The sequence below is a fragment of the Micromonospora parva genome, from assembly GCF_000718515.1.
Taxonomy (GTDB): domain Bacteria; phylum Actinomycetota; class Actinomycetes; order Mycobacteriales; family Micromonosporaceae; genus Micromonospora; species Micromonospora parva.
In genome coordinates this window covers 57672-115342 of sequence record NZ_JNZS01000021.1, presented here as the reverse complement: position 1 = coordinate 115342, position 57671 = coordinate 57672, and the positions used below count along the sequence as shown (strand labels likewise).

47 protein-coding genes (2 of these 47 cut by a window edge) are annotated in these 57671 nt (G+C 71.9%); 24 read left to right on the top strand and 23 right to left on the bottom strand.

The features are described from left to right. The 3 genes in view from IF22_RS0125455 to IF22_RS0125445 are tightly spaced (at most 11 nt apart) and all read left to right on the top strand, a layout consistent with a single transcriptional unit that may run on beyond the window. Nucleotides 1-2621, top strand: partial view of an FtsX-like permease family protein gene (locus IF22_RS0125455; RefSeq protein WP_030336212.1) — the 3' portion only. The gene continues 88 nt to the left of window position 1, outside the view; only the last 2621 of its 2709 coding nucleotides appear in the window; the start codon falls outside the window, past its left edge; it ends in the stop codon at nucleotides 2619-2621. Nucleotide 2622: 1 nt separating this feature from the next. Then, nucleotides 2623-3618 carry an ABC transporter ATP-binding protein gene (locus IF22_RS0125450; RefSeq protein ID WP_030336210.1) on the top strand — a complete coding sequence of 332 codons (996 nt, stop codon included), beginning with the start codon at nucleotides 2623-2625 and terminating at the stop codon, nucleotides 3616-3618. A gap of 11 nt (nucleotides 3619-3629) precedes the next feature. Continuing rightward, nucleotides 3630-4355, top strand: a complete 726-nt coding sequence (locus IF22_RS0125445; protein WP_051708782.1) for an ABC transporter ATP-binding protein — start codon at nucleotides 3630-3632, stop codon at nucleotides 4353-4355. A gap of 256 nt (nucleotides 4356-4611) precedes the next feature. Here IF22_RS0125445 and IF22_RS0125440 read toward each other — a convergent pair whose 3' ends face one another. The 4 genes from IF22_RS0125440 to IF22_RS0125425 are packed head-to-tail and all read right to left on the bottom strand — an operon-like array spanning nucleotide 4612 to nucleotide 8390. After that, a complete protein-coding gene (locus IF22_RS0125440; protein ID WP_156057867.1) occupies nucleotides 4612-5145 on the bottom strand; it encodes a hypothetical protein in 534 nt (177 codons plus the stop codon). Nucleotides 5146-5170: 25 nt separating this feature from the next. After that, a complete protein-coding gene (locus IF22_RS0125435; RefSeq protein WP_030336204.1) occupies nucleotides 5171-5623 on the bottom strand; it encodes a GNAT family N-acetyltransferase in 453 nt (150 codons plus the stop codon). A gap of 21 nt (nucleotides 5624-5644) precedes the next feature. Then, nucleotides 5645-7216, bottom strand: a complete 1572-nt coding sequence (locus IF22_RS0125430) for an alpha/beta hydrolase (RefSeq protein ID WP_051708781.1) — start codon at nucleotides 7214-7216, stop codon at nucleotides 5645-5647. A 58-nt stretch (nucleotides 7217-7274) separates the two neighbouring features. Then, complete coding sequence (locus IF22_RS0125425) at nucleotides 7275-8390, bottom strand: ATP-dependent DNA ligase (RefSeq protein ID WP_030336202.1); 1116 nt, start codon at nucleotides 8388-8390, stop codon at nucleotides 7275-7277. A gap of 135 nt (nucleotides 8391-8525) precedes the next feature. On the opposite strand from IF22_RS0125425, the gene IF22_RS0125420 reads away from it, so the two are divergent. Both IF22_RS0125420 and IF22_RS0125415 read left to right on the top strand, forming a co-directional pair. Further along, nucleotides 8526-8738, top strand: coding sequence for a hypothetical protein (locus IF22_RS0125420; protein ID WP_030336201.1), 213 nt, complete (start codon nucleotides 8526-8528; stop codon nucleotides 8736-8738). Nucleotides 8739-8850: 112 nt separating this feature from the next. Next, nucleotides 8851-9273 (top strand): SRPBCC family protein, encoded by a 423-nt coding sequence (locus IF22_RS0125415; RefSeq protein ID WP_030336200.1) that lies wholly within the window; start codon nucleotides 8851-8853, stop codon nucleotides 9271-9273. A 95-nt stretch (nucleotides 9274-9368) separates the two neighbouring features. Here IF22_RS0125415 and IF22_RS0125410 read toward each other — a convergent pair whose 3' ends face one another. Then, on the bottom strand, nucleotides 9369-10289 hold the full coding sequence (locus tag IF22_RS0125410) for a DNA-3-methyladenine glycosylase family protein (RefSeq protein ID WP_030336199.1): 921 nt from the start codon (nucleotides 10287-10289) through the stop codon (nucleotides 9369-9371). 503 nt (nucleotides 10290-10792) lie between these two features. On the opposite strand from IF22_RS0125410, the gene IF22_RS0125405 reads away from it, so the two are divergent. The 5 genes from IF22_RS0125405 to IF22_RS0125385 are packed head-to-tail and all read left to right on the top strand — an operon-like array spanning nucleotide 10793 to nucleotide 20302. Then, nucleotides 10793-12652 (top strand): stealth family protein, encoded by a 1860-nt coding sequence (locus IF22_RS0125405; protein WP_156057864.1) that lies wholly within the window; start codon nucleotides 10793-10795, stop codon nucleotides 12650-12652. Then, complete coding sequence (locus IF22_RS0125400; RefSeq protein WP_156057861.1) at nucleotides 12642-14630, top strand: PIG-L family deacetylase; 1989 nt, start codon at nucleotides 12642-12644, stop codon at nucleotides 14628-14630. The genes IF22_RS0125405 and IF22_RS0125400 overlap by 11 nt, the downstream gene beginning before the upstream one ends. Next, on the top strand, nucleotides 14627-16276 hold the full coding sequence (locus IF22_RS0125395) for a stealth family protein (RefSeq protein WP_209444602.1): 1650 nt from the start codon (nucleotides 14627-14629) through the stop codon (nucleotides 16274-16276). The genes IF22_RS0125400 and IF22_RS0125395 overlap by 4 nt, the downstream gene beginning before the upstream one ends. Then, a complete protein-coding gene (locus IF22_RS0125390; protein WP_030336190.1) occupies nucleotides 16273-18516 on the top strand; it encodes a glycosyltransferase family 4 protein in 2244 nt (747 codons plus the stop codon). The genes IF22_RS0125395 and IF22_RS0125390 overlap by 4 nt, the downstream gene beginning before the upstream one ends. Nucleotides 18517-18541: 25 nt before the next feature. Beyond that, on the top strand, nucleotides 18542-20302 hold the full coding sequence (locus IF22_RS0125385; protein WP_167337338.1) for a stealth family protein: 1761 nt from the start codon (nucleotides 18542-18544) through the stop codon (nucleotides 20300-20302). A gap of 79 nt (nucleotides 20303-20381) precedes the next feature. Here the strand turns inward: IF22_RS0125385 and IF22_RS0125380 are convergent, their stop codons facing one another. The 9 genes from IF22_RS0125380 to IF22_RS0125340 all read right to left on the bottom strand — a co-directional run bounded on the left by IF22_RS0125380 (nucleotide 20382) and on the right by IF22_RS0125340 (nucleotide 31068). Beyond that, on the bottom strand, nucleotides 20382-21029 hold the full coding sequence (locus IF22_RS0125380) for a hypothetical protein (RefSeq protein WP_030336186.1): 648 nt from the start codon (nucleotides 21027-21029) through the stop codon (nucleotides 20382-20384). 203 nt (nucleotides 21030-21232) lie between these two features. Continuing rightward, on the bottom strand, nucleotides 21233-22015 hold the full coding sequence (locus IF22_RS0125375; protein WP_030336184.1) for an anti-sigma factor family protein: 783 nt from the start codon (nucleotides 22013-22015) through the stop codon (nucleotides 21233-21235). Beyond that, nucleotides 22012-22704, bottom strand: a complete 693-nt coding sequence (locus IF22_RS0125370; RefSeq protein ID WP_030336181.1) for a sigma-70 family RNA polymerase sigma factor — start codon at nucleotides 22702-22704, stop codon at nucleotides 22012-22014. The genes IF22_RS0125375 and IF22_RS0125370 overlap by 4 nt, the downstream gene beginning before the upstream one ends. 126 nt (nucleotides 22705-22830) lie before the next feature. Continuing rightward, a complete protein-coding gene (locus tag IF22_RS0125365; RefSeq protein ID WP_030336179.1) occupies nucleotides 22831-23688 on the bottom strand; it encodes a spermidine synthase in 858 nt (285 codons plus the stop codon). Nucleotides 23689-23706: 18 nt separating this feature from the next. Next, on the bottom strand, nucleotides 23707-24675 hold the full coding sequence (locus IF22_RS0125360) for a hypothetical protein (protein ID WP_374224324.1): 969 nt from the start codon (nucleotides 24673-24675) through the stop codon (nucleotides 23707-23709). A 55-nt stretch (nucleotides 24676-24730) separates the two neighbouring features. Beyond that, nucleotides 24731-27205 carry an AAA family ATPase gene (locus tag IF22_RS0125355; protein ID WP_030336176.1) on the bottom strand — a complete coding sequence of 825 codons (2475 nt, stop codon included), beginning with the start codon at nucleotides 27203-27205 and terminating at the stop codon, nucleotides 24731-24733. Further along, nucleotides 27205-28353, bottom strand: a complete 1149-nt coding sequence (locus IF22_RS0125350) for an exonuclease SbcCD subunit D (RefSeq protein WP_030336173.1) — start codon at nucleotides 28351-28353, stop codon at nucleotides 27205-27207. Before IF22_RS0125350 ends, IF22_RS0125355 begins: the two co-directional genes overlap by 1 nt. Before the next feature lie 14 nt (nucleotides 28354-28367). After that, on the bottom strand, nucleotides 28368-30122 hold the full coding sequence (locus tag IF22_RS0125345) for an ATP-binding protein (protein ID WP_030336172.1): 1755 nt from the start codon (nucleotides 30120-30122) through the stop codon (nucleotides 28368-28370). Nucleotides 30123-30321: 199 nt separating this feature from the next. Then, the gene (locus tag IF22_RS0125340; protein ID WP_030336171.1) at nucleotides 30322-31068 is read right to left on the bottom strand and encodes a pyrimidine reductase family protein; all 747 of its coding nucleotides are present in this window, start codon (nucleotides 31066-31068) and stop codon (nucleotides 30322-30324) included. Nucleotides 31069-31218: 150 nt separating this feature from the next. On the opposite strand from IF22_RS0125340, the gene IF22_RS0125335 reads away from it, so the two are divergent. The 6 genes from IF22_RS0125335 to IF22_RS0125310 all read left to right on the top strand — a co-directional run bounded on the left by IF22_RS0125335 (nucleotide 31219) and on the right by IF22_RS0125310 (nucleotide 37779). Beyond that, complete coding sequence (locus IF22_RS0125335) at nucleotides 31219-31782, top strand: plasmid pRiA4b ORF-3 family protein (protein ID WP_030336170.1); 564 nt, start codon at nucleotides 31219-31221, stop codon at nucleotides 31780-31782. Nucleotides 31783-32008: 226 nt separating this feature from the next. Continuing rightward, a complete protein-coding gene (locus IF22_RS0125330; RefSeq protein ID WP_030336168.1) occupies nucleotides 32009-33298 on the top strand; it encodes an ABC transporter substrate-binding protein in 1290 nt (429 codons plus the stop codon). A gap of 109 nt (nucleotides 33299-33407) precedes the next feature. Then, nucleotides 33408-34379 (top strand): carbohydrate ABC transporter permease, encoded by a 972-nt coding sequence (locus IF22_RS0125325; protein WP_030336165.1) that lies wholly within the window; start codon nucleotides 33408-33410, stop codon nucleotides 34377-34379. Nucleotides 34380-34389: 10 nt separating this feature from the next. Beyond that, a complete protein-coding gene (locus IF22_RS0125320; RefSeq protein ID WP_030336164.1) occupies nucleotides 34390-35232 on the top strand; it encodes a carbohydrate ABC transporter permease in 843 nt (280 codons plus the stop codon). Next, nucleotides 35229-36650: a GH1 family beta-glucosidase gene (locus IF22_RS0125315; RefSeq protein WP_030336162.1), complete on the top strand. Its 1422-nt coding sequence runs from the start codon at nucleotides 35229-35231 to the stop codon at nucleotides 36648-36650. The genes IF22_RS0125320 and IF22_RS0125315 overlap by 4 nt, the downstream gene beginning before the upstream one ends. Before the next feature lie 82 nt (nucleotides 36651-36732). After that, nucleotides 36733-37779 carry a LacI family DNA-binding transcriptional regulator gene (locus IF22_RS0125310; protein WP_030336160.1) on the top strand — a complete coding sequence of 349 codons (1047 nt, stop codon included), beginning with the start codon at nucleotides 36733-36735 and terminating at the stop codon, nucleotides 37777-37779. Between the two features lie 367 nt (nucleotides 37780-38146). Here IF22_RS0125310 and IF22_RS0125305 read toward each other — a convergent pair whose 3' ends face one another. Next, nucleotides 38147-39367 carry an acyl-CoA dehydrogenase family protein gene (locus IF22_RS0125305; protein WP_030336158.1) on the bottom strand — a complete coding sequence of 407 codons (1221 nt, stop codon included), beginning with the start codon at nucleotides 39365-39367 and terminating at the stop codon, nucleotides 38147-38149. Beyond that, on the bottom strand, nucleotides 39367-40446 hold the full coding sequence (locus tag IF22_RS0125300; RefSeq protein ID WP_030336156.1) for a phosphotransferase family protein: 1080 nt from the start codon (nucleotides 40444-40446) through the stop codon (nucleotides 39367-39369). Before IF22_RS0125300 ends, IF22_RS0125305 begins: the two co-directional genes overlap by 1 nt. Before the next feature lie 202 nt (nucleotides 40447-40648). Here IF22_RS0125300 and IF22_RS0125295 point away from each other — a divergent pair, with 202 nt between their 5' ends. The 4 genes from IF22_RS0125295 (at nucleotide 40649) to IF22_RS0125280 (ending at nucleotide 45844) form a co-directional block, all read left to right on the top strand. Then, entirely contained in the window at nucleotides 40649-42373 is a 1725-nt protein-coding gene (locus tag IF22_RS0125295) for an alpha-keto acid decarboxylase family protein (RefSeq protein WP_081884003.1), read from the top strand. 140 nt (nucleotides 42374-42513) lie between these two features. After that, a complete protein-coding gene (locus IF22_RS0125290) occupies nucleotides 42514-43218 on the top strand; it encodes an ACT domain-containing protein (RefSeq protein ID WP_030336152.1) in 705 nt (234 codons plus the stop codon). A gap of 63 nt (nucleotides 43219-43281) precedes the next feature. Next, complete coding sequence (locus IF22_RS34000) at nucleotides 43282-44679, top strand: DM9 repeat-containing protein (protein ID WP_051708776.1); 1398 nt, start codon at nucleotides 43282-43284, stop codon at nucleotides 44677-44679. Between the two features lie 106 nt (nucleotides 44680-44785). Further along, a complete protein-coding gene (locus IF22_RS0125280; protein ID WP_030336148.1) occupies nucleotides 44786-45844 on the top strand; it encodes a GNAT family N-acetyltransferase in 1059 nt (352 codons plus the stop codon). Here IF22_RS0125280 and IF22_RS0125275 read toward each other — a convergent pair. The 3 genes from IF22_RS0125275 to IF22_RS0125265 all read right to left on the bottom strand — a co-directional run bounded on the left by IF22_RS0125275 (nucleotide 45841) and on the right by IF22_RS0125265 (nucleotide 49031). After that, nucleotides 45841-46245 (bottom strand): VOC family protein, encoded by a 405-nt coding sequence (locus IF22_RS0125275; RefSeq protein ID WP_030336146.1) that lies wholly within the window; start codon nucleotides 46243-46245, stop codon nucleotides 45841-45843. The two genes, IF22_RS0125280 and IF22_RS0125275, sit on opposite strands and share 4 nt — an antisense overlap. A 77-nt stretch (nucleotides 46246-46322) precedes the next feature. Continuing rightward, nucleotides 46323-47888, bottom strand: a complete 1566-nt coding sequence (locus tag IF22_RS0125270; protein WP_030336144.1) for an aldehyde dehydrogenase family protein — start codon at nucleotides 47886-47888, stop codon at nucleotides 46323-46325. A gap of 339 nt (nucleotides 47889-48227) precedes the next feature. Beyond that, nucleotides 48228-49031 carry an LPXTG cell wall anchor domain-containing protein gene (locus IF22_RS0125265; protein WP_030336142.1) on the bottom strand — a complete coding sequence of 268 codons (804 nt, stop codon included), beginning with the start codon at nucleotides 49029-49031 and terminating at the stop codon, nucleotides 48228-48230. A gap of 355 nt (nucleotides 49032-49386) precedes the next feature. Between IF22_RS0125265 and IF22_RS0125260 the strand changes: the two genes are divergently transcribed. Both IF22_RS0125260 and IF22_RS0125255 read left to right on the top strand, forming a co-directional pair. After that, entirely contained in the window at nucleotides 49387-52290 is a 2904-nt protein-coding gene (locus IF22_RS0125260) for a glycoside hydrolase family 9 protein (protein WP_030336140.1), read from the top strand. 182 nt (nucleotides 52291-52472) lie between these two features. Then, a complete protein-coding gene (locus tag IF22_RS0125255) occupies nucleotides 52473-53000 on the top strand; it encodes a DUF488 domain-containing protein (protein ID WP_030336138.1) in 528 nt (175 codons plus the stop codon). 9 nt (nucleotides 53001-53009) lie between these two features. Here IF22_RS0125255 and IF22_RS0125250 read toward each other — a convergent pair whose 3' ends face one another. From IF22_RS0125250 to bioB, 3 genes are read right to left on the bottom strand one after another with little or no spacing between them, the layout of a single operon-like run. After that, entirely contained in the window at nucleotides 53010-53516 is a 507-nt protein-coding gene (locus IF22_RS0125250) for a GNAT family N-acetyltransferase (protein ID WP_030336137.1), read from the bottom strand. Nucleotides 53517-53520: 4 nt separating this feature from the next. Beyond that, the gene (gene bsaP, locus IF22_RS0125245; protein WP_030336135.1) at nucleotides 53521-53712 is read right to left on the bottom strand and encodes a biotin synthase auxiliary protein BsaP; all 192 of its coding nucleotides are present in this window, start codon (nucleotides 53710-53712) and stop codon (nucleotides 53521-53523) included. A 5-nt stretch (nucleotides 53713-53717) separates the two neighbouring features. Next, nucleotides 53718-54713, bottom strand: coding sequence for a biotin synthase BioB (gene bioB / locus IF22_RS0125240; protein ID WP_030336132.1), 996 nt, complete (start codon nucleotides 54711-54713; stop codon nucleotides 53718-53720). Between the two features lie 203 nt (nucleotides 54714-54916). Between bioB and IF22_RS0125235 the strand changes: the two genes are divergently transcribed. Beyond that, nucleotides 54917-56053: an 8-amino-7-oxononanoate synthase gene (locus IF22_RS0125235; protein WP_030336130.1), complete on the top strand. Its 1137-nt coding sequence runs from the start codon at nucleotides 54917-54919 to the stop codon at nucleotides 56051-56053. Nucleotides 56054-56167: 114 nt separating this feature from the next. Then, nucleotides 56168-56893 (top strand): dethiobiotin synthase, encoded by a 726-nt coding sequence (gene bioD / locus IF22_RS0125230; RefSeq protein ID WP_030336129.1) that lies wholly within the window; start codon nucleotides 56168-56170, stop codon nucleotides 56891-56893. A 128-nt stretch (nucleotides 56894-57021) separates the two neighbouring features. Here the strand turns inward: bioD and IF22_RS0125225 are convergent, their stop codons facing one another. Beyond that, nucleotides 57022-57671, bottom strand: partial view of an alpha/beta fold hydrolase gene (locus IF22_RS0125225; protein ID WP_030336127.1) — the 3' portion only. It continues 193 nt past the right edge of the window; 650 of the gene's 843 nt are visible here — the last part of the coding sequence; its start codon lies off the right edge, out of view — the gene reads right to left on this strand; the stop codon is at nucleotides 57022-57024.

The window sequence follows — 57671 nt, the reverse complement described above, 5'->3', positions numbered from 1 at the left end:
TGATCAGTGGGGTGCCCCGGCTGGTCAACCGACTCGCCGAGCAGGGGTTGCGAGCGCAACTCACCAGCGAGCCGGCGGAACGCCGGGACCTCACGTACACCAGCACCATGGCGCCCGCCCCGTCGCAGCGGACCGCGATGGGCAACGCCGTGGAGCGGTTCAACACCCTGGCCGCGGAGATGCCAGAGCAGGTGCGCTCGGCGGTGACCGAGCGGTGGTACAGCGTCGAGACCCAGGCGGCCCGGGTGGTCGGACCGGATCTGGCGGCCCGCAACCTGCTGCTCGACATGGGCCTGCGGGCCATGCCCGACATCCAGGGCGCGGGCACCCTGGTCGAGGGCGCATGGCCGAGCGAGACGTACGTTCCCGACCGGCCGATAGAGGTGGCGCTCGACGTCGACGTGGCCCGCAAGCTCAACCTGCGCGCCGGCAGCCAACTGCGCATCGGCAACACCGATGACAAGGGCAACCTCGTCGACGATTCCCCGCTGCTGGTGTCCGGGCTGTTCCGCCCCGTGGACCGTTCGAACGGCATCTGGGACGCGCTGCCCCAAATGCTGCAGATCATCGAACCGGTGGGGGACGGCCAGCCGTTCATCATCACCGGCGTCGTCGCGCAGTCGGCCCTCAACAAGCGGGCTGTGGAAGGTTGGCCGATCCAGTCGATCTGGCGGTACCGCCTGGGCGTCGACCGGATCGACGCCCGCGAGCTGGACCAGCTGATCGACGGCCTGCAGGTGATGCAACGCAACCAGCCTGCGGACCTCGCCCTGACCCAGGGCGTCGACGTTCCGTTGCGCGCGTTCGCCGCCCAGATCGACGCGGTCCGCACCCTTCTCGCGGTGATCGCAGCCGGCGTACTGGCCACCCTGGCCGGGCTCATCGTGCTCGCAGCAGGTCTCGCCACCAGACGGCGTCGGTCCGAGTTCGTGCTGCTGCGTGCCCGCGGCGGCGGGGCCACCGCCGGCGCCCGGCGCAGCCTCGCCGAGTCGGTGCTGGTGGTGCCGGTGGCCGCCGTGCTGGGCTGGTGGCTGGGCACCCTGGTCCCCGGCGCCCCCGACCCGACAGTGCCGTACCTCATCGCGGTGACCGTGCTGGTCACGCTGGCGCTGCCGTTGGCGACGCTGGCCGTACCGGCTGGCGCAGCGGCGCGCCGGGACCTGATCCGGGTGCGCCCGTCGGCCCGTCGACTCACCGTGGAGGTCTCCCTGCTGCTCCTGGCCGGGCTCGCCGCGGTGCTGCTGCGCCGACGGGGGCTGACTCTCGGCGAGGTGGACCCGCTGCTCGTGTCGGTGCCCGTGCTCCTCGCGGTCGCCGCTGCGGTAGTGGCGCTGCGGGCGTACCCCTGGCCGTTGTTGCTGGTCAGTCGGCTGGCCGCGCGGACCCGGGGCAGCGTGGCGTTCCTCGGCACGGCCCGCGCCGGCCGCGCGGCGGTCGCCGCCCCGCTGGTCGTGGTGGTGCTGGCGATCGGCACCGCCGCGTTCTGCGCGGTCGTCGCCGCCGGCGTCGACGCGAGCCGGGAACGCGCCGCCGCGCAGCTCGTGCCCGCCGACGCGGTGATCCGGGGGGAGCGCTTCGCACCCGACACCGTCGACGAGTTGGGTCGCCTGCCGGGGGTCCGGGCCGTCACGCGGGTGCTGTACGAGGACGATGAGCGGCTGGCCGCCGACGAGGTCGGGACGGACGCCGCCATCGGGCAGACGGACGTACTGCTGGTCGACGGCTCGGGGTTGGACCTGGTGGCCCGCCAGTCCCAGGTGGACCTGTCGATTCCGGCCGCGCTGCGCACCGCCCTGCCCGGCCCGGGTCCGCTGCCGGCGATCGTCTCACCGGCGATCGCCGCCGACCTGGCGAAGGCCGGGCTGGCCGACTCCGCCTTCGTCGTGGTGCAGGGCGAGCGGTACGAGTTCCGGGTGGCCGGCACCGAGGCCGGTTTCCCGATGCTGGCGGCGAACGCCAGCCGGTTCGTGATCCTGCCCTGGCAGGCCCTGCCGACGCGGACCACCACACCCGTGCCGACCAGCCTGCTGATCGCCGGGGACGCACTGGACGCGGAAGCGCTGCGCGTCGTCGGCGACCAGGGCCAGGAGCGCTACCAGCGCGACGGCGCCGTCACCGGTCGGGAACGGCTGATCGGGGTCACCGTCGACACCCGGGCGGACGTCCGCCGGGATCTCGGCGAGGGCGGGGCGAACGGGGTGCTGGCCTTCGGGTTCCTGGGCGGTGCCGTCGGCGGCACCCTGCTCGGACTGTTGGCCATCGCGTTCACAGTGCTGGCCGGCGCGCGGTCCCGGGGCCAGGTGCTGTCCCGGCTGCGCACCCTCGGCCTGTCCCGCCGTCAGTGGCGAGGACTGCTGCTGGTCGAGTTGACCCCGCTGGTCGCGGTGTCGGTGCTGACCGGTGCGCTCGTCGGCGCGGTCCTGCCCCTGCTGCTCAACCCGGTGCTCGGCCTGTCCGCGTTCACCAGTGGTGTGCCCGTCCGGGTGGCGTTCGAGCCCAGTCTGGTCGCCGCGGTGCTCGCGCTCGGGGCGGTCGCCCTCGGCTTCGCGGTCGCCGTCGAGGCCTTGAACAACCGCCGGTTGCGCCTCGGAGAGGTGCTTCGGCTCGGAGAGGAGAGCTGAGATGACCGCTACCGCCCAGACGCCACTGGTGCCTGACCTGGCCGCGCTGCAACAGCGGGCAGCGCTTCGCGCCGCCGAGCGGGCCGGCGGGCAGGACCGTCTCCGCGGGCACATCGTCTGCGACGGCCTGGTGCGCATCTTCAAGACCGAGGGGGTGGAGGTGGTCGCCCTACAGGGGCTCGACCTGGTCATCGACCGGGGTGAGCTGGTGGCGATCGTCGGTGCCTCCGGTTCGGGCAAGTCGACCCTGCTCAACATCCTCTCCGGCCTGGACACGCCGACCGCCGGTATCGCCCGGGTGGCCGACTACGACCTGCTCTCGCTGTCGGCCAAGCGGCGGCTGAGCTACCGGCGGCAGCTGGTCGGGTTCGTCTGGCAGCAGACCGGCCGCAACCTGCTGCCGTACCTCAACGCGCTGGAGAACGTCGAGCTGCCGATGCAGTTGGCCGGCAGGCGCAGCCGCAGGGCTCGCCGGGAGCGGGCCCGGGAACTGCTCGACCTGGTTGGCGTGGGCTACTGCGCCGACCGGCGGCCGGGGCAGCTCAGCGGCGGCGAGCAGCAGCGGGTCGCGGTGGCGGTGGCGGTGGCCAACGACCCCGAGGTGCTCTTCGCCGACGAGCCGACCGGTGAGCTGGACGAGGCGACCGGCGCGGAGGTCTTCGCGGCGCTGCGCACCATCAACGCGGAACTGGGCGTGACGATCGTGGTCGTCACCCACGACCACGCCGTGGCCACCCAGGTCCGCCGGACCGTCGCGATCCGCGACGGCCGAACCGCCTCCGAGGTACGCCGGACCGCCCGGATCGACGCGGACGGCAACACGGAGTTGGTCAGCGAGGAGTACGCGGTGCTGGACCGCAACGGTCGGATGCAGCTGCCGGCGGCGTTCGTCGACGCGCTCGCGCTGAAGGAGCGGGTCCGGCTCGACCTGGAGCCCGACCATGTGCAGGTACGGCCCGGCGACCGGGCCTCGGAGGATCGGGGGGCGCGGGCATGAGCCAGCGGAACATGGTGGTGACCGGCGCGACCGGCTTCGGCGGCGGGCTGACGACGAACTCCGACGAGGTGGTCCGCGTCAGTGGGGTCAGCCGCACCTTCGGCCGGGGTGAGCACGCCGTGCACGCCGTGCGGGACGTGTCCTTCACTGCCGGGCGAGGCGAGTTGGTGGCCATCCGAGGCCGCTCCGGGGCCGGTAAGACCACGCTGCTGAACCTCATCGGCGGGCTGGACCGACCGGACAGCGGTCAGGTGGTGGTGGCCGGGCACGAGGTGACCTCCGCCGGGGAGGCGGAGCTGCTGCGGCTGCGCCGGGGCACCGTCGGGTTCGTGTTCCAGACCTTCGGGCTGGTGCCGATCCTCTCCGCCGCCGAGAACGTGGGCGTGCCGTTGCGGCTGGCGCAGGTGCCGGCTGCGGAGCGGGAAGAGCGCGTCGCGGTGCTGCTGGAACTGGTCGGCCTGGGCGGGCACGCCGCGCAGCGCCCGTACGAACTCTCGGGCGGGCAGCAGCAGCGGGTCGCGGTGGCCCGCGCCTTGGCCAACGAGCCGGACCTGCTCATCGCCGACGAACCCACCGGTCAGCTCGACTCGGAGACCGGGCGGTCAATCATGGACCTGCTGCGCGCGGTGGTGCACGCCCGCGGCATGACCGCACTGGTGGCCACGCACGATCCGGCCCTGATCGACCTCGCCGACCGGGTTCTCGTCCTGCGCGACGGTCGTCTGGTCGACGGCTGAACGCTGTCGACGGCTGGCGCTGTCGGGCGCTGGCCGCTGTCGGGCGCTGGCCGCTGTCGGGCGCTGGCTGTTGTCGGGGGCTGGCTGTTGTCGGCTTGTCGGGCGGCCGGCGCGACAGGTAGGGCATGGTGGTCGCGCCCACTGTGGAGCTGATGTCGTAGCTGAATCGCGGCGGTGAATCGTTTACGACATCAGCTCCAAAGGGCCCGAGGGAGAAGTGCTGGCCCCCGTCCGGCATCAACGGCGCCCGGCCCGGTCAGGGCTGGTTGTCCTCGGGCTGGTTGCCCCCAGGCTGGATGCCCTCGGGTTGGTTGCCTCCGGGCTGGTTGGTCGGTTGGTGGCGCTCGGGAAGCGCGCCGGCGAGCGGGATCAGGAGGCAGCCCACCAGGGCCAGCACGATGCCGGGGCCCGGCGCGGTCGAGAGCAGCTCGTGGCCGACGAAGGGATCCTCGGCCTCGAAGTACCAGTACACGCCGGTGAGGCTGCCGCAGGCGAGCGCGTTGGCGATGAGCAGTCCGCGGCTGGCCTGCCGCCACACCCGACGAGCGGGACCCTCCGTGGTGGTCAGCGAGAGCACCGCGCTCCCGGCGGCGATCACCGCGAAGGGCAACGCCCAACCGACCAGCCGTGCGCCCGGGACGACCTCGGTCCGGTCGGGGTACACGCTGCGCCATCCGGGCAGCCAGAACGCCGCCACCAGCAGCACCACCCCGACCGCCAGGAGCAGCAGACCTCGCCGACGCCGTGGTGGGCGCTGCTGCGGGCTCCCGGGGCTCCTCGGCTTGCTCATGGCGGCGAACGTAGCCCGTGTGCGGTCAGAGGGCGAGCTTCATGCCCTCGTGGCTGGCCACGAAGCCGAGGCCCAGGTAGAAGCGGTGTGCGTCGGCGCGGGTCTTGTCGGTGGTGAGCTGCACCAGCGCGCAGCCGCGCTGCCGGGCCTGGTCGATCGCCCAGGTCATCAGGTCCCGGCCCAACCCCTGGCCACGTCGGTCGGAGCGGACCCGGACCGACTCGATCAGTGACCGCTCGCTGCCGTGCCGACCCAGACCCGGGATGTAGGTGATCTGCAGGCAGCCGACCAGGTCGCCGCCCTGCTCGGCCACGATCAGCTGGTTGCGCGGGTCGGCGTCGATGGCCGCGAACGCCCGCTCGTACGCCTCGTCGACCTCGGTGAAGTCGCGGGCCTTGCCCAGCACGTCGTCGGCGAGCAGGGCGATGACGGCGGGCAGGTCAGCCCGGACCGCTTCCCGGTAGATCAGATCGGTCATGCCGGGAGCCTGTCACACCGCTCAGCGGGGCGGGCAGCGCAGGCCCTCCCGGGGGACCGTCAGGTCGAGCAGGTAGGCGTCGACCGCATCGGTGATGCAGGACGTCTGCGGGTACGCGGTGTGCCCCTCGCCCTCCCAGGTCAGCACCCGGCCGACGCCCAGCATCGACGCGAGCCGGGGGGTCTGCTCGTACGGTGTCGCCGGGTCGCCGGTGGTGCCGACCACCACGATCGGCGGCGCGCCGTTCGCCTTGCCGGTCGGGTACGGGTCACGCCCGCCCGGCCACTCGACGCAGCTCAACATGCCGACCGCCAACGCCGGCCCGAACAGCGGATACTTCGCGCGCCACTGCGACTGCAACTGTCGGATCTGCTCCCGGCTCGGCTTCTCCGTCTCGTCGGCGCAGTTGATGGCCAGGTTGGCGTCGAACAGGTTCGAGTAGTGCCCGTCGTCCTCCCGGCCGGCGTACGCGTCGGCGAGCCGGAACACGTCCTTCGGGTCGCCCTCGGCCAGCTTGTCGATCGCCTGTGCCAGCTCCTGCCAACCCGACTCGGTGTAGAGCGAGGAGATGACGGCGTAGAACACCCAGCCGGCGGTGGCCTCCCGCCCGTCCGCACCGCGTACCGGGGAGACCTTGGCCTTGTCGATGGCCGAGGTGACGGCCGCGCGGGCGTCCGGAGCGATCGGGCAGCGGCCCGCGTTCGCCGCGCACCAGGTGGTGAAGTTGGTGAAGGCCCGTTCGAAGCCGCGGGCCTGGCTTTCCGAGCCCTCGACCAACCGTTGCTGCGGGTCGACCGCGCCGTCGAGCACCAGCGCCCGCACCCGCTGCGGGTACAGCTGGGCGTACGTGGCGCCGAGCAGGGTGCCGTACGAGTAGCCCAGGTAGGTGAGCTTGTCGTCGCCCACGGCGGCGCGTACCGCGTCCATGTCCCGGGCGGCCTGCTCGGTGCCGTACAGCGGCAACTGGTCGCCGTACCGGTCGCCGCAGCCGCGCCCGATGCGCTGGCTCAGGCCGACGAAGCCGTCGAATGCCGCCTGGCTCGCCGGGTCCGGGTCGTAACCGAAGCTGGCGTCCAGGTCGGCGTCGGAAATGCACTTCACCGGGCTGGACCGGGACACCCCGCGCGGATCGAAGCCGACGATGTCGAAGCGCTCGGTGATCGACGTGGGCAGCCCGCCGAACTGGGGGCCGAAGGACAGGTAGACGGCGGTGTCGACGCCGGACCCGCCCGGACCGCCCGGGTTGACCACCAGCGAGCCCACCCGGTCGCGCTGCTTGGTGGACCGGGCGCGCAGCAGGGCGATCTCGAAGGTCTCCCCGGCGCCCGGGCCGGTGCTCGCCCCGCCGCCGGTGCCCCAGTCACGGGGCACGGCGATGCGGGTGCACTCGTAGCGCATGTTCGGCGCGCTCCGCCCGACCAACTCGTCGGGCACCTCCGGGCACGGCCGCCAGGTGGGTGCGCTGCCGGTCGGGGCAGCCGCGCCCTCCACCTCGGTGCGCGGCGCGAACGCCGGCAGCGTGCAACCGGCGGTGAGCAGCGCGGCGACGCCGAAGGCGACGAGAGTGCGACGGACCCGGCGGCTGGTCGCCATCCGAGGCTGGTCGGCGGTGCGGGTCACGTGGTCCTCCGGGATCGGGTCGACGGCCAGGCTACGCCGGGCCGGTGGCGGCGCGGTCCACGGTGGCCGTCGGATCGCCGCGCAGCACCTGGTCGACGTCGAAGCGGATCGGCCGGTCGAGCTGGTCGTAGCGGCAGGACCGGGGGTCGCGGTCCGGGCGCCACCGGACGAACTGGGCGGTGTGCCGGAAGCGTTCGCCCTCCATCGCGTCGTAGCCCACCTCGACCACCAGCTCCGGGCGCACCGGCTCCCACTCCAGGTTCTTCGTGCCGGTCCACCGGCTCACCCCACCCGGGATGCGTTGGCCGCGCTCGTGGTCGCCGTGCACCCACGGGTGCTCGCCGCCGGTGTCCCGATAGGGCGCCAGCTCGTCGAGCAACTCGGCGCGGCGGGCCATGCTGAACGACGCGCTCACCCCCACGTGGTGCAGGACCCCGGCGTCGTCGTACAGGCCGAGCAGCAGCGAACCGACCACCGGGCCGGACTTGTGCCAGCGGAAGCCGGCCACCACCGCGTCAGCGGTGCGGGCGTGCTTGACCTTGAACATCAAGCGCTTGCCCGGCTCGTACGGCAGGTCGGCCGGCTTGACGATCAGACCGTCCAACCCGGCGCCCTCGAAGACGTCGAACCAGCGCCGGGCGGTGTCCGGATCGGTGGTGACCTGGGTGACGTGCACCGGCGGACGCACCCCGGCCAGCGCCTGGACCAGCCGCTCCCGGCGGCGCGGGTACGGCTGGTCGAGCAGCGCCTCGTCACCGATGGCCAGCAGGTCGAAGGCGACGAAGTCGGCCGGGGTGGTCTCGGCCAGCATCTTCACCCGGGACGCGGCGGGGTGGACGCGCTGGGCCAGCAGCTCGAAATCCAGCCGGGGCTGGCCGCTCGGCCCGTCGCGCCGAATCACGATCAACTCACCGTCGACCGCGCACCGCTGCGGCAACTGCCGGCGGGCCTGCTCGACCACCTCGGGGAAGTAGCGGGTCATCGACTTGCCGCCCCGGCTGGCCAACTCGACCTCGTCGCCGTCGCGGAACACGATGCAGCGGAACCCGTCCCACTTGGGCTCGTAGGTCACCCCTGGCGTGGTGGGCAGCTTGGGAACACTCTTGGCCAGCATCGGCTCGACCGGAGGGTTGATCGGCAGGTCCACGCCGACCAGTCAATCAGACGGTGCCGACAGTCGTGAGGCAGATCACCGTGGGTGCCGGGGCGGCGTGTCCGTCTACGCGTCGCTCGTCCCGACCGGGCGAATCGAATAACCCCAGGTCAGAGCTACTTTCGCGAGGTGTCCGAGTGGGTCTGTGACTGCTGCGGGCGGTGGCGGGTGAGCGTCGAGCTGATCCGGGGCCGCTACCGCTTCCGGCTGACCCGCCGTTACCCGGAGCGGTTCGGCGGTGGCCGCAACGTGCTGGGCGAGGTCGGTTCGGTGCCGGAGCTGGAGGAGCTGCTGCGTCGGCGTACCCCACTCACCCTGGCCGACCTGCACGAGGCCGCCTGACCGCGGGCCGGCCGCCGGCCTCCACTGAGGAGGATCGGGCTGTCACAATGCTCGCGGCGGCCTCGTCCGTACCCGGGGCGGTGCCGAGCGGCGCCGCCGGGGAGGAAACGTGATGCGGTTCGAGGCCGATACCGAGATCGCCGCGGACGCCGAGCAGGTCTGGGCGGTGCTCGTCGACGTGGGGAGCTGGCCCGAGTGGACCGACTCGGTGACCCAGGTCGAGCGGGGGGAACCGGGGCCGCTCGCCGTCGGCGCGACCGCCCGACTGACGCAGCCGAAGCTGCGGCCGGCCCTCTGGCGGGTCACCGAGTTGACCGAGCGGCGGGAGTTCGTGTGGGTTTCCGGCGCGCCGGGTGTGCGGACCACGGGGGAGCACCGGCTGCTGTCGCTGCCCGACGGGCGTACCCGCGTCGAGCTGGCCATCGACCAGTCCGGTCCGCTGGCCGGCCTGATCGGCCGGCTGTACGGCGGGCTGCTCCGCCGTTACCTGCGGATGGAGGCCGACGGGCTCCGGCGTCGCTGCGAGCGGGGCTGACAGTCGGGCTCTCCCGCCGCCGCATCGGTGGGTGCAGGCTGGGCCGTACCGTGTCGGCTCTGCGCCGGCCGGTGAGCGCGTCCGCCCCCAACGGGTCAGTAGCCGGCGAACGAGCGGATCGGGGCCCGAGGGCCGTACTTCGGCGCCCGGATGCCGGCGGCCTCCAGCAGCAGACACACCCGGCCCCGGTGACCTCGGAACGGCTCCAGCAGGGCCAACATCCGGGCGTCGTCGCCCCGCGGTTCGCCGGCCAGCGCCCAGGCCACCGTGTTCGGGATGTGGTAGTCGCCGACGCTGACCGCGTCCGGGTCCCCGTAGGCGATCCGGACCACCTCGGCGGCCGTCCACGGCCCGATGCCGGGGATCGCGGTGAGCCGACGGGTGGCGTCGGTGGCGTCGGTGCTGCGCTCCAGGCGGTCGGCGAGCGCCGCGGCGCGACGAAGCGTGTCGGCCCGACGCTGTTCCACCCCGAACGGGTGGAACACCCAGTACGGGGTGGCGGCCACCGCGGCGGCCTCGGGCGGTAGGAGCAGCGGCTGCAGCGGCCCGGGAGCCGGTTCCCGGAAGTGCCGCACCATCGCCGCGTACGCCCGGTAGGCCTCCTTGCCGGTGACCTTCTGTTCGAAGACCGCGCGCAGCAGCCGGGGGAAGACCTGCCCGGTGGCGGGCATCCGGAGCCCTCGGTGCTCCCGGGCCAGCCGGGCGACCAGCGGGTGCGCCGAGGCCAGCTCGGTGAAGCCGGTCAGGTCGTCACGCAGCCCCGCGATCGCGTCGGCGCGGGCGAGGACGTGCTCGGCCCCCGGCCCGTACCCCTCGGCGAGCAGCTCCCCGCCGGCCGGTCGCAGCGCGAGCGTGGCCGGACCGTCCGGGGTACGGGTCGCCCACCAGAAGGTGCCGGCCGCCACCCGGGCGCACGGGTCGTACGGGCTGAAGGTGAGCGCGCGGACCGAAGCGGCCAGCCGGTAGCCGACCGGTGGGTGCAGCACCCTCGTCGCGGCGGGTCCGGTCTCGGTCACCCCGCTACTCTGCCAGGTCACGGCAGCGGCCGGCGATCGGCCGTACCGGTCGCACGCGGAGTTGAGCAGCTTCGCGAGGGTACGTTCGGTCGACCGACCCGGTGTCATTGAACCACCCGAATGGCCAGGATTATCTTCTCGAATACCCCCATACCGCCCTTATGCCATTTTTGCCTGTAGGCCAGGTATCGATCATGTGGTTATTTGATGGCCTGCAGGTAACATGCACTGCCCCGGGCCACCTGCGGCGGCCAACGTCGTCCCTCACGGGAGAACGCGGTCCGGCCCGGAGATCGGTGTCCGCCGCCAGCCGCCGCCAGGCGACGCGCGGTTGACGCCAGATCGCCACGCGGTGCCAACGGGGGATCTGTGGAAAGGCATGCAGTGATGGCCGCACGGGTGTGTGTCGAATCATCGCGAGTGGGACGTCGCCCCGCCAACCGTACGCAGGGCTGAACGGTGCCCGCTGACGAGGCGGCCGTAGCGAACGGACGGCCCAGCGCATGATCGCCCTGAAGATCTACCGACTCCTGCCGTCACCGGCCCGGCGGCGACTGCTGGGCATGCTGCCCGCGCACCGGCGGATGGGCCTGGTGCAGACGCTCTCCCGCCCGCGCGGCGGCGACACGGTGCATCCCCTCGGCGCCCGGGTGGCAGTGACCGACGGTGGCGTTCGCACCCGGGCCGAGGTCGTCGCCACGGCGACCCCGTTGCAGCAGTGGCACCGCAACCTCACGGCCGTCACCACCGCGCTGCACGCGGCCGGCATCGAATACCACTGCATCCGTAACGACGACCACCTGCGCAGCACCGTCGCGGTCCTGGACGACCACCGGCCGGCGGTCCAACGCCTGATCCGCTCCGCCCCCGCACTGGCCGGCGCGGACGTCCGGGTGGTGCAGGTCCAGCCCCGTCGGGACCAACCGGACGCCACCCCGACCGAGGTGATCCAGGTCTGCTTCCCGGTGACCGACACCCGCGCCGGTGTGGTCCTCGGCGCGCAGTTCGCCTGCGAGATCGAGTTCTGGAGCCGGCACGGGGACATGGTCCGCGCGCCGCGGCGCAACGGGGTCGTCGACGAGGCACCCGCCCGGGCTCAGCCGGTCCGGGTGGCGGCGGCGCTGATGAGCCACTTCGTGCCCGAGGCCGACGACCACACCTACGGCACCCGCCGGGACCTGGCCGTTCGAGCGCCGGACCGGATCGGCTTCCCGATCGACGCCGTCTACACCTGGGTGGACGGCTCCGACCCGCAGTGGCTGAAGCGGAAGTCGCTGGCGCTCGGCGCCCCCGAAGGCCCGCTGCACGCGGTCGCCGCGAACTCCTCGCGCTATCACAACCGCGACGAGCTGCGGTATTCGCTGCGGTCGCTGCACAGCTTCGCGCCCTGGCTGCGGCGGATCTTCCTGATCACCGACAGTCAACTGCCGAGCTGGCTCGACCCGAGCCACCCGATGATCACGGTCATCTCGCACGCCGAACTCTTCGCCGACCTCGGCGGCCGGTCGTCGTACAACTCGCACGCCATCGAGTCCCGGCTGCACCGCATCGACGGCCTGTCCGAACACTTCCTCTACCTCAACGACGACGTGTTCCTCGGTCGCCCGCTGCTGCCCAACCACTTCTTCCACGCCAACGGGATCGCGAAGTTCTTCCCCTCACCGGCCCAGTTCGGCCTGGGCGAGGCGAAGCCGGAGGACCCGCCGGTGAAGGCCGCCGGGAAGAACAACCGCCGGCACATCCAGCGGCAGTTCGGCGTGACCATCACGCAGAAGATGAAGCACACCCCGTTCGCGCTGCGCCGCAGCATCATGCAGCAGATCGAGGGCACGCTGCCGGACGAGGTGATGGCCACCGCCCGGCACCGGTTCCGGCACCACGGCGACCTGTCCATCCCGTCGTCGCTGCACCAGTACTGGGCGTTTTTGACCGCGCAGGCCGTCCCCGGCGACATCGAGTACGAGTACGCCGACCTGGGCCACCCCTCGACCCCCGCCCGACTGGCCGAGCTGCTGGCCCGCCGCAACCGCGACGTGTTCTGCCTCAACGACACCGACTCCGACCCTCGGACGTTCGCCGAGCAGGAGCGGATGCTGGCCGACTTCCTGCCGCGCTACCTGCCCTTCCCCGCCCCGTTCGAGCTGCCGGACGACGTGGTGGCGGAGCGGCGGAGCGTGGGCGCCGGGGAGCTGTACCGGCGCTCGTACCGCTCGGTGCAGGACGCCCGTCGGGGCGCCCCGATCGACGCTCCCACCATGCCCAACAACATGCTCAACACGGTCACCGACTTCAAGGCGGTTCCAGACCGGAGGAACCGGCCCTACCGAGGACCCGACCCCGTTGGGGAACGCCGTGACGTCTGATCGCCAGCTCAGCGGCAGCCCACGGTCCATGGCGATCGTGGCCCATCAGGACGACGACCTCTATTTCATGAACCCGCTGCTCGTCAACCAGCTGCGCCACAGCCAGCTGCACGTGACCGTCTGCCTGACCGCCGGTGAGGCGGACGGACGTAACGCTCCGGCCGGGTCCGAGGCACATGCCGCGCTGCCGGTGAACTTCGAGGGCTTCGCCGCCGCCCGATTCAACGGGCTCCGGCGCGCGTACGGGGAGATGGTTCTCGGCGATCGGGACGCCAAGTGGCGCCGGGATGCGGTCACCGTGGGTCCGGGCATCGAGGCGGATCTCTCGACACTTGTCGACGCGCCACAGATCCGGCTGGTGTCTCTCAACCTCTGGTGCACGCCGCCCCCCAGCTCGCCAAGCGAGGCTGGCCCACTGCAGCGCCTGTGGACCGGCGAAGCAACCGTCACACCGACCATGGTGCCGCTCGGTTCGCCGGTCTCCGGGAGCTTCGTCTACTCCCGGGAGAGCCTGATCGGAGCGCTGCTGCACCTCCTGCGCGAGGTCGAGCCGACGTTGCTGTGGACGATGGACCCGGACCCGGACCGTCAACTGCACGACAGGGCGAACCCGCAGCACGCCGACACCGGTGACTACTCCGACCACATTGCCCACACCGTCACTGGACTGTTCGCACACGAGGCGGCCCAACGGTGGTTCGCCGAAGGGGGTGGCAAAGCCACGTCCGTCGAGGCGTTCCGCGGCTACTACGTCCGGCGGTGGCCGTCCAACCTCAGTCCCGAGGCGCGGGCAGTCAAACAGCGGTACAAGGACATCTACGGCTGGGCGGACGGTCTGCCCGCCGACGGTCCAGTGGGCCGCGGTGACCGCAAGGTCGGGGGCGACGCGATCGGGGGTGGGAACGCGTCAGGCACCACCTTGCGCTATCCCGGCTCGCAGGCATGGTCCGCGCCGGGCCCGAACGGCAGGTTGTCAGCCTTCGCGGTACGCGGCGGCCAGGTGGTCCACTGGCAGCAGACCGACACCGGTGCGTTCTCCCCAGGACGGGAGCTCGCCGGCGCCGGGTTCCTGCCGCACGTCGTCGGGCTGGCCGCCGCGGACGGTGGCTGGCGGCTGTTCACGGTGCGGCAGAAGATCACGGCTGAGCCCGATCGACACGTTCGTGACATCTGCACGACCGTGCTGCCGGCGGCCCCGGGTGACACGGACGTCCGCTGGGAGTCGCTCGGCAACCCCGCCGGGCTCGACGATCCGTCGAAGCGTCGGCACCTCGGCATGCCGCACGCCGTCCCGCTGCCCGGCGGTGGCGTGCTGCTGCTCGTCCGCAACGCCGACAAGGGACTGAGTTGTCGGTTGCACGACGGGACGTCCTGGACGCGGTGGCAGGATCTCGGCGGCCGGGACGTCCAGGACGGCCTGACCGCGGTCGCGCTCGACGGCCACATCGTGGAGGTCTTCGCCGCGGCGCGTACCGGGACCGCACGTTGGCTGGTCTCCGTACCGGAACTCACGGCCGAGTACGCCGTGCTGGAGACGGAGGCACCGGCGGGGCCCCCCGCCGTGACGCGGCTGCCTGACGGCGAGCGGCTGCTGCTGTTCCGACGACGGGACTCGGCGTCGTTGTTGTCGTACCGCACCCGGGGGGCCGGTCGGGAGTGGGACCTGTCGACGGCGGCCGACCTCGGCGGACACGGTGGTCCCGGCCCGCTGAGCGTCCGGTACGTTTCCCGGGCGGGCGCGGTCCTGCTCGCGGTCCGCGACGACGCTTCCGGTTCCAGCGTCGCCTGGTTGGACCCGGACGGGTCGACGCCCTGCCGATGGTTTCGTGAGGCGACGCCGATCACCGGTGGGCACGCGGTGCAGGTTGACGGCAGCGGCCGCCCCGTCGTCCTGGCCGTGTCGACAGCGGGTGGCCTACGCGTCTCGCGACCGCAACGATTCGGATCGTCAGTGACATCGATGAAGGAAGTGCCGTGAACAACACGCCGGTGGCACCGCAGCGCGCGGTCGTACCATCCCGGGCCGTCAACGTGGCCGGGTCCGTGCCGGCGGGCGGCGCTGGGCATGGCCCGGGCGAGCTGCGTGAGGTCCTGGTCGACGGTGGACGTCGTACCGCGCACGTGCATGCCGACCTGACTCCGATCCTGGGGCGTCAGCTGAACGTCGACGCGGTGAGCGGCGCGCTGGAGGCGCACGGGGTGGACTACTTCCTCGTGCGCGGCATGGACGACCGGACGCCGGTCATCGGCGTGAGTGAGGTCGACCGGTTGGCCGCACTTGGCGCACTGGAGAAGCTCGGCGGGGCGGAGACCTGCTATGTGAGCCAGGTACTGCCCCGGCCGCCGATCGTCGGCGGGCTCACCGACGCGTCGGAGGCGCCGGCCTGGACCGAGCTGTACGCCGCGCAGGCGATCAAGCTGACCTGGTTCCGCGCGGACCCGAGCCTGAAGCTGATCCTGGGCCCGGCGTACGGCTGCGACATCGAGTTCTGGAAGCCCGACCGGAAGGCCGGACTGCTCCGCTCGCCCCGGCCCAACCGGATGATGCGGGCGGTGGCACTGGACGGCACGCCGGTACAGGTGGGCGAGCACCGGCTGAGCCGCCTCGCGTCCCCGGTGAAGTGGCACCCGCCCCGCCGTAGCCGCCCCGAGTTCGACCACCTGCTCCCGGACGACATCGACTTCCCGATCGACGTTGTCTACACCTGGGTCGACGGCGCGGATCCAGAGTGGCAGCAGCGCCGCGCGGGCGTCCGTGGCGAGTCGTTGCACGCTGAGGCGGCGAGTGAGTCCCGGTACATCAACCGGGACGAGCTGAAGTTCTCGTTGCGGTCTCTGCATCTGAACGCGCCGTGGGTTCGCAACATCTACATCGTGACCGACCACCAACGGCCCGCCTGGCTCGACCTGAGCGCTGGCAACATCTTCCTGGTCAACCACGAGGAGATCTTTGCGGCCCCGGACGCGCTGCCGACCTTCAACTCTTGCGCTATCGAAAGTCAGTTGCATCGCATCGACGGCCTCGCCGAGCATTTCCTGTACCTCAACGACGACATGTTCTTCGGTCGCCCGCTGGCGCCGCAGACGTTCTTTCTGGCCAACGGCAACACCAAGTTCTTCCTGTCCCAGAACCGAATTCCGCTCGGCGAGATCAGCGAGTTGGACTCCCCGGTGGACGCGATGATCAAGAACAACCGGGCACTGATCGAGAAGCGGTTCGGCCGTACCCTCACCCAGGGCAGCCAGCACGTGCCCTATCCGCTGCGGCGCAGCATCCTCGCGGAGATCGAGCGGGAGTTCCCGGCCGAGCACGAGGCCACCATGCGCAGTCGATTCCGCAGTGCCAACGACCTGACCATCACATACTCACTGCACCACTACTACGCGTTCCTGACCGGCCGCGCGCTGCCCGGTCGGGTCAACTACGGCTACGTCCAGCTCGCGGTACCCGACCTGGAGGCACGGCTGCGCCGGGCGGAGGCACGGCGGGACTGGGACACCTTCTGCATCAACGACGCCTACTCGACCTTCGCCCAGTTGCAGCACCAGATGACCATCCTCGAACCGTTCATGGAGGCGTACTTCCCGGTCCCCAGCCCCTACGAACTGAGGACCATCGGGTGAAGTTCGCCTTCCTGATCCACAACATGTACGGCGTGGGCGGCACCAACCGCGCCGTACTCAACCTGGCGACCGCCCTGGTGGGCCAAGGTCACGACGTCGAGATCGCCTCCGTGTTCCGCCGTACCGACCAGCCGATGTTCGACATCGATGACCGGATCGCGCTGGTGGCTCTCGTCGACACCCGGCCGCGACGTCCCGACCGGGCCGATCCCCAGCTTCGGGAGCCGTCCCTGCTGGTGCCGAAGAGCGAGGAGTTCCACACCCAGTACAGCCGGCTCACCGACGAACGGATGATCGGCTATCTGCGCTCGACCTTGGCTGACGTGGTCGTGGGAACCCGGCCGGGCATCAACCTGGTGGTGGCGCGGCACGGCCCCGACCACGCGGTCCTTGTGGCGCAGGAGCACATGACACAGGACCTGATCGATGACGCGTTGAAGGAGGAGATCCGGCTCTCGTACGACCGGATCGATCTGGCCTTCACGGTGACCGAGGCTGACGCCGCCGCGTTCCGTTCCGGCAATCCGGTACCCCACACTCGCGTCGAGGCGCTGCCGAACAGCGTTCCCCAGCCCACGGTCCCGCCCACCGACGGGTCCAACCGGATCGTGGTCACCGCCGGGCGGCTCGACCCGATCAAGCGGTACGACCGGCTCATCGCCGCCTTCGCGAGGATCGCCGGCGACCACCCGGACTGGAAGTTGCGGATCTACGGCGACGGCCCGCAGCGTCCCGCGCTGACCGCACAGATCCGTGAGTTGGGCCTGTCCGACCAGGTCCAACTGATGGGCCGGCGCGAGGACATGTCCACGGAGTGGGTCAAGGGCTCCATCGCCGCAGTCTCCTCAGAACGCGAGTCGTTCGGCATGACGATCGTGGAGGCGATGCGGCTCGGCCTTCCCGTTGTCAGTACCGACTGCCCGGTAGGCCCCCGGGAGATCATCCAGCACGGCGTCGACGGCCTGCTGGTCCCGATGGACGACATCAACGCCTACGCCTCCGCGCTGCGGACGCTGATGAGCGACGACGACCTCCGGGCCAGGCTGGCCAAGCTGGCGCTGGTGAACGCGGCGCGGTTCGATCCGGACACGCTGGCGGAGTCCTTCGCCCAGCAGTGCGCCGCCGTGCTGGCTGAGCGAGGCCCGGCAACCGGGCGGCCGTCGCGGGTCACCCGGTCGGCCAAGGGACCGAGAACCGGCCGTTCGGTGTTGGCTCGTGGCGGTGAGGTGGTCCGGGAACCTGGTCTGGCGCGGCTGTTGGGCGACCCGCTGCTGCGCGGGATCGCCGGCAGCGACCTGGCTCGCCGGGCGAGCATGGGTGCTCTGGTCCGCCTTTCCCGCATCCGGCAGGCTCGGGCCACCTCCGCCCGGTTGCAGAAGGCGATCCGTCGGCGGGCTGCCGCGCCGGGCGCTGGGCCGAAGGTGAACTGCCAGGTGTTGCCGGACCACGGTCTCAGCCTGCATGTCAACGCGTCCGGGCTCGCGGCGGGTGCGCACCTGCTCCTGCGCGACCGCGACAGCGGGCAGAAGGTGCGGATGCCACTGGAACCACAGGACGACGGGATCTACCAGTCGGTGGTGCTGCCCGCCGACGCGCTGCCGGAGGGCCGCTGGAACGCGTACGTGCAGCCGGTAACGGGGGCGCGCCAGCGACTGACGCCCGACCGGATCGACACGCGGGTACTCGCCGGCGGTTACCAACCGGTGGATGGTCCTGGCGGTGCAAACCCGATCCGTGCGCACCTGCCGTACCGAACGGCGGACGGCTTTCTGGCCGTACGCAGTTGGGTGCGGGAGGAGCACGCGGAGGTGCGGCGGATCGCGCTCAGCGGCGAGCGGGTGTCGATCGAGGCCGTCTGGTGCGGTTCGGGCACCCCCGACCGGGCCGTGCTGCACCGACGCGGCCACCGCGAGGGCATGGTCTCCGTGCCGGTTCTGCGGACCCGTGGCGGTCATCTGCGCATCGACGTGGCCGTGGACGAACTGGCCGCACACCGACTGGGCCGTTACGAGGACTGGGATCTCTGGCTACGGCGAGCCGACACGGATCGGGAGGTCCGCTTGGGTCTGCTCGTCGACGACGTGGTCGACAAGAAGCTCGTCTACAACTATCCGGAGATATACCTGGTGGACGACCCAGGACTGGAACTCGTCGAGGAGGACCCGGCGCCACTGCTGCGGGTCCGGCCGTACTACACCCGCGACAGCGAACTGTCGATCGTCGTCGTTGACCGTCCGTGAACCCGGACACAGGAAAGGGACAAGCGTGACCGGACCGACGCCCACCCCGGGCGAGCCACCCCGGGCACTGGCCGAACCCACCGGGTTCGTGGAGGTGTACCGGCGGGTGCTCAGCCCGCAGACCCGGCGCGCCATCGCGACGAAGGTGAGTCCCCGGGCCCGGCACCAGCTGAAGCAGTGGGTCGCCCGGGCCGCCCGCGACGGTCACCTCTCCGAGCGCCGGGGCGAGCGGCTGGCCCGCCGCCAGCCGGAGTTGCTGGCTGGCGCGGACCGGGTGGTCGTCACCGCCGACCGAGGGCCCCGGGTGGCCCGGATCGGGGCGTCGGTCACCCCTCTGATGGCACGGCTGGACAATCTCACCGCGGTGACGGCGGCGCTCGACGAGGCCGGCGTACCCCATTTCCGGGTGCGGGGGGAGTCCCACCGCTCGTCGGTGGTGGCTGTCGAGGCCACCCACCGCGCGCAGGCGTGCGCCGCGCTCGCCGCCGCGTGCGGCCGGGTCCCCGGCTACGTCTCGGTGCCGGAGGGCAGCGGGCAACCGGCCGCCGGGTTCGAGACGAAGACCTGGGACCGGCTGGCGGACGCCCCGGTGGTACGGCTGACCTGGTACTGGACGGACCCCCAGCGTCGGCTGGTGCTGGGGCAGGCGTACGGGTGCGACGTCGAGTTCTGGACCCGGGAGGGTGACACGCTTGTCGCGCCGCGGTCCAACGCCGTGGCCGAACAGGTGACGGTAGCGTCGCCGCTGGTGCTCGTACCGGAGTCGCGGTTCACCGGGATGGCACCTCCCTCCGCGCCCGCCACCGCCTGGACCCGTCCGGAGTTCGCCGCACCGCGCCCCGACGACGTGCCGTTCCCGGTCGACGTGGTCTACACCTGGGTCGACGGCACCGACCCCGCCTGGCTACGGCGACGGGCCGAGGTGGCCGGGGTGCCGTACCACGCGGAGGCGGCGAGCGCGGCCCGCTTCCTCAGCCGCGACGAGCTGCGCTACTCGCTGCGGTCGCTGCACCTCTTCGCGCCCTGGGTACGCCACGTCTACGTGGTGACCGACGACCAGGTGCCGGCCTGGCTGGACCCGTCCGCCAGCGGGCTGCGGGTGGTCAGCCACCGGGAGATCTTCACCGACCCGACGGTGCTGCCGACGTACAACTCGCACGCCATCGAGAGTCAACTGCACCACATCGACGGGCTCTCCGAGCACTTCCTGTACTTCAACGACGACGTCTTCCTCGGCACCGAGGTGCTGCCCCAGGACTTCTTCCTGGCCAACGGCATCTCCCGGTTCTTCCCCTCGCCGGCGCTGGTGCCGCCGGGGCCACCCACCGCCGGGGACATCCCGTCCTCGGCGGCCGGGAAGAACAACCGCGCGTTGATCGCGGAGCGGTTCGGCACCGTACTGACCCAGAAGATGAAGCACATGCCGCACGCGCTGCGGCGCAGCGTGCTCCAGGAGATCGAGCAGACGTTCCCGCAGCAGTACCGGCGGACCGCGGCGAGTCAGTTCCGCAGCATGGACGACCTGTCGATCGCCTCGTCGCTGCATCACTACTACGCCTTCCACACCGGACGCGCGGCACCGGGGGACCTGCGGTACACCATCGCCGAGCTGTCCCACCCGGACACACCCGCCCGGTTGGCGCACCTGCTCGCCCGCCGGGACCGGCAGGTGTTCTGCCTCAACGACGCGTTCTCCGTCGAGGAGGACCTCGACGCACAGATGGCGTTGCTCATCCCGTTCCTGGAGACGTACTTCCCGGTGCCGAGCCCGTGGGAACGGGCCTGACCCACCCCCGGACACGACGGTGGCCGGTCGCGCCCTCCCCGGCGACGACCGACCACCGTGCCCTCGCGGGCGGTCAGGCTCAGTACGAGTAGCCCGAACCGCCGGCGTCGTTGGAGCCGCTGTCCGACGGCGGCGCGACCGCCTTCGGGGTGCCCTTGGGCAGGCAGCTCAGGTTCTTCTTGCCGTCCGGCTGGACCACGAACCAGGTGCCACCGACAGCCTGGCCCTTCCACTGGCCGGGCTTCTTGTCACCGATGTAGCGGTAGACCGGCCAGCCGCCGACGGTGAGCTGACGGGTGCCGTCCTGCCGGGTCACGCTGCCGACCTTGTCGTCGGAGACGCCGGTGAGCTCCGGGTTGCCGTCGGTCAGTGCCGGGGGCCACACCTCGGCGCACTTGTCGACACAGTTCGACGACGGCGGGTCGGCGGTGTCCTTGTCGAAGCGGTACAGGATCCAGCCGTCCTGGTCGGTGACCACCTTGCCCATCCGGGCGACGCTCTTGCCGACCAACTTCTCGGTCAGGTCGACGTCCGCGGGCGGCGCGTCGGCGGCCGGCGCCTCCGCGGACGCCGACACCTCGGGTTCAACCGTCGCGGTGGGCTCGGCCGCGGCGACGGCGACCGGCTCCGCCGCGCTCGAGTTCGCGGGGTCGTAACCCGCGGGAGCGCAGGCCGTTAGTGCGACCATCGCGCTCGCGACGATGACGGTCCGCTTCATCTGTGCCACGTGCCCTCCTCATTCTTGACAGTTCACCCATAGGTACGGGGGGCGGGCTGTCAAGGTTGAAGCAGCAACAGTGGTCAATTTCACGTAAAACGATTGAACCGTTTCCGGCTGCGCTGCGTACGCCCCCGCAGGGGATGCCTCCCGCAACGACAGATCGGCGCCGGTCATTGTGGAAATGACCGGCGCCGATGCGGCAGGCGCGCCTACAAGGATACGGTGACCAGCGGACTCGCCACACCGTTGGCATTCACCGACTGCACCTGGAGCTGCTTGATATCCGCCGGCAGAGCCGACGTCGAGGCACTCAGCTCAAGACCCTGCGGCCGGGTGTTGGTGCCGTAGCCACCATCCGGCACCGACCAGCTCGAGATGACCTCGGTGCTGCCGTTCTTGCGCACCACCACCAGACGGCAGACGCGCGGGCCGGGTAGTTTCCGCAAGCTGAAATTGATCCGGGTGCCGTAGTCCTTGGTCACCAGGAACATGGTGGTCTGCACACCGGTGGTCGGGTCGGTCGCCTCGACCTGGTCACCCTCCACCTCGGTGCCACCCACACCCGGGCCGCTCGGCGCAGCCGTCGGCACGCTCGTCGGCGGATCGTTGGGCGCGCTCGGCGTCGACTCGGCGAGCACCCCCGGCGGCTGCTCGTTGCCCGTCACACTGACGAAGCCGTACCCGGTCAGACCCCCGAAGACCACCACCGCGGCGGCCGTCGCGAGCATCTGACGAAACCGGGTACGCCGCCGATCCGCCCGGACCGCGCCGAGCGTCCGGTCCAGCAGGGCCGGATCCGTCGCCGTCTGCTCCAGCGCCATCATCGTCTCGCCGTCGATGTCGGAGAGCAGCCCGACCACCGGCACCATCGTCTCCAACTCGGCCGCGCACGCCCAGCAGGTGGCGAGATGCTCCTCGAACCGCTCAGTGTCCTGCTCGTCGAGCACACCGAGCGCGTACGCCGCGACGTCCATGTGGTCCGGCCGGCTCATTCTGTCACCCCCCGCTCCTGCAGAGCCGTGCGCAGCGCGCGCAGCGCGTAGTAGACCCTCGACTTGGCGGTGCCCAGCGGCAGGCCCAACTCCTCGGCCGCCTCCGGCACCGTCCGCCCCCGGAAGTACGTCGAGATCAGAATCTCCCGGTGCGACTGACTGAGCGTACGCAGCGCGTCCGCCACCGTCATGGTGCGCAGCACCCGGTCCGTGCTGTCCGCCTCGGCGAAGGCGGTGAGGTCCCGGTCGTACGTCTCCGGCGGCCGGGCCTCCTGGCTGCGGTGCTCGTCGATGGCGATGCGGCGGGCCACAGTGACCAACCACGGCCGCAACGAACCCTGCCCCTGCGTGCCCAGGCGGTGCGCGTTGCGCCAGGCCCGCAGCAGCGTCTCCTGGACGATGTCCTCCGCGCGCTGCCGGTCCCCCCCGGTCAGGCGCATGACGAACATCAGCAACGGGCCGGCGTGCTCGGCGTAGAGCTGACGGATCAACTGGTCGGAGTGGCTGGCCTCGGTTGACGTCGCCTGATGGCGCCCGGGCGCCGGTCGCGGCGTCACCGGACCATTCTGGCGAGACGTCGCTCTCGCGTCGACCCCCCGGGCAGACGAGGTCGACCGTGACGAGGGTCGCGCCGACAACCAGTCAGCGCGGACCGCGTCGCCATGCCAACCGGCCGCCACCGCGTGCATGCAGACCTCCGGGATCTCCGTGACCAACGCCGGCCCACGAGGCGGGCCGCCCGGTGGTACGCAGCACCGGTCCCAACGGATCAACAAACGGCGAAAAAACTTCCGCGCCGCCCGTCGGGTGGACGATCAGCGGCGTACCGAGAACAACCCCGGCGGTGGCGGATCCGAACCCGTCGCGTCGGCGTCCCGCACGACCTGCGCGCCACCGACGAAACGGTCCAGCTCGTCGCCGGCCACCACCCGGCCCGGAAACCAGTCACCGGCGGCCCGTCTGGTCAACTCCGGCACCGGCGGCTGGGACCGCCCGGCGACCAGCACCAGATTGCCGTACCGGCGCCCGCGCAGCACCGCCGCGTCGCCGACCAGGCAGGCCTGCGGCAGCACCGACCGGACCGTGGCGACCTGCCCCCGGGCGTGCCGCAACGGGGGGCCGTCGGCCAGGTTCGCCAGGTACCAACCGGCCGGGCGGAGCACCCGGGCCACCTCGGCCGCGTACTCCAGCGACGTGAGGTGCGCCGGGGTACGCGCCCCGGCGAACACGTCGGCGACCACCACGTCGTAGCTGGCCTCCCGGGTCGACGCCAACACCGCCCGGGCGTCCTGCACCCGAACCTTCAACCGGGGGTCCGACGGCCAGGGCAACGCCCGACGGACCAACTCCACCAGCGCGCCATCCACCTCGGACACCCGCTGGGTCGACCCCGCCCGGCTGGCGGAGACGTACCGGGGCAGGGTCAGGGCGCCGCCACCCAGATGCAGCACCCGCAGCGGCGCGCCGGTCGGCGCGATGAGATCCACGGCGGCAGCCAGCCGACGCACGTACTCGAACTCCAGGTGAGTGGGGTCGGCCAGGTCGACGTGCGACTGCGGCGCGCCATCCAGCAGCAACGTCCACGAGCCGGCCCGGTCCGGATCCGGCACCAGCTCCGCCAGCCCGGTGTCCACCTGCTCGACCACCCGCTCAGCCGCCCGTTTACGCCCCATCGGAACCAGTATCCGCGTTCAACGGGCGGCGCGGGCCGCTGTGGTCAACGCGCGGTGCAGCAGCCGGGAATCACCCAGCAGGGCCCGCAGTCGGCGCTCCAGACCGGCGATCGGGATCAGGTTCTGCGGAGCCCGCGGGTCCTTGTACGGGGTGGACGCGAAGCGCGGCAGGGTCACCAACGACAGATCGGCCAGCTCGATCGCCGCCTCGACCGGCAGGTCGGCGGAGCACTCCACCCGGACGATGCCCGCCCACGGCGCGCCGATCGCCACCGGCAGCCGCAGATACCACGACCAACCGCCCCAGGCGGTGCCGAGCCGGAACACCGGGGACCGCTCACCCGACGCCATCCCGGTCACCACGGCGGTCAGCCGAGCATCCAGATACTGACTGTGCTGCGTCTTGATGTAGCCCAGAGTGCGCGGCAACTGCCGACGACTGCGCAACGGGCCGTCCACCACCAACAGGTCACCGTCGACCCGGGCCGCGTCGGACACCGCCACCTCCAACGCGGTCAGCGGACCCTGCACGGCGGCCGGAAGCTTCGCCAACTCACCGGTGCCACCCACCCGGTGCACCGGGTAACGGATCGCGCCCGCCACCACATCCCGCGCCGACGGGCTCGCGGTGAACAGACCCCTACCAACCTGGGTGCCCGCCAACTGCGCCGCACCCCGGCCCAGGTCACAGCGGACCACCCCGGCCGCGTACGAGGCCGCCAACCCGGGAAACGACCCGCCGTCGGTCTCGGCCGTCCAGATGCTCGCGTCGATCCGACGCACCCCGTCGACCAGCAACACCACGTCGGGTGCGCGCACCCCGGGGCGTACCCCGATCGCCCGCCAGTCCACGGCGGGCAGCTCCACGTCCGCGTCGACCTGGGCGCTGCTCGGCGCGGCCGGCCCGGCCGCGGACGCCTCGAACGACGCCCCGTACGCCGGATCCCACGAGTCGACGAAGAACGCTGCGTCGCCCCGCACGTTCACCGGGCTCGCCTGTCGTTCGCGACTGCGGGGCTCCGCTGCGCGGCACTCCTCGCGCTCACCGGCCGGTCCGTTCCACCCGGGCGGAGCGGGCGTCCTTGCGCACCTCGAAGCGGACCGGGATCCGCTCGGCCAACGCCGGCACGTGGGTGACCACGCCGACCATCCGATCGCCCCGGGCCGCCAGGTTCTCCAGGGTCGCCGCCACCGTGTCCAGCGTGGCGGCGTCGAGGGTGCCGAAACCCTCGTCCAGGACGATCGACTCCAGGCTCGCCGCCGTGGTGGACATCCCGGCCAACTGTTCGGAGAGCGCCAACGCCAACGCCAGCGACGCCTGGAACGTCTCACCGCCGGAGAGGGTGCGCACCCCCCGACGCAGCCCGGCGTCGTGGTGGTCGACGACGACGAACTCACCCTTGTCGTGCACCAGCTCGTACTGCCCGTTGGACAACTCCCGCAGAATCCCCGACGCACCGTCGACCAGCAGGTCCAACGCCTCGGCCAGCAACCACCGCTCGAAGTTGTTGGCCCGCAGGTGCCCGGCGAGCGCGCGCGCCACCTGCGCCTCCCGCTCGTGCCCCGCCCGCTGCTCGCGCAACGCACCGGCCTGCTCGCGACGCTCGTGCAGCCGCCGCCGGTCGGCGTCGGCCCGCTCCACCGCCACCGTCGCCGCGTGCACCGGATCGTCCCCCACCGGCACGTCGGCGTCGGCGAAGATGGCCGCGATGGCCCGTTGCACCCCGTCGGCCACCGACTCGGCCGCCGCCACGGCAGCGGCCCGACCGTCCCGGTCGGCGCGGCGGCGGTCCGCCTCGCTGGTCGCCCAACCGGTCAGCGTCGACCAGGCGGCGGCCACATCGTCCCGGTCGGTCGCCGGGGGACCGAACCGGGCCAACCCGTCCCGGGCGGTGTCGAAGGCCCGCCACGCCGCCCGCAGCCGCTCCTCGGCGGCATCCACAGCGGCCCGGGCCTGGCGAGCGGTCTCGCGGCCGGCCCGGACCGCCGTCGCCGCCTCGTCCAGTGCGCGCCGCAACCGGGCGTGCTCGGCCAACTCCCGGCGCAGCACGGCCGGCTCGGCAGCCCCGGAAAGCTGCCCGTCCAGCTCGGCCAGCCGGGCCTCCAGCTGCTCCTGCCGGGCCCGCGCCTGCACCAGCAGCCGCTCCAGCTCACGCGCCGCCGCGTCCCGCTGCCGCACCGTCTCCTGCGCGGCCTTGGTCGCGGCCCGCGCGGCCTTGCCGGCCGCCGTCGCGGCGGCCACCGCCGAATCGGCCGGCACCGCCGGCACCTCGGCCACCGGCTGCTCGCACACCGGGCACGTTGCCCCCGCATGCAGGTGCACCCGCAGGCTGACCGCCAGGTCGGTGGCCTTCGCCTCCTCGTGCGCCCGGAAGGCCGCCTCCAGGTCCGCGTCGGCCCGCTCGGCGACCGCGCGGGCGTCGACCAGCGCCGCCACCGCCGTGGTGTGCTCGTCGTGCGCCGTGCGCACCGCCTCGCGGACCGTGTCGGCCTCGCCGGCCAGCCGGTCCCGATCGTCGTACGCCCGCAGTTGCAGTCGCAGCGCGCTCTCGTCACCGGCGGCGGCCAGCTCGCCGCGCAGCTTCTCCTCCCGCTCCTCGGCCAGCGACACCCCGGTCGCCGCCGCCTCCGCCTCGGCCCGCGCCGCGGTGACCGCGCGAGCGACCTCGGTCACCCCACCCGGCGCCCGCACCCCCGTCAGCACTGTCAGCTCATCGTCCAGGGCGGTCAGCGCCGCCGCGGCCTCCCGCGCGGTGACCCGCGCCGCCGCCAACTCCGGCACCGCGTCGGCCACCGCGGCCGCCAGCTCGGTCATCCGGTCGACCCGGGCGTCGGCCTCGGCCAACGCCTCGTCGTCCACGCCGGTCAACCCGGCGAGCACCTGGTCGACCGCCTCCAACCGGGCCTCCGCCTGCGCGGCGCGCGCCGTCGCCTTCTTCTGCACGTCCTCGTAGACGCCGAGGCCCAGCAGGTTGACCAGGATCTGCTGCCGCGTCGCCGGCTTGGCGTGCAGGAAGTCGGCGAACTGCCCCTGTGGCAGCACCACACAGCTGGTGAACTGCTCGTACGGCAGCCCGACCGCCTCCAGCACCGCCTGCTCCATCTCGGCGGGAGTGCCGGCCACCACCTCGCCGAGGTCGTCCGGGCTCAGACCGGTGTCCAGTTTGGTCACGTCGAAGCCGGCCGGCATCAGCTGCAACCCGGCGTTGGCGGTCTTCACGTTGCCCCGGCCGTCCCGGCGGACCACCCGGGTCGCCACGTACCGGGCACCGCCGGACTCGAAGACCAACCGCACCCGCGCCTCGGTCGCCGACGGGGCGAGCGCGTTGGCCAACCCCCGGGCGCCGCCCCACCGGGGCACCATGCCGTACAGGGCGAAGCAGATCGCGTCCAACACAGTGGACTTACCGGAACCGGTCGGGCCGATCAGCGCGAAGAAGTCGGCGTCGGTGAAGTCGACAGTGGTCTCGTCCCGGAAGACCGTGAACCCGGCCATGTCCAAGCGCATCGGACGCATCAGTGCTCGACCTCCTCGAAAAGCTCGTCGAAGAGCTCCCGGACACCCTCGTCGGCGTGGCCCCGGCTGTCCAGGTAGTCGGCGAACAACTCCCGGGGCGAACGCCCCGAGCGCTGGGCGATGCGCGTGCCACTGCCCGGCGCGGCCACCAGCTCCGGGTCGATCCGGATCTCCAGGGCCCGGGGGAGCAGCTCCTGGACCTCCTCGCGCAGGCCGGCACGCGGTTGCTCCCGCACGTACACCCGCAGCCACGCGTCCGGCGCCTCGATCTCGGCGAGCTGGGCCAGGGTGCCGCGCACCGTCCGCAGCGCGCTCGCCGCCGTCACCGGCACCTCCCGCACCCGGGCTGCGGTGCTGGCCGTCACCTCGACAATCGTCACCGAGGGGACGTTCTCCTGCTCCCCGAAGTCGACAGCGAGCGGGCTGCCGCTGTATCGCACCGGGCAGGGGCCGGCGACCCGCTGCGCCCGGTGCAGGTGACCCAGCGCCACGTAGTGCGCGGTGGCCGGGAAGACGGTGGCCGGCACCGCGTAACCCAGCACCGTGTGCGCGTCGCGCTCGCCGCCGCCGGTGGCCGCGCCGGTCACCGTCAGGTGCGCGGTGACCAGGTGCACCCGGTCCGGCTCGGTGAATCCCTCGGTCAGTCGCCCCAGCACCCGGCCCAGGTGGTCGGCGTACGTCTGGTTGGTCTCCGCGGCGGTCAGCTCGTACATCTCCAACGCGCGCACCGCGTACCGCTGGGACAGGAACGGCAACGCGGCCAGCCGCCACCGCTCGCCACCGGCGGTGGTGCCGTCGATGATGTGCTCGTCCGGATTTTCGCGTACCCCGCCGCGCAGCGTGATGCCGGCGGCGTCGGCCCACGGGCGCAGCGCGTCCAGTGCGGGGCCGTTGTCGTGGTTACCGCCGATCGCCACCACGTCCGCGCCGGTCCGCCGCAGCGCCGTCAACGCCCGGGTGACCAGGCGGGTCGCCTCCGAACTGGGCGCGGCGGTGTCGTAGAGGTCACCGGCGACGATCACCAGATCCGGCCGCTCGGCATTGGCGATCTCGATCACCCCGGCCAGCACCGCCTTGTGCTCGTCGGCCCGGGACTGCCCCTTGAGCACCTTGCCCACATGCCAGTCGGAGGTGTGCAGGATCTTCATGGCTTGCCGGCCCCCTAGAACGGGATGTCGTCGTCGGTGGTGCCGCCGCCGGAGCCCACCACGGCGAACGGGTCGGCGGACTGGGTGATCGAGCGCAGCGTCTCCGATGGTGCCCGGCCCGCCTCGGAGACCCGGGTGGCCCAGGCCGGGAACGGAAACTCCAGGCAGAGCGGAACCGGAATGTCCGGCTGGTTGACGAACATGGTGCCCGGCTTGGCCAGCAACGCCCGCTGGCGCTGCGCGGGCGGCAGGAAGCCGTATTCCGGGCGGGACGCCTCGGCCGGGTCGAGCCGGCCGACCACCCGGATCGCCGAGTTGGTGACGATCCGCCGCTCCACCTCGCTCGCCGTCTGCTGCGCGCCGATCAGGATCACCCCGAGCGAGCGGCCCCGCTCGGCGATGTCGAGCAGCACCTCCTTGATGGGGGAGGAGCCCTCCCGGGGGGCGTACTTGTTGAGCTCGTCGAGGACCACGAACAGCAGCGGCTTGGCCGTGCCGGACTTCTCCTTGCGCTCGAACTCGCTCTTCAGCGTCACACCGACCACGAACCGCTGCGCCCGGTCCGGCAGGTTGTGCAGGTCGACCACGGTGACCTGCGCCGACTCGCTGGTGTTGATCGAGTGCGGGCGGCGGGCCGCGAGGTCACCACGGATCAGCCGGGCCAGGTCCTTCTTACTGCCGATCAACCGCCGGGCGAACGCGTTGACGGTGCCCAGCCCCACCGCGCTGCCCGCCCAGTCGGAACGGGTCTCGTCGTCGTTGAGCTGGTCGACGATGTGGTCGACCAGGTCGCCGTACGAGCCGAGCCGAACCCCGTCGATGCTCACCCCGCCGTCGGCGGGCTGGGCGTAGCGGGCCAGGTGCGCGGCCACCGAGTGAACCACCATCGTGTACTGCTGGCGCTCGTCGTCGGCGTCGGCGAACACGTACGGCAGCAGGCGGTCGGTGCAGAACTCGCTCAGCGTCCAGTAGAAGCTGTCGACGCCGGTGAGCCGGCTGCTCACATCCGGCGTGCCGGCCGCGTCACCGACCCGTGGTGGGGCGTAGACCCGCACGTCGGGGAAGGCGCCCGCGCTCAACCCGAGCTTCGCGTACGCCGCGCGGGTGGGCTCGTCGAGGCGGGTGTTGGGGTGGTCCAGGAAGAGAAGGTCCTCACCCTTGACGTTGAAGATCAGCGCCTTGGCGTTGACCGCGTCGCCGCCCAGCACCCCGGAGCGGAACACCGAGTAGAGCAGGAAGGTGGCGAAGCTGGTCTTGGTGGCCACCCCGGAGATGCCGGAGATGGAGACGTGCGCGCCCCGGCTGCCGTCGAGGAAGTCGGCGTTGAGGTAGACCGGCACCCCGTCGCGACCCATGCCCATCGGGATGCGCCGCTCCATCCGGTCGAAGTGCAGCGCGCGCGCCCGCGCGTCGCCCTCGGCCCGGTGCACAACGGCCCCCGGCGTGGGCGGCACGTAGAGCTCCGGGTCGACCCGGGTGGTGGTGATTTCGGCCGCCTCCTGCACCATCGCCGGCAGTGTGCCGTCGGCGATGGCGAACACGTCGGAGTCGAACTGGGCGCCCTCGTGCCGGGCGCGGACCTGGGTGACCACCCCGGCGATCGTCACCGGCTCGCGGTCGGGCAGGTCGCGTCGGGTGACCACCACGTCGTCGAGCTGCAGGTAGCTGCCGGGCGCCACGGCCGTCCAGAACTGCAACGGGGTGGCGTCGGCGGTGCCCAGCACCCGCCCGACCGCCTCGCCCGGGCTGTCGAGGTCGGCGTCGGTCATCGGGCGACCCCTGTCGCTCGGGCATCACGGTCGGCGCGCATGACGTGCATAGTGCCCGAGGAGTACGACAGGTCGCCACGCGACGCGGCGGACGACACCATGCCCCGTCACACTCATGACGCTGGGTGTTCGACCGAGCGCACCAGGTGGGCGCGAGCGTGTCGGGTGCCGCGCGAGTCCTGGCCGCCGGTGTAGGGAGCTACTGGCGGGCGTGGCGGAGCATCAGGACGCCGTCCTCGGTGGCGAGCACGTGCCGCAACGGTAGGTGCCGGGGCGCGGTGACGTCGCCGGCGGTGATCCGGCCGGGGCCGGGCCCGGCGAGCAGCGGCGAGACGGTGAGGCACAGTTCGTCGACCAGGTCGGCGGCGGTGAGCGCGCCGAACAGGTGTGGGCCGCCCTCGCAGAGCAGTTGGGTGAGCCCGCGTCCGTGCAGCTCGGCGAGGCCGGCGGCCAGGTCGACGCGCCCGGTGCCGCAGCGCAGCACGTCGGCGACGTCGGTCAGCCCGGGCGGCGGGTCGGCGTCGGCGTGGGTGAGCACCACCGGGCGGGTCGGTGCGTCGGCGAACGCGGCCTGCGCCGGGTCCAGGTCCAGCGATCCGGAGACGACCACCAGCGTCGGGTACGCGGCCAGACCGTTGGCCTGACGCCAGGCGCGGCGGCGTTCGTCGAGGCGGACCGCCCGGTATCCCTCGTGGCGCAGCGTGCCGGCGGCCACCACCAGGGCGTCGCAGGCCATCCGCAGCAGGCCGAACACCCGCTTGTCCGGCTCGCCGGAGAGCCCGGCGGAGTAGCCGTCCACGCTGACCGCACCGTCCAGGCTGGTCACGAAGTTCACTCGCAGCCGGGGCTGGTCGGCGCGGCCGTAGAGGGCGGTCAGCTCGGTGTCGTCGAGTGGCTGCGTCGACGGCTCGGGCCAGAGTCGTCGGATCGGAATTCTGACGGTCATTCGCCGGCCGGACCGGTGACCGGAGGGGTCGGTTCGGCGGTACGGTGCTGGCAGTCGCACCAGTTCCGGCCCGGGCACTCATCGTGTCGCCGGGCCCGGCACGCTCGGCAGATCATGCTGGCAGCCTAAGCCGCGGGAGGACAGGACAGCATGCCGCGTCAGATCTTCCAGCTGAAGATGTCCCTCGCCGGGACCCGGCCGCCGGTGTGGCGCCGGGTGCTCGTGCCGGCCGGTTACACGCTGGACCGGCTGCACCGGGTGGCGCAACACGCGATGGGTTGGCGGGACTGCCACCTGCACTCGTTCGAGATCGACGCGATGCAGTACGGCGAGCCCGACCCGGACGGTGAGTTGGCGCTGCACGACGAGTTGGACGTGCGGCTCGACGCGGTGCTCGGCAAGGGCAGCCGGTTCTCCTACACGTACGACTTCGGCGACTGGTGGGAGCACGACCTGGTCGTGGAGGACGCGTTGACCGCCGACCCGGACGAGCGGTACCCGGTCTGCCTGGCCGGCGAGCGGGCCTGCCCGCCGGAGGGCATCGGCGGGCCGGTGGGCTATCAGGCGCTCCTGGAGGCGCTGGACGCCCAGGCCGACCCGGGTGACCTGGTCAGTTCCCGGCACGCGATGCTGCGCGACTGGGCGGGTGCCGCCTTCGACCCGTCGGGCTTCGACCCGGACCGGGCAACCACGCTGCTGCGCCGCTTCTGCTGAACCGTCCGGTTGCGGGAGGTGTCGCTGGGGCTCCTGTTGCCCGAGTGATCAGCGGTAACGATCTGGGAACGCTCCCATCGCCCTATTGACACTCCCGTTACCCGCCGGCAATCTCATGGGAGCGCTCCCGGAGGTGGCGTGGCTCACTCACGAATCCCCGGCCTGGCGCGACGGGCACCCCCCACCACACCCATCCAGCCTCACCACCGGAAAGAGGGGTCAGCGCATGAGTGTCACCACGCGGCGTACCCGCCTGGCAGCCGCCGCCCTGGCCGCGATCACCGCAATCAGCGGTCTCGCGGCCTGTGGCAAGGACGACGAGAAGCCGGCGGCCGGCGAGAAGCCGGCCAAGCTGGTCGTCGACACGTTCGGCGAGATGGGCTACGACGAGCTTGTCAAGCAGTACGAGAAGGACACCGGCATCAAGGTCGAGCTGCGCAAGACCGCGCAGCTCGGTGAGTACCGGCCGAAGCTGGTCCGCTACCTGGCCACCGGCAAGGGCGCGGCGGACGTCACCGCGCTGGAAGAGGGCATCCTCAACGAGTTCAAGCCCAACGCGCGCAACTGGGAGGACCTCGCGCCGCTGGTGGGGGACCACTCGAAGGAGTACCTGCCCTGGAAGTGGGAGCTCGGCAAGGCGCCGGACGGTCGGCTGATCGGCCTGCCGACCGACGTCGGCAGCCTCGCCGTCTGCTACCGCAAGGACCTGTTCCAGGCGGCCGGCCTGCCCACCGAGCGCGACCAGGTGTCGGCGCTCTGGCCGGACTGGAAGGGTTTCCACGACGCCGGTCTGAAGTACAAGCAGGGCAGCGGCGGCAAGGCGTTCATCGACTCGATCACCGCCGTCTCCAACGGCGTGCTCTTCCAGGGCAACGGTGATCTGTTCTACGACAAGGAAGACAACATCATCGCGGACACCAGCCCCGCGGTGAAGAACGCCTGGGACACCGCCACGTCGATGGCCGACATCTCCGCCAAGGCGTCCACCTGGTCGCCGGAGTGGTCGGGTGGCTTCAAGCAGGGCACCTTCGCGGCGACCTTCTGCCCGTCCTGGATGCTCGGCATCGTCTCGGACAACTCCGGTCCGGCCAACAAGGGCAAGTGGGACGTCGCGTCCGTGCCGGGCGGCGGCGGTAACTGGGGCGGCTCGTGGCTCGCGGTTCCGGCGCAGAGCAAGTACCCGAAGGAGGCGGCGAAGCTCGCCGAGTACCTCACCAACGCCAAGAGCCAGGTGGAGGCCTTCAAGCTCAAGGGCCCGCTGCCCACCAACCTGGAGGCGCTGAAGGACCAGGCGTTCCTCGGTTACACCAACGAGTACTTCAGCAACGCGCCGACCGGCAAGATCTTCGGTGAGAGCGTCGCCAAGATCCAGCCGATCCACCTGGGCCCGAAGCACCAGGCGGTCAAGGAGAACGCGCTCGAGCCGGCTCTGCGGGCGTTCGAGAACGGGCAGGCCGACAAGGCGAAGGCCTGGGAGCAGTTCACGAAGGACGCAAAGACTCAGGGTGCCTTCTGAGTGATTCCCTGCCGGTGGCGTTCGGGGCTTCCCGGACGCCACCGGCCGGTCCCCTCCGCGTAGCGCCCTGCGCGAGGGCCCCCGGGCCTCGCCGGAAAAGGAAATTCGCATGAGCCTGTCGGCCACGACGGCACGGCCGTCGCCAGCAGCACCGCCTTCTCCCGACGTCTCTCGGCGACGTCGCCGGGGGAGATTACTCAACCGCCTCGATGTCAAGTACTCGCCGTACCTCTACATCGCCCCGTTCTTCCTGATCTTCGGCATCTTCGGGCTGTACCCGATGCTGCGCACCGCCTGGATGTCACTGCACGACTGGGACATGATCGGCGAGCACACGTTCATCGGCTTCGACAACTACACCCGGCTGCTGTCCGACGAGTACTTCTGGAACGCGCTGGTCAACACGTTCGGCATCTTCGCCCTGTCGACCATCCCGCAGTTGTTGCTCGCCCTCTTCCTGGCGAACCTGCTCAACCGGACCTTCCTGCGCGCCAAGACCTTCTTCCGGATGGCCATCTTCATGCCGAACGTGGTGTCGGTGGCAGCGGTCGCGATCGTCTTCGGGATGCTGTTCCAGCGGGAGTTCGGCCTGTTCAACTGGCTGCTCAGCTTCGTCGGTGTCGACCCGGTCGACTGGGACGGGCACCGGTGGAGTTCATGGACGGCCATCTCCTCCATGGTCAACTGGCGGTGGACCGGGTACAACACCCTGATCCTGCTCGCCGGCATGCAGGCGATCCCGAAGGACCTCTACGAGGCCGCGGAGATCGACGGCGCCAGTCCGTGGCGACAGTTCTGGCAGATCACCCTGCCCATGCTCAAGCCCACCTTCATCTTCGTGGTCATCCTGTCCACGATCGGCGGGATGCAGCTCTTCACCGAGCCGCTGCTCTTCGGCAACGGCAACATCATCGGCGGCAACCAGCGGGAGTTCCAGACGCTGGCCATGTACATGTACGAGATGGGCATCGTGAACCTGAACAGCGCCGGCTACGGAGCCGCGGTGGCCTGGGCGATCTTCATGATCATCATCGTGGTGTCGCTGTTCAACTTCCTACTCGTCCGCCGCTCGGCGAAGTGAGGAGAGATCGATGATCTCGGCTTCCCAGCGCCTGTGGCGCACCAGCCCGCTGACCTACGTGGCGCTCGTCCTGGCGGCGCTGCTGTCGATCTACCCGTTCTACTACATGCTGGTGATCGGCACCCGCAGCCTGGACAACATCAACGACGTGCCACCCCCGCTGACTCCCGGCGGCGCGTTCGGTGACAACTTCGGGCGGGTGCTCGACAACGACGCCGCCAACTTCCTCACCGGCATGATGAACTCGATCATCGTCTCCTCGGTGGTCACCGTCTCGGTGGTGCTCACCGGTTCGCTGGCCGGGTTCGCCTTCGCCAAGCTGAAGTTCCGCGGCAGCAACATCCTCCTGCTGGCGATCATCGTCACCATGATGATCCCGACCCAGATGGGGCTCATCCCGCTCTGGGGCATGATGCAGGACCTCGGGTGGTACGACACCCTCTACGCGGTCACCGTGCCGTTCCTGGTCACCGCCTTCGGCGTGTTCATGATGCGGCAGTACGCCAGCCAGGCGATCTCCGACGAGCTGATCGAGGCCGGCCGGGTCGACGGGGCGAGCACGTTCCGGATCTACTGGAGCATCGTGCTGCCCGCGCTGCGGCCCGCCGCCGGCGTCCTCGGTCTGCTGACCTTCATGGAGACCTGGAACTCGTTCCTCTGGCCGTACGCCATCCTCACCCCGGAGAACCCGACCCTGCAGGTCTCGCTCTCCTTCCTCTCGTACGCCTACTACACCGACTACTCCCAGGTGTTCGCCGCTACGGCGATCGGCACCATCCCCCTGGTGATCGTTTTCCTCGTGTTCGGCCGCCAGATCATTGGCGGGATCATGGAAGGTGCCGTCAAGTCGTGAGCAACCCCGCCAGCCCACCCGCCGTCGACGTCCTCGACGAGCGCCCGGGGCTGACCTTTCCACCCGGATTCCTCTGGGGGGCCGCGACGGCGGCGTACCAGATCGAGGGGGCGGCGGCCGAGGACGGCCGCGCCCCGTCGATCTGGGACACCTTCAGCCACACCGAGGGCCGGGTCGTCGCCGGGCACACCGGTGACGTGGCGTGCGACCACTACCACCGCCTCGGTGAGGACGTCGCGCTGATGGCCGAGCTGGGCCTGAAGTCGTACCGTTTTTCGGTCTCCTGGTCGCGGGTGCAGCCCGCCGGCAGCGGCGCGGTCAACCCGCAGGGGTTGGACTTCTACCGCCGGCTGGTCGACGAGCTGTTGGCCAACGGCATCGAGCCGTGGCTCACCCTCTACCACTGGGATCTGCCGCAGCCGCTGGAGGACGCCGGCGGCTGGCCGGCCCGGGACACCGCGGCCCGCTTCGCCGACTACACGACGGTGATGGCCGACGCGCTCGGCGACCGGGTGCGCTACTGGACCACGCTGAACGAGCCGTGGTGCTCGGCGTTCCTCGGCTACGGCTCCGGGGTGCACGCCCCCGGCCGCACCAACGGAGCGGACGCGGTGCGCGCCGGTCACCACCTGATGCTCGGGCACGGCCTGGCCGTGCAGGCGCTGCGGGCCGCCCGGCCGACCGCCGAGGTGGGCGTGACCGTCAACCTCTACCCGGTCGACCCGGCCAGCGACACCCCCGCCGACCGCGACGCCGCCCGGCGGATCGACGGGTTGGCCAACCGGTTCTTCCTGGACCCGCTGCTGCGCGGGTCGTACCCGGAGGACCTGGTTGCCGACCTCAGCACGGTGACCGACTTCGACCACGTGCGCGACGGCGACCTGGCGACCATCTCCACGCCGTTGGACCTGGTCGGGGTCAACTACTACAGCCGGCACGTCGTCGCCGCGCCGGTCGAGGGCGTCCCGGCCGACCCGGCCCCCTCGTGCTGGCCGGGCAGCGAGGACGTCCGGTTCGTCAGCCGCGGCGTCCCGGTCACCGACATGGGCTGGGAGATCGACGCCCCGGGCCTGACCGAGACGCTGCGTCGGGTGCACGGCTACACCGAGCTGCCGTTGTACGTCACCGAGAACGGTTCCGCGTTCGTCGACTCGGTGGTCGACGGGCAGGTCGACGACGTCGATCGGTTGGCCTACTTCGACGCCCACCTGCGCGCCGCCCACGAGGCGATCGACGCCGGGGTGCCGCTGCGGGGATACTTTGCCTGGTCGTTGATGGATAATTTCGAATGGGCCTGGGGTTACACCAAGCGGTTTGGCATGATCCACGTCGACTACGACAGCCAGGTCCGCACCCCCAAGTCCAGCGCCAAGTGGTACGCCTCGGTGATCCGGCGCAACGGTCTGGCCGCACAATAGGCTCGGGCCAGCCATCAGGACGGCCCCGGCGTCCACCTCCCGCAGGTGGCGCCGGGTCCGCCCGCCGTCGGAGGAGCAGACGATGACAACGCAGCGCACCCGGTCGCTCGGGCGCCCGACCCTCGACGCGGTCGCGGCGCGTGCCGGCGTCGGTCGGGGCACGGTCTCCCGCGTGGTCAACGGCTCGCCCCAGGTCAGCCCGGAGGCCCGGGCCGCGGTCCAACAGGCCATCGCCGAGCTGGGGTACGTGCCGAACCGGGCCGCCCGCGCGCTCGTCACCCAGCGGACCGACTCGGTCGCGCTGGTGGTCTCCGAATCCGGCGAGCGGGTCTTCACCGAGCCGTTCTTCGCCTCGATCGTGCGGGGGATCAGCTCCGGGCTGCTGGAGACGCCGATGCAGCTCTGGCTGGCCATGGCCCAGTCGCCGGTGGAGCGGGAGCGGGTCGAGCACCACCTCACCAACCAACACGTCGACGGCGTCCTGCTGCTGTCGTTGCACGACTCCGACCCGCTGCCGACGCTGCTGGAGGAGCGCGGCCTGCCCGCCGTGCTCGGCGGTCGGCCCGCCCGGATGCTCCAACCCGGCGCCCAACCGGCCTGGTTCGTCGACGTGGACAACGTTGGCGGGGCCCGGCAGGCGGTGGAGTACCTGACGGGGCAGGGGCGGCGACGCGTCGCCACCATCGCCGGTCCGCAGGACATGGGCGCCGGTCTGGCCCGGTTGGCCGGCTACACCGAGGCGGTCAAGGCCACCGGGGCCAGCGTCAACCCCGACCTGATCGCGTACGGCGACTTCAGCGAGGGCAGCGGCGCGGCCGGCATGCGTCGGCTGCTGGACGTCTGCCCGGACCTGGACGCGGTGTTCGTCGCCTCCGACCTGATGGCGTTCGGCGCGCTGCGGACCCTGCGCGAGGCCGGCCGGCGGGTGCCACGGGACGTCGCGGTGATCGGCTTCGACGACGCGACGATCGCCCGTCAGGCGGAGCCGCCGCTGACCACCGTTTTCCAGCCGGTGGAGGAGATGGGCCGGCAGATGGCCCGCCTGCTGGTGGCCCGGATCCGTGGCGAGGAGCTACCCGCCTCCCACATCCTCCTGGACACCCAACTGGTCCACCGAGCCTCCGCCTAACCCCACGCCCCCAGGACCCCGCACAGCCCGCGCCCCGCACAGCGCGCACCCCGCGCCCCGCACAGCGCGCGCCCCGCACAGCGCCCCCCGCGTCGATCATGAGGTTGGCCTGGACATTCCCGGCATCTCGACTCGCCAACCTCATGATCAAGAAGGCCGACAGGGCAAGATCGTGCTCGATCCTGGATCGAGTGGCCTCCCGGCGACCGCACACCACTACATCCAGGATCGAGCGCGATCTTCAGGTGTCGGGGCGTGCGGCGCGTGCGGGCGGGTTGCGCGGGGCGTGCGGGCGGGGCGTGCGGCGTGCGGGGCCGCGGTGGGCGTGCGCGGGGCGGGTGAGTGGGGCAGGGTTGGTGCCCGGCGGTCAGGCGGAGGTGGGGGCCCAGCGGCGGAGTTCGCGCTTGGCCAGGGAGTTGCGGTGGACCTCGTCGGGGCCGTCGGCGAGGCGCAGGGTGCGGGTCTGCGCCCAGAGGGCGGCCAGTGGGGTGTCCTGGCTGACGCCGGCGCCGCCGTACCCCTGGATGGCCTTGTCGATCACCCACTCCGCCATCGCCGGAGTGCCGATCTTGATGGCCTGGATCTCGGTGTGCGCGCCCTTGTTGCCGACGGTGTCCATCAGCCACGCCGTCTTGAGCACCAGCAGCCGGGCCTGCTCGATGCGGACCCGGGACTCGGCGATCCACTCCCGCACGACGCCCTGCTCCGCCAGGGGCCGGCCGAACGCGATCCGGTCGTTGGCCCGGCGGCAGAGCAGCTCCAGTGCCCGTTCGGCCATCCCGATCAGCCGCATGCAGTGGTGGATGCGGCCCGGGCCGAGGCGGGCCTGCGCGATGGCGAAGCCGGTGCCCTCGGCGCCGATCAGGTTCTCCGCCGGCACCCGGACGTCGGTGAAGTCGATCTCGGCGTGCCCGCCGTGGGAGCCGTCGGTGTAGCCGAAGACGGTCATCCCCCGGCGCACCGTCACACCGGGGGTGTCCCGGGGGACCAGCACCATGCTCTGCTGGCGGTGCCGGTCCGCGGTGGGGTCGGTCTTGCCCATCACGATGAAGATCTCGCAGCGCGGGTCCATCGCGCCCGACGACCACCACTTCCGTCCGTTGATCACGTACTCGTCGCCGTCGCGGGTGATCCGGGTGGCGATGTTGGTGGCGTCGGAGGAGGCGACGTCCGGCTCGGTCATGCAGAACGCCGAGCGGATCTCACCCTCCAGCAGCGGCATCAGCCAGCGTTGCCGCTGCGTCTCCGAGCCGAACTCGGCCAGCAACTCCATGTTGCCGGTGTCCGGTGCCGCGCAGTTGACCGCCTCGGGCGCGAGGTGCGGGCTGCGCCCGGTCAGCTCGGCCAGGGGAGCGTACTGGAGGTTGGTCAGGCCGGCGCCGTAGCGCGGGTCGGGCAGGAAGAGGTTCCACAGGCCGCGCTTGCGGGCCTCCGCCTTCAGCTCGGCCAACACCGGGGTACGCGACCACGGGTCCCCGGCGGCCACCTGCTCGGCGTGCACGGGCTCGGCCGGGTAGACGTGTTCGGTCAGGAACCGGGTCAGCTCGTCGCGCAGCTCCTCGGTCCGGCTGTCGTATGAGAAGTCCATCACCGCTCCCTGGCGGCGGTCAGCCCGTGTGCGACCAGCGGTGCCACCATCTCGCCGATCCGGTCGAAGCCCTCGCCGAGCGTCTGCCCGAGCGTGTGGCGGTAGTGGATGCCCTCGCAGATGACAGCGAGTTTGAAACAGCCCAGCGCCACGTGCCAGTGCAGTGGTCCGACGTCGACGTCGCTGCGCCCGGCGTACCGGTCGATCAGCTCGCCGCCGGTGGGGAAGCCGGCGCGCGGGCCGAGCCCGTCCGCGACGGGGTTGCCCTCGGCGGTGTCGCTGCCGCCGAGCACGTCCCAGTACGTCAGCAGCAGCCCCAGGTCGGCGAGGGGGTCGCCGAGGGTGGCCATCTCCCAGTCGAGCACCGCGTGCACGGCGACGGGGTCGGCCGAGGCGAGGAGGTTGTCGAGGCGGTAGTCGCCGTGCACGATCCGGCCGGCGTTCGCACCCTCCGGGGCGGTCGCCGCGAGCAGGTCACGCAGCTCGTCGATGCCGGCCAGCGGGCGGCTGCGGGAGCGGTCGAGCTGACCGGCCCACCGGCGCACCTGCCGGGCCAGGTAGCCCTCGGGGCGGCCGAAGTCAGCCAACCCGACGGCGGACGGTTCGACGCTGTGCAGCGCGGCGAGGGTGTCCATCATCGCCATGGCGAGGTCGTGGCGTCGTTCGTCGCCCAGCGGGTCGGTCTGCGCGCGGGTGCGGAACACCTCGCCGGGCATCCGTTCCATCAGGTAGAACGGTGCGCCGATGACGTCCGGGTCGGTGCAGAGCAGCAGCGCGCCCGGCACCGGCACCTCGGTCGGCGCGAGCGCCGAGATGACCCGGAACTCGCGCCCCATGTCGTGCGCGGTGGCCAGCACGTGCCCCAGCGGGGGGCGGCGCAGCACTACCTCGCGGTCGCCGAGGCGCAGCAGGTAGGTGAGGTTGGACTTGCCGCCGGCGATCAGCTGGGCGCGCAACGGCCCGACGACCAGCTCGGGTCGGTGCTTGGCCAGGTGGTCGGCGAGACGGTCCAGGGGCAGACCCGCGGGTGAGGTGGGGACGGCCTCCGGCCGCGACGCATCGACGGCCGGATCACTCATCCGACCAGTTGATGGCAGCCCGTTCACGTTGTCAAGGTCAGATTCACCGCACGTCTCGTCGGGAGGGCTTCGGCCACGCGGGCCAGCGCCGCCGCCGGGGGCGCGTCTCAAGGGGAACAATCCACGCCTTTCATGGCAATCGCCCCGATATGGTCTTGATGGTGGGCCGCGGAGGCGGCCCCCGGAGCGACGGGGGTCAATCGTGGTGAAGGCGAGCGGGGGCACGACGACGGTGGGTGAGCTGTTGCTCAGCCGGCTCTACGACCTCGGGGTGCGCCATGTCTTCGGGTTGCCAGGCGACTACAACATGGATTTCCTCGACCAGATCGAGGCGTTCGACGGGATCGAGTGGGTCGGCAGCTGCAACGAGCTCAACGCCGGCTTCAGCGCCGACGGGTATGCCCGCCTCGCCGGCGTCGGAGCGATCCTCACGACGTTCGGTCCCGGTGAGCTGTCGGCGGTCAACGCGCTGGCCGGGGCCATGGCGGAGTCGGTACCCATCGTCTCGATCGTCGGCGGTCCGACCGAGGAGATCATGCGACAGCACACCTCCATGCACCACTCGCTCGCCGACGGCGATTTCGACCACTGGGTACGGGTGGCGCGAGAGGTGACTGTCGCCCAGACCTCGCTGACCCCGCAGAACGCCCTGGGGGAGGTCGACCGGGTGCTCACCGAGTGCTGGTCGCAGCAGCGTCCGGTCTACGTCCGGATGCCCGGCGACGTGGCCCACGCCGAAATCGCCCGGCCGGGGCGACGGTTCACCCGCCCCGAGCCGGTCGTGGCGGCCGGGCAGCTCGACGCCTTCGCCACGGCCGCCCGGCGGCTGCTCGACGGTGTCGAGCGGCCCGCCATGCTCGTCGGGAACCTGCCGATCCGCTTCCACCTCGGCGCCGCCGTCACGGCTATGGCCGCCGAACGGAACTGGCCGGTCGCCGCACAGTCGCTGGGACGTGGACTGCTCGACGAGTCCGACCCCCACTACGTGGGCGTCTACAACGGCGGTGACAGCGTCGACGAGGTCCGCGCGGTCGTGGAGGGCGCGGACGCGCTCGTCTGTCTGGGCACCACGTTCTTCGACTGGGACGGCCTGTTCACCGCCGACATCACGGTGGACCGGGTCATCAGCCTGCACCGGGACGCCGCAGTCGTCGCGGGCACCCGCTTCGCCCCGGTGGCCCTGCCGGCGGCGCTGCGCTGCCTGCACGAGATCGCCCCGAACCGTACGGCGCAGTGGTCACGCGCGCCGCTGCTGGCGGCCGATCCGCCCGCACTCGACCCGTCGAACAACGAACCGATCCGGCAGGCCCGGCTCTGGCCGGCGATCCAGAGCATGCTGCGTGAGGGGGACATCTTCGTTCCGGAGACCGGCACCCCGTCCTTCGGCGCGGCGACGATGCGACTGCCCGCCGACGTCACGGTCGTGTGGCCGCCCATCTGGGGCTCGATCGGCTACGCCACCCCGGCCGCCTTCGGTGCCGGGGTGGCGGCACCGGATCGACGGACGGTGCTCGTGACCGGCGACGGATCTCTCCAACTGACAGTGCAGGAGATCAGCCGGATGCTCGCCACGAACCAACGTCCGGTCATCATCGTGGTCAACAACGGCGGTTACACGGTCGAACGGGCCGTCGACGGGCGGCACCAGCCGTACAACGACATCGACAACTGGCGGTACACCGAACTGCCCGCCGTGTTCGCACGAGAGCAGGGCTTCACCGCCCACGTGGCCCGTACCGAGGGTGAACTCGCGACCATCCTGGCCGGCATCGACGGACGGCCGGCCCAGTTGACACTCGTCGAGGTGGAGACCGACCCACTGGACCTGCCCACCGGAATGCCGCAGTGGGGTCGGGAGACGTCCGCCGCCGACTACCACGCGCAGCTCGCCTCCACGCCGGTCCTGCCCCTGGGTGGGCTGCCGTAGCGCCCCGGCCGGGCCCTTCGCCGGCCGTCAACCCGCAAATTTCCGCTCGGGACATGCCCCTGCAACAGGGACGAAATGGTCAACGACCAGGCTGTGACCAGCCTGCCGGCCGCCGCCGGCCGCCGAGCGGAGGGACAGACATGTTGCTGCGAGTTCGGGTCACCCTGCCGGACCGTCCGGGCACCCTCGGCCAGGTCGCCCGCACGCTCGGCGTCTCCGGCGCGGACATCGTCCAGGTGGTGGTCCTGGAGCGGCTCGGCGGGCGCGCGGTGGACGACTTCACTGTGGTCTGGCCTGGCGCCGCCCGGGTGGAGGGACTGTTGGCAGGGCTGGCGGCGATCCCCGGCGTCCGCGTGGACGGGGTGTGGCGGGCGATCGGCGCGCCCACCACCACCGGCCAGGACGCCGAGCTGCTGGCCCAGGTGGCGGCCAACCCGGCCGACGGGCTGGCCACCCTTGTCGACGCGGTGCCCGGTCTGCTGGCGGCCGACTGGGCGGTGGCGGCGGTGGTCCCGCTGGACTGGGCCTCGCGGTCCGGGGGTGGCCCCGGGGCGACCGTGGGGCACGCCAGTTGGCGGGCACCCGTACCGCTGCGGTTGCCCGAGGTGACGCCGCTGCGCGGCCGGTCCCTGACCACGGCGGACGGCACCCACCACGCGGTCGCGCCGTTCGGACGGGCCGGCCTGGTCCTGGTGGTGGCCCGGGAGCACAGCGACACGCTCAGCGCCGCCGCGTTCCACACCACCGAGGTGGACCGGCTCTCCCAGCTCGTCCGGGCCTGCGCGGTGATCCTCGGGGACCGGCTGGACCTGGTCGGCGTACCGCCGGTCACCGTCAATCCCTGAGCCGCCACCCACCGGGGTTGGGTGGTCGGCGAGGCCCGACCCTGTTGATCTAGCCTCTCCGGAATGGACCTGGCTTTCGATGGATATCGCTGGGAGGCAGCCGGCGGTGGCGCGATCCCGGCGGGCGCGGTACCGCACGGGTACGCGGCGGACGGTGAGCCCCTGTGGGTGTGCCGCGTCCGGATGCGTGGCGGCGTGCACCCGGGCGAGGTCCGCCCGGCCTTCGGCGCCGCCAAGACCACCTGGGCCGGCGCGGAGGTCCGCGTCGACGAGTACGAGGTGCTGATGGACCACGGCGTCTGGGGCGTCGCGTCCGGTGGGGCGGTGCCCGCGGACGCGCTGCCGGCGGGCCACGAGGCTGACGGCGAACCGCTCTACGTCGCCCGCGCGGCGGTCGGGCCGGGCGCCCTGCACATCGGCAAGGTGCGGTCGGCCTTCGGCGCCGCCAACATCGGATACGGCAACGCCGAGCGGACCGCCCGGTCCTACGAGGTGCTGCTGCGGTCGCCGGCTGCCGCGCCGGCGAGCGGGCGGCGGCCCGGGATCCAGATGGACCCCACCTACGCCGACTTCGGCACCGAGCCGCCCCGCGTCGGGAACGTCACGATCACCGGCGTCGACCGTTCCTCGGCCGCCGGCGACCACCTGGCCATCGGGGCCGGCGGGTCGGTCGAGCTGGAGTTCGACGTGCCCGACCCGGCCGTCGTCGGCGAGGCCTGTGTCGCCGTCCGGGCACTCGCGTCGATGCTCTCCCGGGCGCCCGGGTACGCCCCGCTCACCGTCCGCCTCAACGGCAGGCCACTGGCCAACCGGCTGCGGATCCCCAACGGCGGCGGGCTCCCGCAACGGCTGGTCTTCGCGGTGCCGGCCGAGGAGTTGACGGCCGGCCGGAACACGCTGCGCATCGAGAGCGGTGTCGACGCCCGCAGCATGCTGTGGCTGTACCGGGTGACGATCGACCCGATGCACGCACACGACCAGGCGGGACTGGCCCTCGAACGGCGGGCGATCGCCGAGCCGGTGCTGCGGTACGCCAGCGACGCCGGCGACATCACCATCTTCATCGACCGCGGCGAGCAGGCCGTTCTCGAGCAGGTGGCCTGGGCCGACGAGTCCGGCGCCGAGTACGCGATCACGTTCGAGAAGCAGCAGGCCGCCTTCTACGGCTGGCGGCGGCAGCCGGGCGGAGAGCCGACGGAGTTCCGTGGCCGGCTGACCCAGCGCGACACCGTCGCCAAGGAGGCTCGGCGCTTCTCCACCCAGGAGGGCTGGGCCGGTGGGTGGCACCGCTCGGGTGACCTGCTCCTCTCGGTGGCCGCGGCCGGCCGCCCGGTCACCAGGCTGGCCTGGCGGGACCTGCGCGGTAACAACGGCACTGTCGCCTTCGGCGACGGTGGGTTCCTGGGTACCTACCAGCGGGTCGGGGAGGGCCCCATCGGCTACCGCGGCCGCACCGCGTAGCGGAACACCCGGGCGGGGACATCGGCCTGAGCGCTACCCGTCACCGCCGGGCAATCGGGAGGCAACAGCGGGAGACGAGGGTGGTACCCGGTGAAGGGAGCCAACCATGACGTTGTGGCGGATCCGAGCGACGGTGGACGACCGGCCGGGTTACCTGTCGGTGCTCACGGCCAGCCTCGCGCTGCGCGGGGTCAACATCCTCACCGTGCAGGTGCAGCCCACCGAGCAGGGCGCGGTGGACGACTTCCTGGTCGACGCACCGGACACGCTCGACGAGGCCGAACTGGTCGCGGCCGTCGAGCGTGGTCGTGGGCGGGACTGCTGGGTGGCGCGCAGCGAGGCGCGTGGCCTGGTCGACCAGCCCACCCGGATGCTCGGTCTCGCCAACAGGCTGGTGCGGGACCCGGATTCGACAGGTGAGGCCCTGCGGACGCTGCTCGGCGCCGACTCGGTGAGCTGGCGACCGGCGTCGACCGGCGTCGAGCGGGGCATCGCCGGTACCAGCATGTCGTTGGCCGATCCGGCGGGCGGCGCGTTCACGCTGGGCCGGGCGGCGCCCGCGTTCACCCCGGCGGAGTACGCGCGGGCGCAGGCCCTTGTCGAGCTGGCCGCCACGGTGGCGCGGCGGGCCGCCGAACAGGTCACCCTGGTGCTGCCCGACGGCGCCGAGGTGTCCGTCCGGCCGGCGTGCGCGGACGACCTGTCGGGCGTTCTGGAGTTGCACGAGGGTTGTTCCCCGCGAAGCCGGCAGCGGCGTTATCTGGGCGGAGCGTCGCTGCCCCAGCCGGCCCGGCTGCGCCGGGTGCTGGAGCCGGAGCGGGGGTTGACCCTGCTGGCCATGACGGTGGCCGTCGACGGCGCGGCGGAGTCGGTGGTCGCCATGGCGAACCTGCTCGGCGAGGGCGACGAGGCCGAGGTGGCGCTGCTGGTGCGCGACGACTGGCAGCGGCGGGGCCTCGGCACGGCGTTGCTGCGCCGGCTGGTGCGGCACGCCGACGCGGCCGGCTACGCGGCGCTCGTGCTGCACGTGCAGGCCGAGAACGCACCGATGCTGCGTACCCTGCGCCGGCTGGACCGGCCCGCCGCCACCGAACGCGACGGCACAGTGCTCAGCTGCACGGTGCCGCTCGCCGCCCCGGCCGCGGTGACCGTACCGGGCGGCTAGCGGGGGCCCTCGGGCGGTTCGCGCCGACCCGACACGCAGAACCGGTTGCCCTCCGGGTCGGCGAGCACCACGTACGGGGGCTCGGTCGGGAGTGGATCGGTCGGGTAGTGCCGCCAGTCGACACGCTGGGCGCCGAGGGTCAGCAACCTGTCGACCTCCTCGTCGAGGGTGCGCTCACCGGCGTCCAGGTCGAGGTGGACGCGGGGGAACTCCTCGGCCGGGCTCTCGCTGAGGTCCATCGCGATGGCAGCGCCGGGCATTCCGGGCGGCGGCTCCAGCACGATCCACTCGTCGCCGGGATGGCGGGGCGGGCGTCGACGGTAGCCGAGGGCGGCGGCCCAGAATGCCCCCGCCCGGTCCGCGTCGGACACTCCCAGCGAGAGCTGCGCGATCATGGCCATCACTGGACGGTACGCCAACGGCACGTCGCGGCGAGAGCCCCCTGCCTGTCGACGGAGGCCCTCGCCGCGCACCTCGGTCAGGTGGCGGGGTAGCTGCTGTAGTCGGGGAAGTTGCCGTAGAGCCGGCTGTCGCCGCCGACGGTGACGGCCTGCACCAGCAGGTCGCCGCCGACGAACGCGCCCTTCCAGGAGGCGCCCCGGCCGCCGAACGGTTCGTCCCGGTCGCCGCGTGAGCGTGGCTTGTTGATGCCCACCTTGAACGCCTGGAGGTCCACGGCGAGCTTGCCGGCCTCGTCGGTGTCGTCACAGGCCAGCGAGGCGACGAGCGCGCCGTTGGAGGCGTTCATGGCGGCCAGCAGCTCGTCGGTGGTGTCCACCACGACGATGGTGTCGACCGGCCCGAACGGTTCGGCGTGCATCAGCCGGGACCGGCCGGGCGGGGCGAGCAGCACCGACGGCGCCACGTACGCGGACGTGTCCTGCCCGGGGAGGAACGGCGCGCCGGTGAGCTTGCCCCGGTGCAGGGGAATCGCGCCGCCCCGCATCGCCTCGTCGACCTTGCGGTGCAGCTCCTCGGCCTTGGCGGCGCTGATCAGCGGACCGAAGTCCAGTTCGGGCAGCGGGTCACCGGCGGCCCAGTCGTCGCCGACGGCGAGCGGGTGACCGAAGCGGACCGAGCGGACGACCGGCAGGTACATGTCGAGGAACTCGTCGACCAGGTCGCGTTGCACCACGAACCGGGGGTACGCGGTGCAGCGCTGCTTGCCGTACTCGAAGCCCTTCTTCAGGTGGGTGGCGAGCAGGTCCCACTGGGAGAAGTTCCAGATGCCCCAGGCGTTGAGGCCCTCCTGCTCGATGAAGTGCCGCTTGTCGCTGTCGAGCAGCGCGGCGGCCACCTTGCCGCCGTTGGACCGGCCGCCGACGAACGCCACCGCACCGATCTCGGGTGCCCGGACCAGCACCTCGGACAGCTCGGCGCCGCTGCCGGAGACGAGGGTGGCGGGCAGCCCGGCGCGGCGCATCAGCGCGTGCGCGACGGTCAGGCAGACCGCGCCGCCCTGGGACGGGGTCTTGGCGATGACCGCGTTGCCGGCCAGGAGCTGCACCAGCTCGGCGTGCACCAGGACGCTCATCGGGTAGTTCCACGAGGCGATGTTGCTGACCGGGCCGGGTAGCGGCTCGCGGCCGTCGGCGAGCATCCGGTCGATCTCGCCCGCGTACCAGCGGACGCCGTCGAGCGCCCGGTCCACGTCGGCGCAGGCCAACCGCCACGGCTTGCCGATCTCCCAGACCAGCAGCAGGGCGAGCAGGTCGCGGTGGGCGGTGAGCGAGTCGAGGGCGTCGGCGACCCGGGCCTTGCGGTCGGCCAGCGGGGTCTGCGCCCAGGCCCGGTGCGCGGTGGCCGCGTGTGCGACGGCGGCGCGGGCGGTGTCGGCGTCGAGGCGGGGCAGGTTGACCAGGACGGTGTTGTCCACCGGGGTACGAACCGCGGCGGGCTGGCCGACTGCCCGCCATTCGCCTTCGACCAGGTTGTGCAGTGTGGTGACGCCGTCGACCTGGGGACCGAACGCCTCCGGGGTGGCGGCCACCGCGCGGGCCAGGATGTCGGTCCAGGCGGTGCCGTCGGCGAGTCGTAGTGCCATCGCGTTCTCCTCAGGGTTGACCGGGGAGCGGCGGCGTCGACGGCACCGCTGATGGTCGGTACTGTCCCGCGCGCGGTAGTCGGTCAGCAACCGTACGTTTGTCTGGCTGGGCGCCGGCCGGCCGAAGTCGTCCGGTGTTCGACTCGCGACGAAGGGCCGTGAACAGCGGGTACGGCGGACACTTCATCGAAATGCATGAATGTTGTGACGTTGTTGGCTTGGTTACCCGTCAGTACGAAAGGCGGGCCGGGGGACCTCCGATGTGGAGGAGCGAGGCATGCGAAACGCCCACGACCGGCCCCGGAGCGATGTCCGGAACCGGTCGTGGGTGTTCGTCGGTCAGCTGGTGAAGGTGATCCGGTCGCGTCGGCGACGCATCATCAGCAGGGCGCCGCCACCGATCAGGGCGACACCGCCGAGGGCGATGCTGGTGACGGCCACGCCGGTGAGCGGGAGGCTGCCCCCGTTGTCGCCGCCGCCAGCGCCTCCCGGGGTCGAGGCTGATCCGCCGGGCGCCACCGACTCCGACGGCGAGAGCGAGCCCGTCGGCGTCGACGTGACCGGAGTGGTCGGCGTCGGGGTGGTCGGCGTCGGCGAGTCGGTGGTCGGCGCCGGCGTCGGCGTCGGCGTCTCCGTGATCGGCGTGGTCGGCGTGGTCGGGGTCGGCGACGCGGTGGTGCCGGCGCCGGCGCACGTGTGGCTGAGGTTGAACTTGTCGCCCTCGCCGCTGACCTGGGCGCTGCCGCCGGTCAACGTCCATCCCGCCGGGGTGAAGAGGTAGGCGTGCTTCACCTGCTTGTCGCCGCCGCCGTTGGCGGACAGGAAGTCGGTGTACGGATCCGTGGGGTTCGGCACCGTCACCGTCACCGAGACGCCCGAGGTGTCCTTGAAGGTCAAGGTCAGGCTCTGGAAGTCACCGGCGCGCCTGGTGGGCAGCACGAAGTGCCAGCCGTCCTGGTTGGTGGGTCGCGTGCCGAACTTGGGGTCCTGGCACTCCTGCTGGAACGTCCCCGCCGTGGCGCCCGCGTGGGCGGGGTTGAGGGGGACGATGCTCGATGCCCAGGCCGGGGAGGCGATGGCGAGAACGGCCGTGACGGTGGCCGTGCGGACGGCCGCGCGCGTCAGGCGCCGACGCAGTGGCATGAGGAATCCTTCGGGATTGGTCGAGGGGGCCGCCCATGATCCCATGCGGGGGGCCTGCCGACGGCATCGGCCAACCGGTCTGAGCTGGGACGACGTCTTGGACGGGAAGTGCCTTCCAGGTCGACCTTCCGGGCTGGCGTGCGCGTGTCGCCGTAACGCTCGCGAGGGCTGCGGCGCTGGCGCGCAACGCGGGCTTCCCATTCGACGACGTGCACATTACATTGTCGACTATCCATGGGAGCGCTTCCACGGCCCATGGTCACACCGCCACCCCCGCTGTCGCCGGTGGCCGTGCCGCCCGTACGCCGTCCCGCGTCGGTGCGACCGCCGGCGGCGCCTCCGACAGGAGCCCGCCATGCGCCACCTGACCCGGCCGTTCAGCGGCCAGCCCGGCCGGTCACCGGCCGCCGACCAGCCCTGGCCACGGCGACTGCTGGCCATCGGCGTCGCGCTGCTCACCGGCGCGTCCCTCGCGGTGACCGCGCCGCCGTCCGCGCCCGCCTCGGCCGCGCCAGCGGCGACCTACAACTACGCCGAGGCGTTGCAGAAGTCGCTGCTCTTCTACGAGGCGCAGCAGTCCGGCCGGCTGCCCGACTGGAACCGGGTCTCCTGGCGCGGCGACAGCGCGCTCACCGACGGTGCCAGCGCGGGTGTCGACCTCACCGGCGGCTGGTACGACGCCGGCGACCACGTGAAGTTCGGCTTCCCGATGGCGTTCAGCGCCACCATGCTCGCCTGGGGCGCCGTCGAGTACCGCAGCGGCTACACCGCCTCCGGGCAACTGCCGCACCTGCTCAACAACCTGCGCTTCGTCAACGACTACTTCATCAAGGCGCACCCGTCCGCCAACGTCCTCTACGGACAGGTCGGCAAGGGCGACGACGACCACAAGTGGTGGGGCCCGGCCGAGGTGATGCCGATGGCGCGGCCCGCGTACAAGATCGATGCGAGCTGTGGCGGCGCGGACCTGGCGGGGGAGACGGCGGCGGCGATGGCCGCCTCCTCGATGGTGTTCCGGCCCACCGACGCCGCCTACGCGGACAAGCTGCTCGGGCACGCCCGGCAGCTCTACACCTTCGCCGACACGGTGCGCAAGGCCTACCACGAGTGCATCACCGACGCCACGAGCTTCTACCGGTCCTGGAGCGGCTGGCAGGACGAGCTGGTCTGGGCCGCGATCTGGCTGCACCGGGCCACCGGCGAGGCCAGCTACCTGACCAAGGCCGAGAGCGAGTACGACAAGCTCGGCACCGAGAACCAGACCACCACCCGCTCCTACAAGTGGACCATCGCCTGGGACAACAAGCAGTTCGGGGCGTACGTGCTGCTGGCCAACCTGACCGGCAAGCAGAAGTACGTCGACGACGCCAACCGGTGGCTGGACTACTGGACCGTCGGGGTGAACGGGCAGCGGGTGCCGTACTCGCCGGGCGGGATGGCGGTGCTCGACTCCTGGGGCGCGCTGCGCTACGCCGCGAACACCTCGTTCGCCGCGCTGGTCTACAGCGACAAGACCACCGACACCACCCGTAAGGCGCGCTACCACGACTTCGCCGTCCGGCAGATCAACTACGCGCTCGGCGACAACCCGCGCAACTCCAGCTACGTCATCGGGTTCGGCGCCAACTCACCGAAGAACCCGCACCACCGCACCGCGCACGGCTCCTGGTGGGACAGCCAGACCGTGCCCGTCGAGACCCGGCACACCCTCTACGGCGCGCTGGTCGGCGGCCCGTCCTCGGCCAACGACGCGTACAGCGACAGCCGGTCGGACTACGTGATGAACGAGGTGGCCACCGACTACAACGCCGGCTTCACCTCCGCGCTGGTCCGGCTGACCTCCGAGTACGGCGGCACCCCGCTGGCGAACTTCCCGGTCGCCGAGACGCCGGACATCGACGAGCTGACGGTGGAGACCACTGTGGCGCAGGCCGAACCGCGGGCCACCGGGCTCAAGGTGATGGTCTACAACAAGTCCGCGTTCCCGGCCCGCGCGCTGACCGACGGGAAGTTCCGGTACTACTTCCGGCCCGACGGCACCGGCCCGGTGCAGGTGACCGCCGGTTACACCCAGGGCTGCCCGTCCCCGACCACCGCCAAGCAGTTCAGCGGGGACATCTGGTACGTCGAGGTGGACTGCACCGGGTACACCATCGCCCCGGCAGGTCAGTCGCAGCACCGGATGGAGGTCCAGTTCAAGGTGGGCGTGCCGGAGGGCGGCACCTGGGACCCGACCAACGACCCGTCGTACCAGGCCACCGCCGGGCCGAACCGGAAGGTGCCGCTCTACTCCGGCACCACCCGCGTCTGGGGCGAGGAGCCCGGCCCGGTCGTCCCGGACACCACCGCGCCGACCGTCCCCGGCACACCCGCCGCGTCCGCCGTCACGTCGAGCGGACTCACGCTGACCTGGGCGGCGTCCACCGACACGGGCGGCAGCGGCCTGGCCGGCTACGAGATCACCCAGTCGCAGACCGGCAGCGACGCGCTGGTGCTGCGGACCGCCACCACCAACACGCTCGCGGTGACCGGGCTGCTGCCGGAGCGGACGTACCAGTTCACCGTGCGGGCCCTCGACGGCGCCGGCAACCGGTCGGCGTCGTCGGCTGCCGTCAGCGTCACCACGCCGGCCGGACCGGCACCGGACACCACCGCACCGACCGCGCCCGGCACCCCCGTCGCCTCGGCGGTCACCGCGACCGGACTCACACTGAGCTGGGCGGCGTCCACCGACAACGTGGGCGTCACCGGGTACCGGGTCTACCGCGAGGCCGGCACCACCGACGCGCTCGTCGGCTCACCCACCGGCACCACTGTCGCGGTGACCGGGTTGACCGCCTCGACCGCCTACCAGTTCTACGTGGTGGCAGTGGACGCGGCGGGCAACACCTCCGCGGCGTCCGCGCCGGTAGCGGTGACCACCGCGGCCCCGCCGGTCGGTGGCACCTGCTCGGTGGGGTACGCCACCACCGACTGGAGCACCGGCTTCACCGCCAACGTGTCGATCACCAACACCGGCACCACCGCGATCAACGGCTGGACCCTGCGGTTCAGCTTCGCCGGCGGGCAGACCGTCAGCCAGGGCTGGTCGGCGACGGTCAGCCAGACCGGCACGGCGGTCACCGCCACGAACCTGTCCTACAACGGCACGATCGCGCCGGGCGCGTCGGTGAGCTTCGGCTTCAACGGCAACCACAACGGCAGCAACCCGAAGCCGACCGCCTTCACCGTCAACAACACCACCTGCACCATCGCCTGACCCGCATCGCGAGATCGTGGGTGGTTGCCGTTCTCGCCGCGGAACGGCAACCGCCCACGATCCCCTTTTGTCGCCGAAAACCGGCCGCTGGCGGGACCAGCCGGTTGCCCGCCCGCACCGACCCGGTGATCTCGTCCGAGGGGTCGGGGATAACGCGCCGCGATTCAGGGCATCTTGGCGTGGTGGCGCAGTTGTTGACCGTCGGGCACGGCGCAGCCGACCGGGTGCGGCTGGGGGAGTTGCTGACCGGGGCCGGGGTGGCCCTGGTGGTGGACGTGCGGCGGTACCCCGCCAGCCGCACCAATCCGGACGTACGGCGGGAGGAGCTTGAGCGGTGGCTGCCCGAGTACGGGATCGACTACCGCTGGGAGCCGCGCCTCGGTGGACGCCGACACATCCCCGCCGGGGAGCCCGAGCCGGACAGTTGGTGGAAGGTCGCGGCGTTCCGGGCGTACGCCGCGCACACCCGCACGCCGGAGTTCGACGCGGCGCTGACCGGGGTGCTGGCGGACGCGGCCCAGCGGAGCACCGCGGTGATGTGCAGCGAGAGCCTGTGGTGGCGCTGCCACCGCCGGCTGATCGCCGACGTCGCGGTTCTCGGTCACGGGACGCCGGTGGCGCATCTGCTGCCGGACGGGCGGCTCAGCCCTCACCAGCCCGCCGAGGGCGCCCGCAGACTCCCCGACGGGCAGCTGTGCTGGGACGGTTGAGACTTCCACTCACTCCACGAGATCGTCGGCGAGCAGGTCCATCAACAGGCCGTCGTGCCAGCGGCCGTCCGCGCCCCGCTCGTAACGGCGCAGCACCCCCACCGGCCGAAAACCGACCTTCGCGTACGCCCGGATGGCGGCGCTGTTCGCCGCCGCCGGATCGATGGTGAAGCGGTGGTGGCCGTACTCGTCGATCAGGTGCCGGGCCAGGGTGCGGATGGCGTCACCGCCGAGGCCGGCACCGCGTACCGCCGGGTCGAGGAAGACGTCCAGGCTGGCGTGCCGGTAGTCCGGGTCCGACTCGGCGTACCACTGGATCGCGCCGATCACCCGGCCGTCGTGCTCGATCGCATACACGTGCAGGTCGTCGTCGGCGAGGTCGGCGCGCACCGAATCGGCCAGGTCGTCGCCGCCCCGCCACCACCGGCGTACCTCCGGGTCGGCCCGGATCGCCGTGAGGGCCGGCACGTCCGCGGCCGTCGCCGGTCGTAGGGTCACCGCCCGCCCGCGCAGCACCCGCTCAGCCCCGGATCTCGCCGTGCTCGACGCAGACCGCCGACCAGCCCACCGGCAGCACCTGCACCTTCATCCGACGTCGGCAGTGCTGGCAGAACCGGGGCGGCTCCAACTGGCGGGCCGACGCGCAGCCCGGGTGGGCGGTGGCCGTCGCCGCCTCACCACACCGGTCACACCACAGCTCGGTGGTCGTCATGGTCGTCACAGCGTGGCGGAGAGAGCCTTGACCGGCATCTTCAGCTCGTTGAGCAGCTCCAGGTCGGCAGTGGCCGGTCGACCCAGCGTGGTCAGGTAGTTGCCGACGATCACCGCGTTGATGCCGCCGAGCAGACCGTCGCGGGTGCCGAGGTCGCCGAGGGTGATCTCACGACCACCGGCGTACCGCAGGATGGTGCGCGGCATGGCCAACCGGAACGCGGCGATGGCCCGCAGCGCGTCCTTGCCCTCGACCACCGGGCGGTCACCCAGTGGGGTGCCGGGGCGCGGGTTGAGGAAGTTGAGCGGCACCTCGTGCGGGTCCAACTCGGCGAGCTGCGCGGCGAACTCAGCCCGCTGCTCGACGGTCTCGCCGAGGCCGAGGATGCCGCCGCAGCACACCTCCATGCCGGAGTCGCGAACCATCCGCAGCGTCTCCCAGCGCTCCTCCCACGAGTGGGTGGTGACCACGTTGGGGAAGTACGACCGGCAGGTCTCCAGGTTGTGGTTGTACCGGTGCACACCCATGTCGACCAGGTCGTCGACCTGCTCCTTGGTGAGCATGCCCAGCGACGCGGCGACCTGGATGTCGACCGCCGCCTTGATGGCGGCGACACCCTCGCGCATCTGCTTCATGAGCCGGGCGTCCGGACCACGGACAGCGGCGACGATGCAGAACTCGGTAGCCCCGGTCGCGGCGGTCTGCTTCGCCGCCTCGACCAGCGACGGAATGTCCAGCCAGACCGAGCGCACCGGTGAGGTGAACAGGCCTGACTGCGAGCAGAAGTGGCAGTCTTCCGGGCAGCCGCCGGTCTTGAGCGAAACGATTCCCTCGACCTCGACCTCCGGGCCGCACCAGCGCATCCGCACCTCGTGGGCGAGCTGGAGGGCGGCGGGCAGGTGCTCGTCGGGCAGGTTCAACACGGCGAGGACGCCGGCCTGATCGAGGCCGACACCGTCACCCAGGACCTGGGTCCGGGCCTGGTCGAGGATCTCTGGCATGGCTCGTACCCTACTAGGCCTGTGCCAAAGCCCTCGGTCGCTGCCGGGGCCCGTCGCAGGCCTCGGCTCTCCGATCAGCCGGAATGACCTGGCAGCCCGGTCGGCACCGCACACCGAGTGGAATCGCCGGGCCGGTGGCGGCGGGTGGTAATTTCGCCCGGCGGGTGTCGGGCTGACCGGCAGGCAAGCGGGGGAGGGTGACGGTGGCGGACTGGCTCGCGGCGCTCGACCGCCGCGCCGAGCTGCGGGCGAAGGCCGGGCTCACCCGGCGGCTGCGCCCGCGTCCGGCCGACGACCAGATGACCGATCTGGCCGGCAACGACTATCTCGGCCTGGCCACCCACCCGGAGGTCACCGCCGCGGCCACGGCGGCACTCTCGGCGTACGGGCTGGGGGCGACCGGGTCGCGCCTGGTGCGGGGCTCCACCGACGCGCACCGGGCGCTGGAGGAGGACCTGGCCCGCTGGCTGGGCACCGACAGCGCCCTGGTCTTCTCCTCCGGCTACCTGGCCAACCTCGGTGCGCTGCGGGCGCTCGTCCAACCTCGGACGCTGCTCGTCTCCGACGCGCACAACCACGCGTCGCTGATCGACGGTTGCCGGCTCTCCGGCGCCGAGACGGTGGTTACCCCGCACGCCGACGTGGACGCGGTCGCCGCCGCGCTCGCGTCCGCTCCCGGTCGTCCGGCGGTGGTGGTGACCGAGTCGATCTTCTCGGTCGACGGGGACCTCGCCCCACTGGCTCGGCTGCACTCCGTGGCCCGCCGGGACGGCGCGTTGCTGCTGGTCGACGACGCGCACGCGCTCGGCCTCACCGGCCCGGCCGGAGCGGGCGCGGTCGCGGCCAGCGGGCTGGCCGGCGAGCCGGACGTGGTGGTCACCGCCACCCTGTCGAAGGCGCTCGGTGGCGCGGGTGGTGTCGTCGCCGGCCCGGCCGAGTTCGTCCGGCACCTGATCGAGACCGGGCGCACGTTCATCTTCGACACGGCACTGCCGCCGGCGGTCGCCGCCGGTGTGCACGCCGCGTTGCGGCTCGCCCAGGCCAGTGACGACCTGCGCGCCGAGTTGTCCGACCGGGTGGCGCTCGCGGTCGGTCGCCTGCGGGCGGCCGGGCTGACCGTCTCCGCCCCGGACGCGGCGGTGATCTCGGTGACCGCCCCCGGGCCGGAGGCGGCGACCGACTGGGCGGCCGACTGCCGGGACCGGGGCGTCGCGGTGGGTTGTTTCCGGCCGCCGTCCACTCCGGACAGCCGTTCCCGCCTGCGCCTCACTGTCAGCGCGGGGGTGCCGCGCGCGGCGTTCGAGCGGGCGCTGGACGTCATTGTGGACAGTGCACCGTGAGCGCGAGGAGTGAGCCGGGTTTGCGAGCCCCGCAGTCGCGAACAGGGGTGGTCCGGTGAGCGCGAGGAGTGAGCCGGGTTTGCGAGCCCCGCAGTCGCGAACTGAGGTGTCGCCGTGAGCGGGTGGGCGGGGCCGGTTCTGGTGACCGGGACGGACACCGAGGTCGGCAAGACGGTGGTGACCGCGGCGATCGCGGCCGCCGCGCAGGCGGCCGGGTTGCGGGTGGCGGTGATCAAACCGGGTCAGACCGGTACGGCCGGTGGTGAGCCCGGTGACGTGGACTCGGTCAACCGGTTGGCTGCGCCGTTGACCGGTCGGACGTTGGCGAGTTATCCGGATCCGCTGGCACCGTTGGCTGCCGCGCGGGTTGCCGACCTGCCGCCGCTGGAGTTGTACACGGCGGTGGACGCGGTGCGTGCGGAGGCGGACAAGCACGACCTGGTGTTGGTCGAGGGCGCGGGTGGGTTGCTGGTGCCGATGGGGCTGCGGCCGTCGGGTGAGCCGTGGACGATGGCGGACCTGGCGGTGTCGCTCGGCGCGCCGGCGGTGGTGGTCGCCCGCGCCGGGTTGGGCACGCTCAACCACACCGCGTTGACGCTGGAGGCGCTGGACCGTCGGGCGGTGCCGGCCGGCGTGGTGATCGGTGCCTGGCCGACCAGGCCGGAGCTGGTGCACTGGACGAATCTCACCGACATGGTGCCGAACCTGCTCGGCGCGCTGCCCGACGGCGCGGGGGCGATGGATCCGGGTGTGTTCCGGCGGTCCGCGCCGGGTTGGCTCACCCCGGCCCTGCACGGCGTGCTCGACGACTGGCGGGTCTGGGCCGAGGAGAGCAGCTGAACACCTGACCGTCGGTGTCCGGGCGGGCCGGGGCTCCGCCCCGGTTGCGGGGCGTGGTCGGCCCGCAACCGGGGATGCCGGACGTCAGAGCGCAGAGGGCTCCGGACGTCGGAGCGCGGCGGCAGTGGTCACGCGGCGGACAGGAACCGGTTGACCTCGCCGGCGAACTCGTGCGGGTACTGGAAGAGGAACCCGTGGTTGGCGTCCGGGTAGATGATCAGCTCGGCGTTCGGCAGGTGCCCGGCGAGCAGGTACGAGTTGGCGGTGGGCACCAGGATGTCGTGGTTGCCGTTCGCCACCAGGGTGGGCTGCTGGATCGCGGCCAGCCGGTCGAGCAGGGCGGCGCTGGGGATGCCCCAGTCGGCGATGGCCTCGGCCTGCGCGTCCCGTACGGCGAGTGTCGTGGGGGCGTCGCGGTCCTCCTGGCGGGTGAAGATGCGCCCGACGTACTCCATGCCCTTGGCCCGGCTCTCCTCGGTCGGGGCGAAGAAGAGGTAGAGCAGGTCCTCGGCGTCCTGTGCCTCCCGGTAGGCGTGTCCGCGGGTCTCTTCGGACCAGGCGTGGAAGCCACGTCCACCCTGCGGCCCGGTGCCGGCGAGGATGAGCCGACGTACCAGGTAGGGGCGCTGCAGGACGACGCTCTGTGCGACGAATCCGCCCAGTGAGAAGCCGAACAGGTCCACGGTGGTCAACGCGAGCGCGTCGATGAACGCGATGGCGTCCCGGGCGAACTCCCGTACGGTCGTGGGCACCTGCCCGGTCGATCCGCCGACCCCGC

Bases quoted from the DNA above. Each gene is read 5' to 3' on its own strand.
- IF22_RS0125450 (WP_030336210.1), top strand. From the start codon at position 2,623: ATGACCGCTACCGCCCAGACGCCACTGGTGCCTGACCTGGCCGCGCTG.
- IF22_RS0125445 (WP_051708782.1), top strand. From the start codon at position 3,630: ATGGTGGTGACCGGCGCGACCGGCTTCGGCGGCGGGCTGACGACGAAC.
- IF22_RS0125440 (WP_156057867.1), bottom strand. From the start codon at position 5,145: ATGAGCAAGCCGAGGAGCCCCGGGAGCCCGCAGCAGCGCCCACCACGG.
- IF22_RS0125435 (WP_030336204.1), bottom strand. From the start codon at position 5,623: ATGACCGATCTGATCTACCGGGAAGCGGTCCGGGCTGACCTGCCCGCC.
- IF22_RS0125430 (WP_051708781.1), bottom strand. From the start codon at position 7,216: ATGGCGACCAGCCGCCGGGTCCGTCGCACTCTCGTCGCCTTCGGCGTC.
- IF22_RS0125415 (WP_030336200.1), top strand. From the start codon at position 8,851: ATGCGGTTCGAGGCCGATACCGAGATCGCCGCGGACGCCGAGCAGGTC.
- IF22_RS0125405 (WP_156057864.1), top strand. From the start codon at position 10,793: ATGATCGCCCTGAAGATCTACCGACTCCTGCCGTCACCGGCCCGGCGG.
- IF22_RS0125375 (WP_030336184.1), bottom strand. From the start codon at position 22,015: ATGAGCCGGCCGGACCACATGGACGTCGCGGCGTACGCGCTCGGTGTG.
- IF22_RS0125370 (WP_030336181.1), bottom strand. From the start codon at position 22,704: ATGCACGCGGTGGCGGCCGGTTGGCATGGCGACGCGGTCCGCGCTGAC.
- IF22_RS0125365 (WP_030336179.1), bottom strand. From the start codon at position 23,688: ATGGGGCGTAAACGGGCGGCTGAGCGGGTGGTCGAGCAGGTGGACACC.
- IF22_RS0125355 (WP_030336176.1), bottom strand. From the start codon at position 27,205: ATGCGTCCGATGCGCTTGGACATGGCCGGGTTCACGGTCTTCCGGGAC.
- IF22_RS0125350 (WP_030336173.1), bottom strand. From the start codon at position 28,353: ATGAAGATCCTGCACACCTCCGACTGGCATGTGGGCAAGGTGCTCAAG.
- IF22_RS0125345 (WP_030336172.1), bottom strand. From the start codon at position 30,122: ATGACCGACGCCGACCTCGACAGCCCGGGCGAGGCGGTCGGGCGGGTG.
- IF22_RS0125340 (WP_030336171.1), bottom strand. From the start codon at position 31,068: ATGACCGTCAGAATTCCGATCCGACGACTCTGGCCCGAGCCGTCGACG.
- IF22_RS0125335 (WP_030336170.1), top strand. From the start codon at position 31,219: ATGCCGCGTCAGATCTTCCAGCTGAAGATGTCCCTCGCCGGGACCCGG.
- IF22_RS0125330 (WP_030336168.1), top strand. From the start codon at position 32,009: ATGAGTGTCACCACGCGGCGTACCCGCCTGGCAGCCGCCGCCCTGGCC.
- IF22_RS0125325 (WP_030336165.1), top strand. From the start codon at position 33,408: ATGAGCCTGTCGGCCACGACGGCACGGCCGTCGCCAGCAGCACCGCCT.
- IF22_RS0125320 (WP_030336164.1), top strand. From the start codon at position 34,390: ATGATCTCGGCTTCCCAGCGCCTGTGGCGCACCAGCCCGCTGACCTAC.
- IF22_RS0125310 (WP_030336160.1), top strand. From the start codon at position 36,733: ATGACAACGCAGCGCACCCGGTCGCTCGGGCGCCCGACCCTCGACGCG.
- IF22_RS0125305 (WP_030336158.1), bottom strand. From the start codon at position 39,367: ATGGACTTCTCATACGACAGCCGGACCGAGGAGCTGCGCGACGAGCTG.
- IF22_RS0125300 (WP_030336156.1), bottom strand. From the start codon at position 40,446: ATGAGTGATCCGGCCGTCGATGCGTCGCGGCCGGAGGCCGTCCCCACC.
- IF22_RS0125290 (WP_030336152.1), top strand. From the start codon at position 42,514: ATGTTGCTGCGAGTTCGGGTCACCCTGCCGGACCGTCCGGGCACCCTC.
- IF22_RS34000 (WP_051708776.1), top strand. From the start codon at position 43,282: ATGGACCTGGCTTTCGATGGATATCGCTGGGAGGCAGCCGGCGGTGGC.
- IF22_RS0125280 (WP_030336148.1), top strand. From the start codon at position 44,786: ATGACGTTGTGGCGGATCCGAGCGACGGTGGACGACCGGCCGGGTTAC.
- IF22_RS0125275 (WP_030336146.1), bottom strand. From the start codon at position 46,245: ATGGCCATGATCGCGCAGCTCTCGCTGGGAGTGTCCGACGCGGACCGG.
- IF22_RS0125270 (WP_030336144.1), bottom strand. From the start codon at position 47,888: ATGGCACTACGACTCGCCGACGGCACCGCCTGGACCGACATCCTGGCC.
- IF22_RS0125265 (WP_030336142.1), bottom strand. From the start codon at position 49,031: ATGCCACTGCGTCGGCGCCTGACGCGCGCGGCCGTCCGCACGGCCACC.
- IF22_RS0125260 (WP_030336140.1), top strand. From the start codon at position 49,387: ATGCGCCACCTGACCCGGCCGTTCAGCGGCCAGCCCGGCCGGTCACCG.
- bsaP (WP_030336135.1), bottom strand. From the start codon at position 53,712: ATGACGACCACCGAGCTGTGGTGTGACCGGTGTGGTGAGGCGGCGACG.
- bioB (WP_030336132.1), bottom strand. From the start codon at position 54,713: ATGCCAGAGATCCTCGACCAGGCCCGGACCCAGGTCCTGGGTGACGGT.